Raw genomic sequence first — 57671 nt, forward strand, 5'->3', positions numbered from 1 at the left:
CATTATGCATCACTTTTATTAGGAACATTCTTTTTTTTGCCGTTGCAATCCTTTGCGGCAATTATTTTTTTCCTGGAAAATGTATGATAGGGGTTTTTATGTTGAGGTCGAGAATTTGAAAATTTACGCCGGCGAGGATTCGGAATTTCGGTACGGGCTTTATTAATATAATTTGACTTAATATATTTCTCTATATATTTATATAAGAAACTCAGTATAAGAAATACAATAACAGTAATTATGGTATAGTCATTAAAAAGGACATCCTCTGCCCAAGATAATAAAATCATGAAAACAAGTGTAATAATTCCTAAAAATGCACCTTTCCTCCACCCTTTTAAATAAATTATAATGGTGAAAGCAATAATTAAATAAATTGCACTCAAATAATTCATAATACAGATTTAGCCGGGTAGATAAAAAACAGGGTATGAGGGGAGTATAATTTGAATTTTTATTCAAGAATATTTTCTCTAGAAATTTTAGAGACAGGAATACTAAAAATCTTTTTATGACAGTGGAAAAGATTCTGAAACAACAAATATAGATAATTCTAAAATCTTACCAGTGGCGAATGTCTTTTTCAGTCAGTACAGGACGCCGGTCAAAAATGAATAAGGTAAATCCGTTCTTTAGAATCAAGGCATTAATACTATATCGGTCATACGGCATTCCTTCTTTTTCTTTCCACTCCGTATCTTGCCAACATGCTTCTATATCATTCGGATAAATTCTCGGATAATTCAACAATTGGTAGACTGAATTGATTCTTTTTAAAATACGATCAATCTGCTCTTTGGAATTGTCACTATCTTGCGGTCTTATTTTTAATTCAATGTGCTTTCCCGGCAGGAAGATACGGTTCTGCGAGTGAGCAAAAACTCCTTTCACTTTCTTCTGAATTTCAGGATACTTGGTTCGTATGGAATACCCGAGACGGCTGGAACTTATGTTATGTTCTTCCAGAGTCGTGAGCTCCTTGTCAATCCAGATTTTAGAGGATGAGGGAAAACTGTGGAGCTCCGAATGATTGTGTAATGCCGTTCCTGTTTCAGGAAGGTTCCTGGAACGCTCTTCCAAAGTTAAGAGTGGCACGTTATTGCCTTCATCGCATGCAGTTGTATAAATGTATGTAATTAATATTGTGATGTATATGAGGTTCATTACAGGTCATTTTATAAAGAAGACAAACTTCATTCATGTTCGCCTTCTATATTACCATCTTACCTGGTTTTTCCGCTACGCGATGGACAATGGAAATCAAGACCAGCTTTCTGAGTCTGTGCATTTTACCGCTATGCCTATTTCTATCAATACATGATATTAAAGGATATTTATGAATAAAATGATCTGATTGGCAAGTATGTTAAGATTCTGATTTTGTTAATTTTCAGATATTTCCTTATTCTGTTTGAGAGAAATTTCTTTGAGATAGTCGATTTGCCTTTGCGCGTCAGCATCCCCCAATTTTTTTGCTCTTTCCAATAATTCTATTGATTTTTCGTAATCAATGAGGATGGCTTCTCCTGCCTCGTCATTTAATTCTCCTGAATAAAGTAATGCCAGATTCGTTAAAGCAGGGGCATAATTTTTTTCAGTTGATTTTAACAGCCATTTTTCGCCTTCTTTCAAATCCTTCTTTGTATAAAAACCTATCAGGTACTGGTAACCATAATTGTTCAGGGCCTCGGCGTCACCTGTACGAGCTGCTCGTTTTAAAATTTCAAGCATCCACAATTTTTCCTGGTCTGAATAGTTTTTGATGAAAGATGGCCCTGCAAATATTAGTAAGGAAGCAAGTCTATATTCTGATCTCTGATGATGCTGAACGGAAGCGGCTTGAAACAAAGAGATAAATTCCCTGCCCAGATGTTCTTTAAGATCCGGGTCGGGTTGATTCATGAAGCAGAGAAATAGAAATCCTCCCAATTGATTTTGAGCTTCCGGTATTTTGTCGACAGGTGGCTTGGACAGCATGAAAGCCCCCATGTTCCAATCCCCTTCTTCTATATAATATTTGGCTTTTAAAATTATTCCAAGGGGATGATTGGCCTTTGCAAGCTTTTCCAGGCACTCCTTCCGGCGTTCGCCGCTCTGGTTCAGAGCTGCAATATAAGTCAGGCGGGAGGATGAGGAAGCCAGTTGGTTCATTTCTGCATCCATCTTTTCCGTGTCTTTTCCCACTTGCATGAGAAGAGCTCTGTTTGTAAGAAGCAGGTACATCCGGGCCAATGGATTCCCTTTCTTGGACAGTGCTGTTAGCTCCTGAAGTCCTGCTATAGAATTTTTCTGGGGATGAAGACCTAAGATGCGTGTGACAGCAAGAAAAGCACCGGCTTCTTCATCTCCCCCTTCTTTTGCTTCCTGTAAATAGGAAAATGCAAGTTGGGGGGGATAATCCGTATATTGGGGGTCGAGAAGCAGTTGTCCTGTGATTCGTTTGGCGATCTTGTCTCCCCGTATTGCTGCTTTTGCAGGATTTTGAGGGCTTCAACACGGTTATATGGGACTTGTGTTCCTTGTAAATAGATGCCGGCCAAGGCACGAGCCGCGCAATCGTTTCCTGTTTTCTCCAGAGATTGGAGGTTTTCTACAATTTTATTTACAGGAATATTTGCATTGTCGAGGAGGCTATAGACATTACTTTCCTTTTCGGCGGGGTTGAAAAAATCATTTTTCCAATCGTAGAAATCGTCGAGGACCAGTCTAAAAGGTTGTGAATTTTCTTCTTCTCGAATTTGTATATCACCTAATGTATTGAGTTCTGCAGCCCATATCGAGCATATGGAGAAATAGAAAAGATATAATATATATTTAATCATATTCTGATTTTGTATTTATCATAATCTGATGTTCAAAGTAATAAGGTAAAAGTCAGTTTCTTGAATATTTTTCATCTATCAGCCATTGGCTCAAGTCTTATCCTGCATGCATATCTCTATAAAATCCAAAGCTGTTGTCAACTTGTCTGATTGATATTCCTCCTACTCCCTAGTTTAGCGATTCCTGAGAAGAATATTGATGATAAACTGTATTTCCCAAAATTCTTTTTCGTTTAAATCTGCCTTCCCTGTAAATTGTTGCTAAAGCAGAGAGCAGATAGTTCCTTTACCTAAATCTATGCTTAAAGCAAACGTTGCCGTCCACGCCTTATTTGTATGAGGCGCCATTTTTTAACCATGATTGGTCATTTTGATACCTCGCTACTACGTTATTAAATTTTTGTGAATAATGCGATCTTTATGATCTAAGTCACAATATTTTTCAGAATTATATACTTTAATCTTGCTCCGCCTAATCTCCCTGGCTCACTCATCTCCAATCATTGATAAACAACCTTAATCTTCTGTAGCTGCCATTCTAATACCGTTGGCAGAGAAGAAAAATGACGTTACAAGATCATTGCATAATTCCGATATTTTTTATATTTATTGGTCCGATAAAGAGTCGTATTCAGCTTCTTTTACGCCTTTCACAATGAAAGTTTTTGCATTAAAAATATATTCAGGAATTCTTCCTCCAAGAAAGCAGGCTGTATTCCTGAAACATTTCCCCAGTTTTTCTCTCCATGTACTATTTTTATTGAGAGGGAGAAAATTAAAATCATAAATGTCATGTATATATAATGAATATTTCATTTTAAAATTATCGTCGACAATACCTCCTACAATATATCTGTAATCTCCTAAAACATATGCCAAACCATTTTCTTCAGCGTGACTGGAACCCCAGTTTTTCATTCGAATGTTTTTATTACATCTATTTTTAGGATCTTGCTTCACGAAAAGAATAGCCTGTCGAATAGCAGTCATTTCAGGTTTTCTTGGTAATTTTTTTGGATCAAATGTATAATCAGTTCCACGACCTGCCATATAATGAACGTATATTTTCAAGACATCTGGATTTGAATTCAACAAACTAGGTCCTCCTACGGCTGCTACAAATATATTGCGAAGTTGATATATACTCGTGTCAAATTGGACAAGAATTTGAGTGTCTTCTATATATTCTTTTTCTGGGTCTCTAAAATGAAAATCATATCTATTTTTAACTATTTCTTTAACATCTCCTAATTCCCATTCAATTACTTTTAATCCTAAAAAGTCAAAATTATGAATATGATTATTACCCGCAATTCCATATAAGTTCCATTTACTTTGTTCTTGGATGGGATCGCGATTGATCCATCGGCCATCAGCGGGGTTGAGATACCTGTAATTGTAATAGATGAGTCCCAATTCATGATCCACATACTCGCAGGAAAAACAGAACTTGTTGGAATGGGCGATATTCCCTTCCGCTGTCAGGAGCTTTCCAAAGGGGGTATACTCGTAGCGAGCTTCTCGTGTTTGATGCTCATTGAAAATGGAAGTGACGTTTTTCAATGCATCATGCATGAAGCAGAGGTTCTCTTTTACTTCCATCCCTTTCTCTTTCCAGCATGTCATCATCAGGATGCGCGTGGCTATGGGCTGCGTCGGATCCCAAAGGTAACTCTTTTCCAGTACTGGCCGGGGATGCATCAGATTTAGTTCCGCCACCTGCAGGTAGCCCCGATAGAGGTAATAAGTATGGCTGACAGCTGTTCCGTTGGTAAGTACTTTTTTCTCAAAGCGGCGTCCTTGATAGTCATAGCCGCAGGCCACGACGGTGCGGCCATCTTCGCTGGTGAAGGAAACAGGCCTGTCATTGGCATCATAACAAACGTTCCAGATTCCTGTTGAGGTTTTAATCCTGGTTTGGTTACCGTCCACATCATAGACAGGCTGGAAGGGAGTTCCTGCTCTGACGATGTTCCTGTACTGGTTAAGCCGATTGGTGTCGTAAGATACTTCTTCCAGTTCTTGCGCTATTTTTCGGTTGCCGATGTTGTCGTACTGGTAGGCAAAGTTGCCTCTTTGCTGGAGTTCATCATTGATAAGTTCACTTCTACTATTATAAGTGAAGTACCTTGTTATTGTCGGTGTAGCGGTATCCCAGGAATCTCGGCGTTGGGTCGGGCGCATCAATTCATCGTACTGGTAACCATGTCCGGCCAATATGCCGCCATCCCCAGCATCTTCATAGTTGACGGAGGCCATGAGGTTGAGGCTGGGATGATAGATATTCTTGCGGACCATGCCATTGGGGTAAGACAACTGGTTGAGGAAGCCGCTGGTTTCATCATACTCCCACATAAAGGGAGCATCCAGTCCTTCCACATTTATTCTTACCATGGTACCTTTGTGATCATAGTCAAGATGGGAGTGCTGCACGGTGCGGGTACCGATCATCAGGCGGTATCCGCAGGGACGCCCGAAGGCATCGTATTCTTCCTGGATGCAGCTTTCCGCAGTTCCAAAGGAATTATCCTGCCGGATTCTCCCATAGGCGTCATAGCAGAATTCCCGGATTCCTGAGGCGTCAGAAACAGATATCATCTCCCCCAAGTGGTTGTAGGAGTAGAGCCATGGCTGGGTGTTGTCGCTGTGAGAGACGGAGACTAATTCCCCGGTGGCCGGAGCGTACTGATAAGTTGTCACAATGCCCCTGGCTTTGGTGAGTGTTTCCAGGCGGTTGAGCCTGTCGTAGGTTTTGGAAACACAGGAGCCGTCGGCATAGGTTTTCTTGAGTTCCAATCCCGTGGCTGCATCGTAGAGCCACCTGGTGGTGTCTCCGTCGGTGCGGCTGGAAGGATCGGTGGTAATATCGCCTTCATCTGCCCGGAAGGTGGTCAGGGCAATCATGTGATTACTCTCATCATAAGCGAAGCAGGAGGGCTGTATGGCAGCCCCGTATTCGGCCGTTTTCCGGCCGCGGATATCATAGCAATAACAGATGGTGCCTCCCAGGGCGTTGGTGATGCAGGCAGGGGCGTCACAGCAGGGGGAGTAGGCAGTGGAAGTGATATTGCCTTGTGCGTCGGTTGTCCTGATGGCGCGTTCGGCCAGGTCGGTTTCGATGGCAGTGACATTGCCCCTGGCATCGGTTTGCTTCAGCATCATTCCTGTGGAGGCATAGGACCGTTCCTGTGAAGAGTGGATTCCTGCATAATTGGTTTGGCTTATGGTAAATCCATCCACTACAAGGGATTCAGCAACAATATCCGAAGTGGGAATGCGACTGAACTGGGTACGCTTGGAGGGAGCGGTGTATTCCGTCCATTGAACACTCTGCTGACCGTACACATCGAAGGAAAGAGCTTTGCTTTCCAGTACAGGGTCCAGTTGAGAGACCATGGTTTCTGCAGTTTGGGTCAGAGGCAGCCCCTCGGCATTATAAGTTATGGAGGTTTGTACCTGATAAATACCGTCTTCCCGTATCTGGTAGCAGGAGGAACTTTCCGATATCCTGTTTTTAGCAGGATCACCCGGATGCAATTGATCCAGAAGAACAGTCTGTTTTACAGTTTGGCCCAGTTCATTGTATTCCGTTAAGGTGGGAGCCATGTCTTCTGTCTGGGTACGTATGCGCTGCCCTTTGCTATTATAAGTGTTACTGGTGACAATAAATCCCCCCCGAGTATTGGGATGCTCCTGCCGGATGGTTTCTCCGAAACCATTAGACAGAGAACGTGAAAGAACGACTCCCTGGGACAGGGTTGTGGTAAGAATGCCTTCCTGTGTCAACTCAAGCTGGGTTTCCATTTCCTGCTGTCCTGTTCCACCCGTCCAGACAATACTGCCATCGTAGTACTTCTTCGTTACCAAGGCAGCTCCTGAAGGAGTGATTACAGTGGTGGTGAGCTGGTTGTCGCTGTATTGAGTCCTGGTCACACGTCCGAGGATATCGGTTGTGGAAACAACCCTGCCCAAGTCGTCGTACTGGGTACTTTCAACCGTGGTCATGGCCCCGACATCCTTTCGTGTGGAAATGATTCTTCCGGAGGCATCTCTCGTGTAGGAAGTGATGGTTTCCGGAGTGGTTTTCGTAGCCGATCGGATGGTTTCCACCAGTTGCTTGGCAGTGTTGTAGCCGTAGCTGGTGACCACTTCGTCTTCATCGGTTTCCTTCAGCGGACCGCAGCACATCCATTCCGTCTTTTGAATGCGTCTGTTTCCCTTCGTTGTTTTGATGCAGTTAAGCTCAACGTCGTATTCGTAGTCTTCCGAAGTAATTAAAGACCAATTTTCACCTGTGTGGACGTATTGCTCCTGTCTGGTGATGGTGCCATTTTCAGCGACGTATTGCACGGTTCTGGTACTTTGACCGGGAACAATGCTCCCCTTTGCCTGGACAGTTGAGGTCACCTTGTGAATAGCTCTGTATTCTGAGGAGGCTTCATAGGTATAGACGGTTTGAACGCCGTCTATGCCCTGGCTCATCTTCTGTCTTCCCCGGGCATAAGGATATTGTGCTGCTTCTCCATAAGTCTCCGAGATGCTTGTGTGAACCTGGTCGGAGCCCAAAGCTGTTTCGGTCACTGTCGTGCGGTTGACTTCGGGGCTGTCTTCATAGGTGTATGTTTTTGTCCGCAGAACGGTTTCGGTTCCGTCCTGGGCAATGATCACCTCTTTCTCCGTTGCCGGCCTGAAATCATTGAAACGCAGGTCGGCATAGGTGGTACGTGTTCCTTTTTCTCCTCCTCCTGCCCACGGTGTTGCTTCCAGAACCACCCGGCCCTGGTCGTCGTACTCATAGCGCGTGTAGCCTCCGTCGGGCTTGATTTCCAATGACACGCGGAACTGGTCGTTGTACGTGTAGAGTGTTGTTTGGGCCAGAGGAGTATCGTAGCCCTCCGTGCTGCTGATGGTCAGCCAGCCTCCGTCCGTGCTCTTCTGGACGGTGCGTACGCAGGATACGGGCGTTTCCTCGTTGATCTTGCGGTAGCTCTCAATCATTTCCCATTTGCCGCCGGGCAGGAAATTGCGCTCAATCCGCCGTACGATGCGCTCGTCCCCTTCACCCTGGGTGATAGTTACATGGTTGCCTTCCACTTTCCGCTCCGTGCGGAAGGCGGGCATGCCCTGCCTCTGCTCGGTGATGAGCATCACGGGTTCTCCATCCTTGACAGTATTTTCATAGCTGACCGTCTTGTAGGGAGTCCCGGAAGCAGTTACGCTCCGGGCGGTTTTGTTCACCTGGGAGGGGGAGTACCACTCCAGGGTGAGTTTGTTGCCTTCAGGCACTGCCTGGAGAAGACCCTGCGACTGGGACCAGATGCTTTGGATGGCGCCGGTGGAGGGATGGCGGTTGACCTGGAGTTTGGCAGCATAGGCTTCCGCCGTGGTTTCCACCCCGGAAGAAGAAATCAGGGAGACAACCTTGCCGGTGGAAGCCGAGAAGCGCAGGGTACTTCCATTGCTCTGGACCATGTCCAGATAAATGGGATTTCCGTCAGTGCAGGGAGACTTGTCCCGGTTGAGCAGCCGGACCCTGTAGTTGAGTTTGCGTGAGCCTCCGGAAACGGGAGCGTCGGCGCTTCCGGCGGCGGCGCGGAAAGAGATGGAGCTGCCGGTTGGGCGCTTGACAGTTGCCTGGCGGGAAGCGGAGTCCCAGGAGCAGGTCCATTCGAGGGGATGCTTGTAGCGCAGTCCAATGGAGCATTGAGGATTGGCCCGGAAACTGAAGGAAGCTGCGCCGCCTCCTTCACCCCCGCCTCCGGAGTTTTCCCCGCCGACTTCCAGCATGCCTTCACAGTCGTCGGCATCATCCGGGTTGCCGCCGAAGGAGTGGCCTCCGGCAGAGTTGGGTCCTCCATTCTTGTCACACTCGGATTGAGCGCTTTCTTCCTCGCATTTGCAGGAACAGGGGCATGGGCAGCCTTCTTCTTCCGGTCCGCTGGAGGAGGAAGAGGAATTGCTGCTGGAGCTGGAGCTGGAGCTGGAACTGGAACTGGAACTGGAACTGGAACTGGAGCTGGAGCTGGAGCTGGAGCTGGAACTGGAGCTGGAACTGGAGCTGGAGCTGGAGCTGGAGCTGGAGCTGGAACTGGAACTGGAACTGGAACTGGAGCTGGAACTGGAGCTGGAGCTGGAGCTGGAGCTGGAGCTGGAACTGGAACTGGAACTGGAGCTGGAACTGGAGCTGGAGCTGGAGCTGGAACTGGAGCTGCTTGACTTGGGATCAAACCCAAAATCAAACCCTCCCCCTTCCGAAGAGCTGCTGGAGGTGGTCTCCTCTTCCTCGTCCCGATAAAGATTGACCAGGGTGATGACTTCCTCTCCTTCCCTGTCCGGAGGAGTTACATTAGGGTCGAGGTAGGAATTAATATCGGGCGCCTCCGCCTTGTCGGAAAGAACGGCAATGCAGAACTCCTGTCCGGAGCCCAGGGCGGCATGGTGCTCATGGACGATTCGGCACCAGTAATACCCCTGTTCCAGCACGACGCTCTCCGGCTTCACGGAAAGGTCCTTTGCTTCCTTCGTGAACTCTACATTCTTGAATGGGATGGCCAGGGAGATGGAGGAATCGGCGTCCAGGGAGAGGAAATAGGTACCGCGTTTCATGATCTTGAGGTACCCGGTCCATTCGTGCCGGGTGTCGCCGGAAGCGGAACGTGGTGAGATGAGAACGGGGGCGGTGATGCCGTTGACGTAGAAGTCGGCCTGCGGGAGTCCGTTGGCGAACATGGGAACGAAGGGATAGCGGGGTTCCAGGGTAATTTGGGTATTATTCATTGTCTTGTAAATCAGGTTGGTTCAAATGATTTGTAAAATGTAAAAATCAGGATCAGAGTTAGTTGTTTTATTCAACCGTACAAGAGAGAAAAGGGAGAGAATGTTACAGGCAACTTACCTTGAATGATTGTGGTAATAATTTGCGCCACAATGGTTTCCACGCCTTATACGTTTACGTGTGAATATTCAGGTTCTTGGAAGAAGGGACACCAGGGAAACGGTTTTTTCTTATCAGCACATTTTTGAACAATGTGGAAATTGTGTGAATTGAGTTAATTGTAAAATCTCCCGTTTAATTGATATTGAACTAGCAATTTTCAACGTGCTTTAAGAGGGGCTTTCACGAGAGCGGAACAAGGGGCCGATGTCATCCAACAAATAGCTCCTGCTTTGCTGCATGTGTTTTTTGCCATTCACGGATTTTCTTCTTGTCTTGAGAACCTAAAAGGGGGAGAAGATGGAGTGTATAGAATCCCCTCCCTGCATGAAACCTCATTTTTTTATTGCTGCCTGCCTATTAAGTATTTGCAGTATCGCCTCCTCTCTTGCCGCCACAACGGTGCGCTATCCCTCTTCCGTTCCTTCCCATTTGGCGACGGGACAGCCCTTCCAGCTTGTGTTTGACAAGGCCGTGGTGGCGTCCTCCGAGGTTGGCAAGCCGTTGAAGCCGGGCTTGCTGAGTGTTTCTCCAGACTTGAAGTTTTCTTCCAAATGGATTGCCCCGAATGTTTTGGAGTGCCGTCCGCAGGATATCATCCATTTCAGGGCCAGTTATGAATGGAAACCGGAGGAAGGAGCGCGTTTTCAGGACGGCTCCCCCATTCCGGAGGACGCCGTCCGCCTGACAGGGCGCAGGAAGTTGAATGCCGATCTGGAATCCACAAGCCGTTATTGGAGGAATGATGAAATTTATCCTTGGGAGAGTTTTTTCCTGGTGCTCCCCGATTACGTTCCTGGAGAAGAAGCCCTGCTGAATAAAACTTATTTTACCACGGTTTTGACGGATGAGCAGAAGAAAGCCGGCGTGGAACCCCATACGATTGCTTCCAGAATGAGGCCGGCGCTTTTGAAGGAGGTGCGGGAGGCGGAGGCGTACCGCGTAAGGTACCGGGTGCAGGGCAGGGAGTTTCAGGGCAAGCCGGACGATACGCCCGTTCCAGGCGTGTACGTAGTAGAACCGGAAACCCTGTTTTCTTATGGCAGCACTTATTATTTTGTCATTCCGGACATTGGAGAGGCCTCTCCGCAGGGCAAACAGTCTGAGAAGTGGGATGAAAGACTGGGCAAGGTGGCCAAATTTTCCTGTTCCGCGTATTATGGCACGGTGTCAGATCAGGAAGGTCGTCTGACCATGAAATGGACGCAGCCGGTAAAGATAGAGAATGTGGATCAATTTTTCCGTGACCATGCCGAGTTTTTCATCGGGAAAAATAACAACCCCATGCCTTATGACGAAAAGGTTCGCGGCTTTACCGCCATGGTGGAGAATGAGGCTACGGGACAGAATCAAGAGGTAGTGATACGCCCGGATCGTGAACGTCTGGCAAAGGTGAAGCTTGTGCGGCCGGATTGGTACGGTTCCCTGCCCGTGCTGGTATGCGGAAGCAATCCCGTCTTTAATTTGAAGTGGAGGTGGAAAAACGTCCGTTCCGTGGACGGCCAGAGGCTGGAAGGCACAAATGCCGGCTCCCATGTGGAAGTGCGCCCGGAAAATCCCTCCCTGTTTCTGGATGCGGGGAATAACGGCATCATGTCTGCCGGGGCGCGCAAATTGAAGGCTTCCGTCAGCAATTTGAAGGATTTGACCGTACGCGGCTACCGCATTCGTGAAGATGCGCAGCACCGGACGCTCACAGCCTACAAGAAGATTTACGAACGGGACCAGGCGGCTCCGCTGCCGCGTACCGTCACGGACAAGGACGACAGGCATTTTCTTCCTGCCGAACTCCTTTCCGCAGACAGAAAGGAAGTGATGAAGGTGGATGTGCGCGGCAAGACGGAAGCCGTGATCGGATTGGACGAGCTTTTCGGCGGGAAGGCGGACCCGGGCATGTACTTCATTGAGGTGGAAGGGCAGGTGAGCGATCCGGTATTGGCGGCATACAAGCTTTTCGGCGTGCCGGGACCGGACGGGACCAGGAAGGAATTCAACAAGGAGAAGCAGGCAGCCTACGCCGTACAGGCTGTCGTGCAGGTGACGGACCTGGGCGTCCTGCACAAGAAGACGGCGGATGACATGTTCGTGTACGTATATTCTCTGGCTACGGGCAAGGCGACGGAAAAGGCGGAAGCACAGCTTCTGGATGCGGACGGCAGTCTTCTTGCATCCGCCTCCGTGGAGAAGGGCACGGTACGCCTGCCCATGAGCGGAAAGGCCGCCTATTTGCGCGTCCGGTCCGGAGCGGACAGTTACCTGAGCCCCTTGAAGGATTGGAACGGCCGCGTGGGGCTGTGGTCTTTTGACGTGGAGACGCTGCCTTACTGGTGGAATGAACTTGGCCTGAATCCCGCCACCACGGCGGAGAACAAGGTGTTCATGTTCTCGGACAGGAATCTGTACCGTCCGACGGAGACAATGCATTTGAAGGGGATCATGCGTACCCTGCTGGATAACAAGCTCAGCGTGACGCCCGTGGAAGAGGTGCAGCTGACGATCAGGGACGGCCGGCAGCGTGAAGTTGCCGTCAGGCAGGTGAAACCGTCGGATGCAGGTACGTTTGATCTGGATTTCAACTTCCCGGAAGGGGAAACGGGGATGTATTCCATTACCGCCAAATTGCGGTTGAAAGGAGATGCGGAGGAAGATTCCGATGAAGACAACGACGGCGAGTACGACAGCAACCGCTATTACCGCAGGGAGTTCAACCGGAAGAACCGGGAGTTCCGCTATTCCGTAGAGGTGGCGGAGTTCAAGCGCAATGAGTTTGAAGTGGAATCCGTGATTCATGACCTCAAACCCGGCGACAAGGTGTTGAAGGCCGACGTGAAAGCCACGAATTTCACCGGAACGCCCGTTTCCGGAGGGAAGGTGAACTGGGGGCTGCGCAGCATTTTTTCCAATTTTTATCCGGCAGGATACAAGGATTACCGTTTCGGTGATTACCGGAATGAGGATTATGGGTATTGGGATGCTTATTACGGTTATTCCGGCGGAAGTCCCTCGTCAGGCATGCAGCAGCAGTCCGCTGTTCTGGACGCGAACGGGAAGAATGCCGTGGAGTTTTCCCTGGACGGGCAGGCTTTTCCGCGCGTCCGGAAATTGATACTGACCGCTTCCGTTACCAACGGGAATGAACAGTTGATCAAGGCTGCGCGCAATGCCACGTGGAATCCAGCCTCCGTATTCGTGGGCGTAAAGAATATTTCCTCCATCTGCCGCCAGGGTACGCCGCTGGATTTGCGGCTGATTGCCGTGGGTCTGGACGGCAAGCCTTACGCCGGAGGGGATTTGCCGTTGAATTTGGAAGTAACCCGCACCGCCTTCCAGTCCACGCGTTATGATGGAGACCATACCACTACCGTGCGCAACGAACCATTGACAAGCACCGTTGAGAAGAAGGAACTGGTTCTCGCTCCGTCGGATTCCGCCAATCTTCAGGAAGGCGGCAAGCCCGTATCCATTCCTACAACGCAGGATGGCATTTATGAGGTGACGCTGTCCGGACGTGATCCGGAAGGCCGGGAATTCCGGACTGCCGTGAAGTACTGGGTGTACGGCAGCGACGTTTCTCCGTGGGAATATCATGACGGCTTGAAAGTGAAGATCATTCCGGACAAACAACTGTACAAGCCGGGAGATACGGCGCGTCTGCTGGTCCAGACGCCCATTGAAGGAGAGGTCATCGTGACGGTGGAACGCGAGAAGGTGCTGCGGAGCTTTACCAGGACGCTGACGCTGGACAATCCCGTTATAGAAATTCCGCTGGAGAGCATGGATGCTCCGAATGTTTATGTGTCCGTTTTCCTGGTCAAGGGGGCGGATTTAAGCAACCGCAAGGTTCAGAATCCCCAGTTGAAGCTGGGATATGCCGCGCTGAAGGTGCAGCCGGCAGACAATATGCTGAATGTGGAGATGAAGGTTCCCGCCGGCATGTCCCTGCCGGGCTCCATCGCCACAGTCAGCGGCGTGGTCACGGACCACCGCGGCAAGCCTGTCCGCAATGCGGACGTATGCCTGTTTGCGGAAGATGAAGGCACCCTTCAAGTCATCGGTTACCGGACGCCGCAGCCCATCCGGTATTTTTATGCGGACCGTCCCTTGTCAGTGGGTACCTGGACGACGCTGGAGCAAATTCTGGATGAGGACTGGGGAAGCCGTTCCACGGATAACAAGGGCATGTTCATCGGAGGTGGGGACGGCGTTTTCGGTTCACCCATGAACGCTGCGGCGCAGCAGGCGGTGTATTTAAGGGAGGATTTCAACCCTTGCGCGGTCTGGCTTTCCTCCATCCGGACGGATGAACAGGGACGTTTCAAGGCTTCCTACAGGAATCCGGACACGTTGACCCGCTACCGGGTCATGGCCGTCGTTCTGGCGGGGAAGTCCGACTTTGGCAACGGGGAAGGGGCCTATGTGGTAAACAAGCCCATCATGCTGGAACCTGCTCCTCCTTTCACCGCCACAGTAGGGGATTCCCTGAATATTCCGGTGACTGTCAGCCAGACGGGTACCAGGAAAGGGAAGTGGACGGTAACGCTGAAGTCCAATGATATTGCCGCTGTTCCCCAGCCCACCCAGACGCTGGTGCTGGAGGGGAATCAGCCGAAAACACTGATTTTCAATGTTAAATTCAATAAGTCCGGAAAGGCCCGGCTGATATGGGAAATCCGTGCCGCGGATGCGGAAGGAGTGCCGTATTCCTCCGGTGTTTACTCCCTGCTGCGGGATGCCGCAGCCAATACGTTTGAGGTGGTTCCTCCCTTCCCGGATTTGCGTGAGTTGCGCTGTTTCTCCCTTTCCTCCGGTAGCACGCTGGATGTTCCCGGCATGCTGTCTACGCCTTTCCTGCCGGGCACGCCCGTACAGGTCACTCTCAGCACATCGCCGCTTATTTATGCGGACGGAAGCGTGAATTTCCTGCTGCGTTATCCCTACGGCTGCCTGGAACAGCTTTCTTCATCCACCTTGCCCTGGATTTACGAACCGCTGCTGGCCAAGTATCTGCCCGGCTTCAAAGGAAAGACGAAGGAAGAACGCAACAAGGCCCTGCGGGGAGGCATCCGGAAAATTCTGAGAAACCAGCTTCCCGACGGGGGCCTGGCCTATTGGCAGGGCGGAACTTCGGTGAGCGAGTACTGCCCGTATGCCGCCCTGGTGCTTACCCTGGCACGGGAAAGCGGGATTGACGTTCCGGAGAAGCCCCTGGACAAGTTATACGGTTATCTGGCAAGGAGCCTGTCCAATAATCCCCGGGGGAATTTGCTGGGGGCATGGGTTCTGGCACGGGCAAAGCGCATGCCTGATTCCCTGCTGAACCGCCTGCTGGACAGGTCCGGTGAATGGAGTCCGGAAAACCGGATGTATCTGGCTTTGGCCGTGGCCTTGTCTTCCCGTCCGGATACCGAAACGCTGGGGCGCCGTCTGATAAGTACGGAACCGGAGAAAAAGGAACCGTCCCATGTCCAGCTTTTAAGGAGCCTGGCGGACATGTCCCTGGCTTCCGATAATGCCGCCGCGCGGATTCGCCTGGCCCGGTTGATCATGGACAGGACGTCCCGCTCCTTTGGAGAAAGGCCCCTGTACACGACCTGGTCTTCCGGATGGGACATCATGTTGCTGGGCGAGTATCTCAAAGGGGTGAAAGAGTCTTCCGTTTCCGCCCCCTTCCGGGTGGACCGCGGGGCACAGGTGACGAGCGGAACATGCTCCCTGGCTTCCCCCGCGCAATTCCGTACGGCAGTGGGGGAAAAGGCCGTGCTGAGCCTTCCTGATGCCGGTTCCACCGTGTACGGCATTGCGGAGGCTCACGGGCGCAGCAAGACTCAGGAAGACGGCGCCGCCGTCAACAAGGGGTTTGCCGTTTCCCGCGTGTATGAGAAACTCAATTCCGAAGGCAAATGGGAAGCTGCGGTGGAATTTGCGGTGGGAGACCTCGTGAGAATCACGCTGCATGTGGACAAGGGGCCCAACCTTCTTTCGTATGTGGTGATGGAAGATTATCTTCCTTCCGCCTTTGAAGCCGTCAATCCGGCGTTGCTCTCCCAGATACCGGGAGGCCGGGAGAACGAGGCTGCCAGCCAGGGAGACCGCTGGTTCTACTGGAATTCCTGGGTGTCGCACCGGGAGTTTCTGAAAGACAGGGTACGCTTCTTTGCCAATTCCTGGAGCCGCGAACGCTTTACGGCCCGTTACTTGGCGCGTGTAACCAAATCCGGCATCGTCATTGCCCCGTCCGCCAAGGCGGAGCTGATGTACAGACCGGAGGTGTACGGCTTGAGCATTCCCCAGAAACTGGATGTACTGCATGGTGATGGGAAGTAAGCATTGCTGCGGGATAGAGGCCGTCTGCCCGTTTTTCTCCCTGATAAACCGGGAGGGCACCGCCATGACGGCGCCCCTCTGCCGTGAAAGGGGACATGAAGGATGTGATTTCAAAAAAGCTTTTTAAAAGAAAAAAACTGCTCTGCACAGCGGCAGGGCTTGCCGCCGCGTGGCTGTTTGCCTGGTACGTTTTTCCGTGGTGTTTTTCCGTACCGGAAGGTCTGGAGCATCCGGAAGAGCCGGGAGCTGTCGTGCTGGACAGGGACGGAGGCAGAATTGCCACGCTGCCGGGACGGGATTATTACCACTGTGAACCTGTCTCGCTCCGTGCTGTGCCGGAAATGCTGGTCAAAGCCACGTTGGCTGCGGAAGACAAGCGGTTTTACAGCCACGGAGGGGCGGATTTTCTGGCATTGGGCCGCGCCGTCGTGACGAATGCAGCGGACGGGGAAATCGTGTCCGGCGCATCCACCATCACCCAGCAGCTGGCCAAAAATGCCAATCCTCCGGGCAAACGGAATCTAGCCGCAAAAATGAGGGAATTTTTTCAGGCCCGGCGTCTGGAAATGACCATGAGCAAGGAAGAAATTCTGGAGGCCTACTTCAATCGTCTGGATTACGGTAATTTGCGCCGCGGACCTGCGGCTGCGGCCCGTTTTTACTTTGGCAGGGACATGGACCATCTCTCCCTGGCGGAATGCGCCCTGCTGGCGGGCCTGCCCCAGGGACCGTCGCGCCTGAATCCTTTGAAGTATCCGGACCGTGCCCTGGAACGCCGGAACCGCGTTCTGCGCAGAATGAAGGAGGAAGGCATGTTTCCCGGAGAGATGCTGGACCGCGCCTTGCAGGAACCCCTGTTCAGCTCCGGAACGGAAAAGCGCCGCCAGGCGCTGGCCCCCCAGGTGACGGCCTCCTTTCTCCGTGCCTTCCGGACCGGGGAAGTTCATACCACGCTGGATTCCGACTTGCAGCGCGGAGTTCAGGAAATCGTAGGGAGGGAACTGGCGAATCTTGAGGACCACCATGTGACCCAGGCTGCCGTGGTGGTGGTGGAAAACGCTACGGGAGACATTCTCTGCCTGGTTGGTTCCGCGAACAGAAAGCATCCGCAGGGGGGGCTTCTGGATGGAACATCCATGCCGCGCTCCCCCGGGTCCGCCCTGAAACCGTTCGTGTATGCTCAGGCATTCACCCTGGGGGCGTATCCGGGAACCGTTCTGCCGGATGTCCCGACCACGTACAGGAGTGCGCACGGCCTGGAAGCGCCGCAGAATTACAACAAGACCTACATGGGACCCATTTCCATCAGAAAGGCGCTGGCATGCTCCCAGAACATTCCCGCCATGCGGGCTCTGGGCTCGTTCGGCGGCCCGTCCCGCCTGTTGAAATTGTTGAAGGAACTGGGCATGCAGGGCATTGACGGGAATGCCCTGCATTACGGCCTGGGGCTGGCTATCGGAAATGCGGAAGTGACTCTGAGGGACCTGACGGCCGCATACGCCTGCCTGGCCCGCGAAGGAAAGGCCGTCACTTTGAATCTGGAGAAGGCTCCGGTGGCAGAATCTTTTCCGGAGCGGCCGGTATTGCCCGCGGCTTCGTGCTTTCTGGTAGCGGACATTCTGGCGGACCGGGAAGCGCGCCGGGCTACGTTCGGAGATCATGAGTTGATGAATCTTCCCTTCCGTTACGCGTGCAAGACGGGCACTTCTTCCGATTTCCGCGACAACTGGTGCGTGGGCTTTACCCGTGAAATTACGGTTGGCGTCTGGGTGGGCAATTTTGACGCTTCCCCCATGAGGCAGGTAGGGGGCATGACGGGCGCGGGGCCCATTTTTGCCGGAGTGATGAAACTGGCGCACCGGAACAGGAGAGCGACTTTTCCGCAGCCCGGTGCGGACTTGGTGCGCATCCGCATTGATGCGCGCACCGGGAAGCGCACGGGGGCCATGCAGATACCCGCAGCCTATGTGCGGGAGGAGTGGGCATCGCCGGCGAACATGCCGGGACAAGCTTCCCGGGGAGATTACGATGCGCGGGGAAGGGCTTATCTGGACAGCCGTTATACGGAATGGTTCACCAGTCCGTCTTGCACGGCGGCGGACGCCTGGTGCCTGCTTCCCGAATACTGGTCCGGAGAACCTCCCCGCATCCTGGTCCCCCGGGACGGCTCCCGTCTGATCCTGGACCCGGAAATGCCCGGTGGCGGCCGCATGCTCAAACTACGGTCCAACCTGCCCACAGGAGCGCTCTGGTCATGTCCCACGCTGGAAATCGTGCAATACGGGGATGAAGCCCACGCAGTGCTGGCGCCCGGTACGCACGTCATTACCGTGTGGCATCCGGAATTGAATCTGGAACAGAGATCGACATTCTCCGTCAGGCAATTATGACTTGGTTCAGTTTGATTGTTCCCGACGCGGCTCCCTGCCGGACGGAAAGGCCGTTCAGTCCAGCGGCAGAATGGAGGTGACCAGCATTTTGAAGCGCTCCCTGGCTATGACGGAGTGGGGGACTCCGGCCGGGATCATCAGCGCTTCTCCCTGGGACAGGTCCGCTTCCGCATTGCCGATGGTGAAGTAGGCGGTTCCGTCCACGACCTGGACGAGGGCAGGCCCCGGCGTCTGATGGGTCGGCAGGAGCTGTTCATCGTCAAAGGCAAGAATGGTTATATTGACTCCCTTGGAGCGCAACAGGGCCAGGCTGGTGATCTGCCCCTCGCGGTAATCGATCAGATCCGCATAATTAAAAGGTGTCTGTTCAGGGATATGCTGCATTTCCATCATGCAGGTTGGACACTTTCAAGACGATGCCCTGTTTCCTTCATGACGAAGCTTTTTCGGAAAAAGGCCCGCTCCTGACCCAAGAGCGGGCCTTGGCATTCAGCATTCATATGGTGCGTGCTTACAGGTTCAACATCCTGATTTCATAGGCGTGGGGTCGGTTAGTTAGTAAACAGCAGCCGCCTTATACATAAAATAACTTTACTGTTTCAAGTTAATTCTGAAGAATCGCGGCAGATGGGGCCGGAAGGTTCCGGCCGCGGGACTTCCCGGATTATTTCCGGGGGCGATGCCGCCCGTTTTTTCTCTTCACAATTTTCTTGCCGGGACTTTCCTGGTTCTGCCTGGGAACGATGGCAAAGTCCGCCCACTGCTGTTCCCGGTCTACCTTCACGGGAATCACGGGTACGCGCAGCCCTGCGCACAGGACGAATCCCTGATCGTTTTTCCAGCGGTTGGCGAAGGCTTCATACACCCATCGTCCGCCCGGAAGCTTGTCCGGCTTGACCAGTCCCTTGATCTGAAGACGCGGAATTTCCAGCAGAATGCCGAAGTGGCGCGTATCCGTAATCAAGGCGTCGTGCACTTCCGGATGGTCTGCAAAGCACTGGCCTTCCAGCCATTCAAAAAGCTTCATGCGGTTGGCATCCTTTTCCGCACTGGCGGAAACGCGTTCCGTTTCGGAAATATGTTCCGCCGCTTCCTCCAGAGCCGCTACGCTGCCGGGGCCTTTTGCCCCTTTCGGCGGGTTGGCCAGCAGGGGATCCAGGGAACGGTGCACCACCAGGTCTGCGTAACGGCGGATAGGGCTGGTGAAGTGGCAATAATTGGGGGTGGCCAGCCCGTAGTGCCCCAGGGGTTCCGTATCGTATCTGGCGCGCATCAGGCTTTTCAGCAAGGCCAGCTTGAGAAGCTGTTCGTCCGGGGAGCCCTTGATGGACTGCATCAGTTCATTCAGGTACTGGCGCTGGCCGATGTCATGAACGGGATGGCCGTACAGCCTGCAAAGCTGGCCGAATTCGAACAGTTTGGCGGCATCAGGTTCCTCATGAACGCGGTAAATCGTGGGGCGGTTGCGGTTTTTCAGGGTCAGGGCCACGGCTTCATTGGCTGCCAGCATGCATTCTTCAATCAACTGGTGGCTTTCGTCGTATTCCTCCGTGACGATGTCCGTCACGCGGCCGTCCTTGTCCATGACGGCGCGTACTTCCGGGAAGTCCAGGTCCAGCGCACCTTTCGCATAACGGTTGCGGCGCAGGATGGAGGCCAGCTTCCATGCCTCCCTGACCAGCGCGGGAATTTCCGCCTTGTCGCGGCCGTTCATCATGGCGAACGCTTCCTGGTAGGTAAGCCGGGCACTGCTGCGGATATAAGCGTCCGCGAAGCGGGCGTGGAGCATTTTCCCCTTTTTGTTGAATTTCATCTCACATGCCTTTGTCAGCCTCACGACGCCCGGCCTCAGGCTGCACAAATCGTCGGAAAGGCGCGGGGGAAGCATGGGCAGCACGCGGTCCGGAAGGTAGGTGGAATTGCCCCGTTTGCGCGCTTCCCGGTCCAGAGCGCCGCCTGGCTGAACAAAGTGGGAGACGTCCGCAATGTGGACGGCCAGCACCCAGCCTTCCGGCGTGGTCCTGATGGAAATGGCGTCGTCAAAATCCTTGGCGCTTGCCGGGTCAATGGTGATGACGGTCCGGTCCGTCCAGTCTTCCCGCCTGGCCAGTTCCCTGGCGGAGGGCTCTGCGGGCAGCGCGTCCGCTTCCTGAAGCGCTTCGGCGGGGAATTCCACGGGCAGGTCGTATTTTCTGATGACGGCTTCCATATCCACATGGGGTTCGTCCGCGTAACCGAGCACTTCCACGATTTTCCCGCGCGGTGACTTCTTGTCGCCGCCGTAGGAGACCGGTTCCACGGAGACAAGCTGCCCCGGCAGTACTTCCATGGCGGGGGCTTCCGTCAACTCGATGTATGCCGGAGAACCCGAACCGTCTCCCAGGACGCGCCCGAATTTGTTCTTTCCGGTGCGGAAAACGCCCAGCCAGCGGGATCTGGCGCGTTTCGTCACTTCCTCCACGCGCGCCTTCAGATTTACGTTTGACGCGGAAGAGGCGCTCTTGCGGCCGTTGTGCCTGCCTTTGGATGCCTTGCGTTCCACGCGCGCGGCCACCTGGTCTCCGTCCAGGGCGGTATTCAGCCGTTCGGGTTTGAGTTCCAGCTCCGGAATGGAATCCAGGTCCCAGCCCATGGCCGCCGCCGCGGAATCCCCCTTTTGGGGGAGAAAAAGAATTTTGCCAGACCTCAGGATGCGGATTTTGCCCCGCACCAAATCGCGCCGTTCCCGTTTCAGGGCGTACTTCCCCTTCTGCAGGCAGACGAGCGTGCCCTCTTCCTCCAGTTGGTCCACCAGATTCCGGAGGTCCAGGCGCTGGCGGGAATCCACATTCAGGGCGCGCGCCAGTTCGGACTTGCTCTGTGGCTCATAATGTCCGTCTTTCATGTGACGGAGCAGGCGGTCTTTGAGGGGAGTATTCATCTTGAAATGCCGGGAAGGGAGTCTTCCATTCCCATGAGCGCCATCATAAGGCGGTTTTTGCGCCGCTTCAAGGCGCGGGCGGTGCATTCTACGTTCATCTGCGGCTTTTGGCATGCTGCCGCATATCCCGTTTTCACGGGCTTTGTCCGCAACCCTTGATTTTATATTTTAAATTAATAATATATTGACAAATTTTTGATTATGAGCAATTTAAAAACAGTTTACCTGAAGTTTCCCATGAAAACATTCCTTTGCCTGTTATTGATCAGCTGCTCCCTGACGTTCAACAGCCTGGCGTCCAAGGGCGTTGAAATAAAGCATGAAACCCAGTTTTGCGCGGCGGAAGTGTACTTCAAATACCCCGATCTCAACCCTCCCCAGGAGGAGATTGACAAAAGCAACAGGGAAAGAACGACCGTCACCCTCCGGGAATACATCACCCTGACCGCCACCCTGGACGGCAAAAAACTTCCCGAAGGAACCCGGTGCAGCTGGACCGCCGTTGAAGGGGAGGAGTATTTCAAGCTTGAAAATATAGATGACAAACCGGATCAAATAACCGTCAACATCAATACCCTGGCCAAAGAGCAGCAAAAGATCAAGGTGAAGGCGGAAGTGGACGGAATGGAGCAGGAGATCGAATTCACCCTCATCCCTCCCAAGGTCCTGGACTACGCAGGGGCGCAGAGCCCTTTCCAGAAAGCGCTGGATGAAGCGGCTAAAATTAAATGCACCACAGGGCTGAGCGCTCTCAGAATCCTGCGCATCTTTCCCTTGAATGTCAGCTTCAGCAATCTCTACTCCCTGGAGCAGCATGCCGGTTATGATCCCGACCCTCTTCCGGATCATCCCCTGGTCACGGAGCACAAGGTTTCAGCGAATCCCTCCGGGTTTCCGTAACCAATGAAATTTATGACAGCACCAATTGCCTGTATCGCCCGGAGCACATTGACGCGTTCACGGGTTCCATCAGCTGGACGTGGAAGTGCCGCTGGCAAATATTCGGATGCAAAGACAAACCAGAAAAAGACAAGTACACGAAAGAAAAAAATCTCTGGGATTTTAACACGGATCAGATTTTCACCATCAGGCGTGATCCTGTGACGGGAACGGTTCATTACCGGATCCAGAAGTTCAAGGGATTGAATAAAAATGATCCGGGCATCGTCACCGCAACAAGCAACTAACTTCCTTTATGAAACACTATTTGCCCCTCTGTATTTCATTCTTCCTCCTTTTTTCCTCCGGAAGCCGGGGGGATGAAACCGCGTACAACGACCTCCCCTCCTTCATGGACATCCGGCACGACCAATTGGGCGGAGAGGCCCGGCATCTGAAAGGCCTGCTGGACCAGGGAAAGCTGGGCGACTTTTACCAGCAGGCCCTGCCCGTGATCGACAGGGACCTGCTTGACGAGGACGGCCGGATGTCTCCCTCCGATCTGGAGAATGCCCTGTTCATCAACAACATGGTCGTCAAGGCGCCTTATAAGGACTACCGGCTCGACAATTTTTCCAACTGGATCAATGGGGCTGAACTCGACGCCAAATTTAAAGCATGTTCAAATCTTTCCAAAATTCAGACATATGCGCGGGACAACAAGAGGCTCAAGCAGGGCAAGGAGCTCGCGAGGTTCTGCCTGGAAGCGGAGTTCGAATACGTCAAGCGGATGATGCTCCGGGGAGCCGCCGTCTACCGCTACATCGCGGGCCTGGAAAAGGCGCATGGAAAGTTCCATCCCGTGCGTCCGGTCGACACCTTGCCCTACTGGCGCTATGAAGAAGAACATAAGCTTGCCGTGGAGTCCCCGGAGGAAAGACGCCGTAACCGGATCGTTTACGAATGGAACGTGGACGGCCTGGTGCGTCTCCGCGAGTCCTTCCGCTGGTATATCAAAAACAGTGAGGGACTGCTTTTGAATATCGTTCTGAAACTTCACCCCGGGAACAGAACGCGCGTTCTGGAAAAATTGAGGGACTGCGGCTACAAAACGGACCGGGAGCTGGTGGAGTTCCTGGAGCGGACGGGAGGGATGGACAAGGATACCCGGTTCCTGTACTCTCCGGGGATGCTCCGGGAGTACAGGAGCATCAGGAAGGAGAATTGAATCATCCATGACCGCGAATGCTTTTTTGAGGATGCCGCTCCTCTGTATTTCAGCTTTTCTCCTCTTTTCCTCCGGAAGCCGGGGGGATGAAGCCGCGTACAACGACCTTCCCTCCTTCATGGACATCCGGTCCGACCAATTGGGCGGAGAGGCCCGGCATCTGAAAGGCCTGCTGGACCAGGGAAAGCTGGGCGACTTCTACCAGGAGGCCCTGCCCGTGATCGACAGGGACCTGCTTGACGAGGACGGCCGGATGTCTCCCTCCGACCTGGAAAACGCTCTGTTCATCAACAACATGGTCGTCAAGGCGCCCTATCAGGACTACCGGCTCGACAATTTTTCCAACTGGATCAATGGGGCTGACCTGACTGCCAAATTTAAGGCATATGGAAATCTTTCCAAAATTAAAAGATATGTACGGGATAACAAGAAGCTCAAGCAAGGGAAGGAGCTCGCGAGGTTCTGCCTGGAAGCGGAGTTCGAATACGTCAAGCGGATGATGCTCCGGGGAGCCGCCGTCTACCGCTACATCGCGGGCCTGGAAAAGGCGCATGGAAAGTTCCATCCCGTGCGTCCGGTCGACACCTTGCCCTACTGGCGCTATGAAGAAGAACATAAGCTTGTCGTGGAGGCGCCTGAGGAAAGACGCCGTAACCGGATCGTTTACGAGTGGAACGTAGACGGCCTGGTGCGTCTCCGCGAGTCCTTCCGCTGGTATATTAAACACAGGGAGAGTGCGCTTTTGAATATCGTTCTGAAACTTCACCCCGGGAACAGAACGCGCGTTCTGGAAAAATTGAGGGACTGCGGCTACAAAACGGACCGGGAGCTGGTGGAGTTTCTGGAACGGACGGGAGGGATGGATAGGGATACCAAATTCCTGTACTCTCCGGGGATGCTCCGGGAGTACAGGAGCATCAGGAAGGAGAATTGAATCATTCCATGACCGCGAATGCTTTTTTGAGGATGCCGCTCCTCTGTATTTCAGCTTTTCTCCTCTTTTCCTCCGGAAGCGGGGGGGATGAAGCCGCGTACAACGACCTTCCCTCCTTCATGGACATCCGGTCCGACCAATTGGGCGAAGAGGCCCGGCATCTGAAAGGCCTGCTGGACCAGGGAAAGCTGGGCGACTTCTACCAGGAGGCCCTGCCCGTGATCGACAGGGACCTGCTTGACGAGGACGGACGGATGTCTGCCGCTGATCTGGAAAACGCTCTGTTCATCAACAACATGGTCGTCAAGGCACCCTACCAGGACTACCGGCTCGACAATTTTTCCAACTGGATCAATGGAGCTGACCTGACTGCCAAATTTAAGGCAGGTATCAATTTTTCTAAAATTTACAAATATGTGCAGGACAACAAGAGGCTTAAGCAGGGCAAGGAACTCGCGAGGTTCTGCCTGGAAGCGGAGTTCGAATACGTCAAGCGGATGATGCTCCAGGGAGCTGCCGTCTACCGCTACATCGCGGGCCTGGAAAAGGCGCATGGAAAGTTCCATCCCGTGCGTCCGGTCGACACCTTGCCCTACTGGCGCTATGAAGAAGAACATAAGCTTGCCGTGGAGTCCCCGGAGGAAAGACGCCGTAACCGGATCGTTTACGAATGGAACGTGGACGGCCTGGTGCGTCTCCGCGAGTCCTTCCGCTGGTATATCAAAAACAGTGAGGGACTGCTTTTGAATATCGTTCTGAAACTTCACCCCGGGAACAGAACGCGCGTTCTGGAAAAATTGAGGGACTGCGGCTACAAAACGGACCGGGAGCTGGTGGAGTTTCTGGAACGGACGGGAGGGATGGACAAGGATACCCGGTTCCTGTACTCTCCGGGGATGCTCCGGGAGTACAGGAGCATCAGGAAGGAGAATTGAATCATTCCATGACCGTGAGTGCTTTTTTGAGGACATTATGCGTTTTGTGCCTGACGCTCGGCATTTCCCGGGGTGGTGATTCTATGATGATAGAGAGGCTTTTGAAGGCGGATTATTCTTCAGTCATCATTGATGAAGTGCGGAGCCAACTCCGGAAACAGCTTGATTCCGGCGCCCTTTCTCCAGAAAAAATCCGGGAGCTGGTACATGATCCGGAACTGGAGCAGCTGTGCCATATCGGACAATTTTTCCGCCATGCCAGTCAAGGAAAGGCGTTTCAAACAAGGGAACTCCGGGACCGGGCATTCACCAGATGGCTTGTCTCTCATCCGGAAGTTTTCCGAAAACTGGCCCATGCAGGGTACGCCCACCAGAACAGCCTGGCAATTCTCTACCGCCTGTGGAACAATGCAGACAAGAAGTTATACGGCGTTGACCTTAACATCGCCCTGGGGCCTGTCTCATCGCTGATGTTTTCACGATAGAGGAATGCATGGCCAGATATGGGTTTTACCAGGATTCCCATCATCACGGCAGGTGTTATCCGCAGGCCGATGATCTTGAACCATGGGAATGGGCCGTGGTTCTGAGAGGAAAGGAGAGCCTGGAAGACCTGGCATGGGCCCAGCAGTTTATTGAAGGAAAGAACATCAAACCGGAGCAGGCAGGGAGTAAATTTACCGGATTTATTCCCTACCGTAAAAAGAATCACAAGGGAATCAGCGTGCATGCCGGGGCAGCATTTTATGATAATAAACCCATTACCCTTAAGCTTTACACGGAATACGGCGGCGTGTGCGGGGCCGTCTCCAAGGGAGCCGCAGGTTTTTTAAGGGCCAAAGGCGTTCCGGCGTACCCCATCGGCCAGCCGGGCCATTGCGCCTTCATTTGGAAGCATCCCAAGGGGCAATGGCTCATCGGCAACAATATTGGAGGATGGAACTGGGCCAACGGAGGAAATAAACTGCCGTGGAAAGGCCCCGTGCAGATCATCACCGCTCTCTGCGCCTTTTGGCAGAGTCCGCAGGCCCGGGAATCTTCCTTGATGTATGATTTATCTTTTTATTCCCGGAATCCGCAGCATGTGGAGCTGCTGCTTCAAGAGGCTTGCCGGACTAATCCCTGCAATTACCCGGCATGGGCGCGTTATTTGGGCATCAAGGCGGGAGGCGTGAGCGATAAAAAGAAGCTGGAGTACCTCATCCAGTTCAGCAAGGCGATGCCCCGGGAACATAACCTGATTCATTACGTGGCGAATCATGTTTTGAAGATTAACCCTGAAAAGGTGAATCCCTATGAAGTGTACGCCTGCGGGGTCAGCCCGGACGGTACGCCCGGAGCAGAGGAACTTTTCATCCGGCAATTTTGGAAAAAACTGACTGCTGATTGCCCTGAGATCAAGCCCCATGCTGTTTACAAAGAAGGAACTACAGGAGATTTTTTGAGTTTGTGGCTGGAAAAATCAAAAAATGTCAAATGGAATTCTAAAACAAAAAGCAAAACCGGCAGGGCTTTCCAGCAAGCTTTGCTGGCTTTGGCTGACAAGGAAAAAACTTTTGTCAAAGTGATCAAAAGCTACCGCCGGTTTCTCATCATGTGGGATGATGAGAAATACATGATGCAGGCACACGAATTTGTGCAGGATCATTTAAAAAATGTCACCAACGAATCGGTTAAGAAGGAGATGGCCGGCCTGGGAAAGAAGATGGGCGTCCTTTTAAAAAATGACAGGATATTAAAGATGTATGATAAAATCCCGGGAATCTAAAGGTGGATCAACTATTTTTCAGTGCGGCGTTATCCGGGCCGGAGCGTGCCCTCCGTGGTGCCGAGCTGTTCCGCGACGTCCAGCTCCCGGATGAGCCGTGCCGCGGTGCGGGAGCCGTCCAGCAGCTCCCGGTAGCGGGACACCAGAAGGCGCACCTTGTCCGGAGAGTCATCCAGCAGTTCCAGGCGGAAGCGGGAAAGGCCCAGGCGGCGGAAGTCCCGGAAAAAGCCGGCTCCCGTTTGGGCGCGTCCGTTGAACAGGGTGTTCCGGCACCCGGCGTCCGCCAGCAGGGGATGATGCTGGCCCACGCGGTCCCGCAGCTGCACATGATACCGTTCGCAGGGACGGCCGCAGTTTTTATAATTGGCGCCGTCCGAAAGGAAGGTGCAGAACACGCAGTGCTCCATATGGAACATGGGCATGTGCTGGTGCAGCGTCAGTTCAAACCATTCCGGCGGCGCGGCGCGGAGCAGATCCGCCACCTGCCCGGCGTTCAGGTCATAGGAAATGGTGAGGAATTCCAGATTACCCTGTTCCTTCAGGATGGCCGCGCTGCAAGGATTGGCCACGTTCAGGGAAAAGTCTCCGATGCGGCGCAGGGCGGAATGGCGGAAGTACTGGGCCGCGCCCAGGTTGCGGATCAGCACGCCGTCAGCCTCCGCACGTTCCATGAGCTTGAAGTACCCGGCTTCCGAGGTCTTTTGGATGCGGGGAGTCGCCAGGAAGACGGGAACGCTTTTCCCGTGCCGCCGGACGGCCTGCACTCCCGCCGCATAGTCCCGGAGGTCTTCAAAGTCCAGATAGACGGCGTCCGCCCCGGCGTCCAGCGCGGCGGGTATCTGCTCAGGCCTGCGGCACAGCACGGATAAATGCGGCGGCAGGGCCGGAACGGCGGCTGGCGGAGGGAGCTCAGGAAGGAGGAAAGGCGCCGGAAGGCGTCGGGAGGCGGCTTCCTTCTTCTGCCGGGCCGCTTGAATTTGTTCCACCAGGGCCCGCCGCGTTTGATTGAGGATACTGAGCGGAAGCATCAGCCCTTCCGGCAGGCGGCATTCGCAGGAGGCCAGGCGGAACCCTGTGCCTCCCAGCCTGCCGAGCTGCTGTTCCAGCACTTCAGAGGTCAAAGGACGCTTTTCCGCTGTTTGCAGCGGCTGGACGGACTGTACGGAACATCCGTATTCCGGGCAGGAAACCGTCAGGGGTTCCCCGGCGGACCCGACGCATGCCAGATGGAGGGGAACGGCAGCCTCCGGCAGGTGGTCCCGCATTTTCTTCAGCTTCGCATTCAAGACGGGATCATCCGTTTTCCAGAGCTTTTGCCCCGGTTTGACCCTGCTCCAGTCAATGGAGGAGGCCTTTCCGTGGAAGAAAAGGCGGTTTCTCTGCACCTTCCAGATGCGGCCGCCCTGTTCTTCATTGCGGTCCTCCCCGGCGTCAATGACGAAGCCGTCGCCGGGCGCGAGTGGAACGTCCCCTTCCGGGCTGAGGTCCAGCCAGCCCCGGCCGCTGTCCACAATGACGCCTGCATAGGCGCCGCGCTTCTTGCCGTGGCGGCCGTGAGTCAGCCGCGGGTGGTCCGTGCCGTCCAGCCAGCCGGTGGAGAAACCGCGTGAAAATACCATTTGCAGTGCATAGCGGTCATGTGCGGTCACCATTTCCTTCACGGGTATTCCCGCGCAGGCGGCGTCCAGGGCCTTCCTGTAGGCGGCCGTTGCCGCCGCCACGTATTCCGGGCTTTTCAGCCGTCCCTCGATCTTGTAGCTTCTCACCCCCATGCGGACCAGCTCCGGAATGCGGTCCAGGGCGCACAAATCATTCGGGCTGAGTAGGTAGCGCCTTTCACCAAGAGGAACGGGTTTGCCGTCCACGACCAGAGTGTAGGGCAGCCGGCAGGCCTGCGCGCATTCCCCCCGGTTGGCGCTGCGCTGGCCCAGACTTTCCGACGTGAGGCACTGGCCGGAATAAGCCACGCAGAGCGCTCCGTGCACAAACACCTCCAGAGGAATATCGGTGTGCCGCACGCATTGTTCTATTTCCTTCAGGCTCAGTTCCCGCGCCAGCACGGCCTGTTTCAGGTCTAGGAAACCGGAGGCGAATTCCAGGCCTTCCGTGGAGGTAAGCGTCATTTGGGTGGAGGCGTGCAATTCCAGCTTCATGGCGGGGTCCTGCCTTCTCCATTCCGTCAGGCAGCGCGCAAGCCCGATGTCCTGCACGATCACGCCGTCCACCCCGGCGGCGTTCAAATGGCCCAGGTAGGCGAGGGCGTCCGCCAGTTCGGAGGTGAAGATGAGCGTATTCATCGTCACGTATCCCTTCACGCCGTGTACATGGAGAAAACGCATCAGCTCCGGCAGGGAAGCCAGCGTGAAGTTGTTGGCGCGCAGGCGGGCGTTGAAGCGGTCCAGGCCGAAGTAAATGGCATCGGCGCCGTTGGCGACGGCGGCACGGGCGCAGTCCATGTCTCCGGCGGGGGCCAGCAGTTCGGGGCGCACGTCGCCGGGGCGCAGGGAGGAAAGGGTGGTGTCGTCTTCGGGAATCACGGCCATGGGGAAGTTCTGTTTACTGGGAGGTACTGCGCTTTTCCGTGCGGCGGAGCAGGGCTTTCAGGTCTCCGAGCAGGAAGAGGGAACCGGCGGCCAGGGCGGGCAGGGAGGAGTCCGCCGCCTTGCGGAGCCCTTCGGAGAGGGAAGAATGAATAAAAACAGGTTCGGATACGAGGTTTTTCAGCAGGGCGCCCATGTCTTCCGCAGGCATGATGCGTGGGGATGAACAGGGCACCAGGTGCCATTCTCCCGCAATTTCCCGGAAAACGGGAATCATGTCCCGAATGTGCTTGTCCGCGGCTGCGGCAAAGACCAGAGCCGCCTTTTGTCCGGGAAATTCTTCGTTCCATGTGGCGGCCAGAACGCGGGCGGCGTGTTCATTGTGCGCTCCGTCCAGTACCAGGGGCGGCGTGCCGATGCGCTCGAACCTGCCGGGCCACTGCACGGATTTCAGGGCTTTATCTGCCAGGGTTCTTTCCGGGAGGGCATTGAGCTGTTTCATTGTTTCAAGCGCAAGTGCAGCATTTTCAAGCTGATGCGTTCCGGGAAGAGAGGGCCGGGGAGTGTCGCTGTCCGCTCGCGCAACGGTAAGCGGGGAGAGCCGTTCCCGTGCCGTCCGTTCGATGACGGCTATGGCTTCCGGTTCCTGAACGGCGGTGACGACGGGCTTGCCGGAAGCAATGATCGCCGCCTTTTCTCCGGCAATTTCCGCAAGAGTGTTTCCCAGATACTGCTGGTGGTCCAGCCCGATGGGAGCCAGCACCGCGATGTCCTTGCGCAGGGCATTCGTGGCGTCCAGCCTGCCGCCCAGCCCCGTTTCCAGAATGATGAAATCTGCACTGTTCCTGATGAAGTGGCGCAGGGCGACGGCCAGGGCCAGTTCAAAGAAGGTGGGGGACTGTTCCCATCCTTCCACAAGGTTTTTCAGAAAGAGGATTTCTGCCGTCAGGGCGTCCCGGGGAATCATTTCCCCGTTCACGCGGATGCGTTCGGCAAACTCCACCAGATGGGGAGAAGTGAACAGGCCGGTTTTATAGCCTTTTGCACGCGCCAGCGCTTCAATCATGGCGCAGGTGGAACCCTTGCCGTTGGTGCCGGCCACGTGGACGACGATGGCGTCCGGGTGGTCTGCACCTGCCACCTGCAGCAGTTTCCGGGTGTTTTCAAGTCCCAGCTTGATTCCGAAGAATTGGGTGGAAAACAGCCAGTCAAGAGCGGCGGATACGTTCATGGGCGGCATTCTACCATGAGAGTCCCCCGGTTCAATCCCGGCGTGAGCCGTTCAACAAAATACCGCCGGGAACGGACGCGGCAAACACGAACAAGCTACCGTTGCTACCTCTCGGTCCTGGCGGGGTTTGCCAGTCGTGCCTCCACGGGTTCCCGGCGGCCTGAACAGTAAACTAGGTTTGCCGTGCAGTGTCAACCATCAAAGAGTTCATTTCCTCCTGGTGAAGGAGAGCAGAAGGGAGACCAGAAGGACCGCGCCGATAACAGTGGCCGCCGTGAAGAAAATTTGTTCCTCCTGTTTCAGGCGGCTGCGGTATTCCTCAATGCTCCCGTCCCTGATCCTCTGCAGGCTGTGTACTACCTTGGCCTGTTCCTCCACATTCGCCTCCGTCCGCATGGTCAGGCTTTCTTCATGGCTTACCGCCTGGTCGAACGGGGCGATCATGGCCTGGAATTCGGGATCCTCCGCTAGAATGGCCGTATCGTCATATTCCTCCGCCAGGGGGGAATTCATCGTGTCCCTGATGCTGGCAATCTGCCTGTCCACCTTGTTCTGGAACAGGGAAAGCTCCCTTTTCGCCTTTTCCCAGGCTTCCGTCTGCTGCCGGATCATGGCCTCCCCTTTCCGGGTAATGCGTTCCAGTTCCTGGGGAAGGCTGGTCTGGAGCTTGAGCAATTCCTGCCTGTTTTCCGTCACCTTGAATTCCTTGCTCTTCGTGTTGGAGGCTTCCGCACGCTGAATGCGGTCGATGTCCAGCCGAGTTTCCACCTGGCGGATTTGTTCCTGAAGCCGTGCCTGGGCGGCGGAAAGCTGTTGCCTGGTGGTATTCAGCTTGCTCTGGAGTTCTTCTACGTCCGCAGCACGTTTGTCGTATTGTTGCAGCAGCCGGGCAATCCGGTCTTCCGCAGTACGGGAATGGGGCGTCCCGGAAGAGGCGCGTGGTGTTTTTGAAACCGCCGCAGCCTTGTCCGCCTTTTCCATTTGGCCGTCCCAGTATTTCCGGACGGCTTCCTCCTTGCGCTGGATGGCCGCCTGGAGGCGCGCCGCCTGCTGTTCGTGGAGTTCCGCCAGTTCGTCAAAGCGCATTTGGGCCGCATCCAGTTCCGGATAGGGTTCCATTTCCAAGGCCTTGATTTCCTCATGCCGGGGCACGAGATCGGTTTGATAATAATTCCAGCCGTAATAACCTCCGGCGAGCAGCAGGATGAGAAGGAAGTAGCGCATAACTTGAAGTGGGACAGTAGGCAGTAGGTTCTATCATAGTGGAAGCTTACCGGGCCTTTGCAAATCATAAAATGAGCCATCCGCTTCTTTTTTCATCCTCTTCAGGAGAGGTGATAAATCCGGTATGGAAAGGGCGTATCTTCCATTGAATTATACTTGCAGATTATGTCTATTTTTTCATCTCGCAGAGAATTTCTCAAATCCCTGGGGCTGGCCGCCGGAGCGGCTGCGGTCGGGAACGGTTTCACGGTACAGGCCCTGGATATTCCCTCGGAAGAGTGTCTTTGGAGCACTGGTGCTCCGGCGTCTTCCCGCCCCTCCGGTTCCGTGTACATGGGCGGGTTCCGGGCTCCCGCTCTGGACCGGGTCAGGATAGCTTTCATCGGCGTGGGCGGCCGCGGTTTCTCCCACCTGGCTCAGATGTGCGTGATGGACGGCGTGGAGATTACCGGCGTGTGCGACTTGAAGCGGGATCTGACGGAACGCGGAGTGGACAGGGTACGGAAAAAAACGGGGAAAAAGCCTGCGGGATATTCCGGCGGTGAAATGGAGTATCTCACCATGCTCCGCGAGCTGAAGCCGGATGCGGTCATCATCAGCACGGATTGGAGTTCTCATGCCCGCATCGCATGCGATAGCATGCGGAACGGAGCGCACGCCTTTGTGGAAGTGCCCATGGCCGTTTCCCTGGAAGAGCTCTGGAAGATCGTGGATACCAGTGAGGCAACGCAAAAACACTGCATGATGATGGAAAACGTCAATTACGGGCGCGACGAGCTCATGTTCCTCAACATGGTCCGGCAGGGAATGATTGGGGATCTGCTCCACGGTGAAGCCTCCTATATCCATTGCCTGGTGACGCAGTTGGGAGATACCCGCGGGGAGGGAGCCTGGCGGCCCGAGTACCATACCAGAATCAACGGCAACCTGTATCCCACGCATGGCCTGGGACCGGTGGCCCAATACATGAGCCTGGCGCGCAAGGACGACAATTTCAGCCGTCTGGCGGCGTTTGCCTCCCCGGCTCTGGGGCGTACGGCCTACGCCAAAAAGCATCTTCCTCCCGACCACCGCTGGAACCGCACGCCCTTTGTGTGCGGAGACATGAATACGGCGATTGTGAAAACGAATCTGGGACGGACCATCGTCGTTCAACTGGACGAAACGTCTCCCCGCCCCTATTCGCGTTCCAATCTGATTCAGGGAACTGGCGGCACCCTGGCGGGTTTTCCCACCCGCGTAGCCGGGGAGAAGCTGGGCAACGGCAATTATCACGAATGGATTCAGGGGAAGGACGGGCTGAAAGCTGTTTATGAGAAATATGACCATCCTCTCTGGAAGCGCATAGGAGATCTGGCCATGAAGATGGGCGGCCACGGGGGCATGGACTTCGTGATGCTGTACCGCATGGTGGAATGTCTGCGCCGCGGAGAGCCGATGGATCAGAACGTTTATGAAGGAGCCTACTGGTCCTCCCTGCTGCCCTTGACGGCGCACTCCATCGCGCAGGGCGGCGTTCCCGTGGAGTTTCCGGATTTCACCCGCGGCGGCTGGAAGACCACGGCTCCTCTGGCGGTTATTTCCTGAACCGGGTGTTTTTCCAGGGCGTCACCTCCACAAGGGCAAGAGTCTCATGGACGCAATTATACAGGCCATGAGGCTTGCTTGTGCGGGCGGAACAAGGAACATCCGGCTTGCCCGCCAGAGGGCAGTTAATCCGTTGTTCAGGATTGGCAAAGCAGTTTCTTCAATTCTTCCGGGCTCATGTTCATCAGCCATTGTTCCGGCCCTCCGGAGAACAGATCATCCGCCATGCGGCGTTTTTCCGTCAGCATGGCGTCAATGCGGTCTTCAATGGTACCGCGGCAAATCAGGTGGTGCACCAGAACGTTGCGGTGCTGTCCGATGCGGTAGGCGCGGTCGGTCGCCTGGCTTTCCACGGCGGGATTCCACCAGCGGTCCACATGGATGACGTGGGAGGCCTGCGTCAGCGTCAGCCCGGTTCCCGCTGCTTTCAAGGACAGGATACAGAAGGGGGGACCTGATTCTTTTTGGAAGGAGGAGACGATGTTCTGCCGTTCCGGAATGGGCGTACCCCCATGCAATGTGAGGCCCGGACGGCCGAAAATCCCGGAAAGCAGGTCGTGCAGATGGGGGATGACGGAGCGGAACTGGGTGAACAGAATGACTTTTTCCTGTCGCGCCGCGATGGAGGAGCACAGATCCTGAAGACGGAGGAATTTTCCGGAGCGTTCCGGAAGATAATCGTCCGTACCCTGGAATTGGGCGGGATGGTTGCAGATTTGCTTGAGCCGTGCCAGCACGGGGAGGACGAGCATGAGACGTTTGGCCGGGTCCGGCTCGTCCAGCATCGCGTGCAGGGTGTCTATCTGGTGATGGTACAGAGCGGCCTGTTCCGGGGTCAATTGGCAGTAGGCGGGGATTTCCGTTTTGTCCGGCAGATCCGGAACCAGCGCCGGATCCGTTTTCATTCTGCGCAGAATAAAGGGGCGAATCAGGCGGCGGAGGGGGGCATATCCTTGTTCCAGGGAGCGGGTGAATTTCTCAAAACTCTTTCTGTTTCCAAGCAGTCCTGGATTCAGGAATTCCATCAGGCTCCAAATTTCATTCAGGGTGTTTTCCACGGGAGTTCCGGACAGGGCAATCCGCCTGTCTCCGTGCAGGGCGCGAATGGCGCGGGAACGCGCGGAAGAAGCATTTTTGACGGCTTGCGCCTCATCCAGAACAATGGCGGGAAAATGCAGGTCTGCCAGGGCTGGAATACGCACGGCCATGCCGTAGGTAGTGATGACGGCGTGGCATGGGGTGTCCAGCGGGTTTGGGAAAGGCTGCCAGGAATCCGGAACGGAAGGGTGCATGATACGCAGGACGAGTTCCGGAGCGAAGCGTTCCGCTTCCTCTTTCCAGTTGCCCAGCAGGGAGGTAGGGGCAACGATGAGCGCCGGCACGGCCTCCAGTTTTTCCTGGCGCCTCAGCGTATCCAGCCATGCAATGGCCTGAAGGGTTTTTCCCAGTCCCATGTCGTCCGCCAGGCAGGCTCCGAATCCTCTTTCCGTGGTTCTGTACAGGAAAGAGAAGCCTTCCTTCTGGTAAGGCCGCAGAATCCTGTCCAAATGAGGCGGTAGTTCCGGCACGAGTACGGGGGAATTTCCCGCCAGCACGTCCAGGATGTTGCGGAGATTGCCGCCCGGTTCCATCAGGCAGTCTTCGTCCGGCTCCGGGAGTTCCGCCAGGCGGTCCGCAGGTCCGTTCACCAGCAGCCGCAGCCCCTGCACCAGGGGAATGCCCAGAGAACTCATCATGTGTGCCGCCCTGTTCCAGCGTTCCATGAGGTCTTTCACCTTTTGGGCGTCCACGCGAACCCACTCTCCCTTGAAACGGATAAGGCCGTCTCCGTTATTGAGCAGTTCTTCCAGTTCTTCCGGTGTGAGGTCCCTGCCACCCAGCGTGGCGGAAACGGAAAATTTCAACAGGGTGGAGATGGAAAGGCCGGAGGAATGGATGGCTTTTTCTCCGTCCGCCGTATCAGCCGTGACTTTCACCTGAAGCCTGGGAGGCGCCTTTTTCCACAGGTTCACCATGCGGACCATGATCCCCGCCCGCTCATAAAGGGAGCTGTCCTGCAGGAAGTCCCTGGCTTCCGAAGCGCTCCAGGCCAGGGGGGAGTATATTTTCCCGCTTTCCAGCAGGTTTTGGAGCAGCCGGCTTCCACGGGCGGCTTCCTGCAAAGGCTGGAGGACGGCGAGCAGGGCCGCATGATTGCCTTCATGAAGTTTCAGGGCGGAGGAAAGGGGCAGATGCCGTATCTGGTTGTCCGCCGCGCTTTGGTGCGCAAAAGTGGCCATAAAGGCGAAGGGGCGCAGCCCCGTGGAATCATCCCGGTTTTCCGCCAGATGAAAAAACACTTTGCCAATCTGGTCCCAGGGCGCTCCCAGGGCCTTCAGCCATGCGGCAGGCGTGATGCCGCGTATGCCGGTTTCCTTTTTTACCAGGCGGCGGAAGTCTTCAAACCATCCGGAGATGACAGTGGGCGTGATGTATTCGCCGCCCGGCACGGGGGGGAACTGATCCGCCAGGGATACTCTTTCCGCAGCATTGGGAAGAAGGTGGTCCAGCACGCTGTCAACCTCGTCAGGCCGTTCGGCGGCGGCATGGGCCATGCGGGTGAGGGCCTGCCTTGCCATGGTTTTCATGAAAAAGGCCGCCGTACCCAGCGGCGTTTCCCAGCTGGAAGTGGCAAGAGCGTACAATCCCTGTCCGGAGCCTGCTTCAAACAGCCGGTCAAAAGGCGGGCTGGCCATTGCAGGCGCTCCGGATGGCAGGATGTGGAGGTCGTCCATGTTTCTGTTTCGCTCCGGTACTGCATGATGGGGTTCCGGCTGCATAGCTCCATGATTATAACATGGGCCTGCGGTGCGTTCAATCGCTCCCTGTGTTTCTGCAAGGACGCCGCAGAAAACGAAAGGGACGGAAACACGGTCTGAGAAAAACTCTGACACCGGAGTGCCGCAGTTGCGAAAATTGCGTTGGGAAAATGATTCCGGCTCAGTGGATTTTATGCCGCAGCTTGTCAGAAAGCGGAGAAATGTTCCATTTCTTCCTCATGTTTTCCGTGTTTACAGGGAGAATGTCGTCTTTCTGATGATGGGAAGCTGGGTAGGCGGGGGATTGACCAGCTCCTTGAGCTGCGTGAGGTAGGAGATTAATGCCTGGCGTACGGATTTCCCGGCAGCGGTACCTTCTCCCTGCTGGGGAAAGTTGAAATTATTGCACAGGTAGTCGCCCATGGCGACGGTGTATACCACTCCGTCCCTCAATGTGCTGGTGATGCTTGGGTTAATGCCGTCCATGATTTGGTAGGAGAAGCCGGAACTGTAAACTTCCAGCATGCCGCCTTCCTTTTCCATGGGAGCCATGAATTTGGTCAGGATCAGTTGTTCGATGTCCGCCTTGGTCATTTTGCAGGTGACGACCGTTTCCCGGAACGGCTCCATTTCATAGACGTCCTTGATAGTTACGGGACCTTTGGAAAGATGAGTTTTGGCCCGGACTCCGCCGCGGTTGTAAATGGCGATGTCTGCGTTTGCCGCTTTCTGGATGGCCTTGCAGAAATAGCGGCCTATGGTAACGTGCGTAATTTCTTCCTTGGCAATAGCAATTTGCTGGTTGAAAAAGGGGTTGGAGGTGAACTGCCTGACAATCGCTTCAACTTCCGGATCGTCAGGAAGGGTCTCCAGAGATACGGCTTCCGTGGATTTGGAGAGGACGGCCGGCTTTTCATCCGTGGAGAAGATGATCTTGGTGACTCCTGCGTGGCTCAGCCTGTGCCCCGTGTGGCTGAGCAGGGAGCCGGTCCTGAGATGGCCCTTGGGCAGCATGACATGGGTATGGCCGCCCAGAATGACGTCGATGTTCGGAGAATATTTCATCATTCTCAGATCGTGATCATACCCCATATGGCTAAGGATAATATTGATTGTATTGTGATGGAGGCGGAATCTGTCCATGATGCCTTTGTAGTCCATTTCAGTCGGCAGTTTCCATGTAATGCCGTCCATTTTCAGGATATCCGTAGTCTGCATGTCCACCAGTCCGATAACGCCTACGGAAATGGGAGTCCCCTTGATGGGAATGGTGGCATAGGGAAGGAAACAGTTTTCCAGAACCGGAGAAGGAGAAAGATTGGTGACGACGAATTTTGTTCCCGGCATTCCCTTGATGTGGTCGCGGAGGGCCGTTTGTCCATAGTCCATGTCGTGGTTGCCGATGGTCGCCGCGTCATATCCCAGCTTGTTCATCAGGATGGTGATGGGCAGGCCGGGTTTTTCCCAGTCGTCCACGAAGGGATTGCCCATGAAATAGTCTCCTGAATCCATCAGCAGCACATGAGGGAATTTGGAACGGTATTTTTTCACCAGGGTGGCCAGTTTCGGGAATTTATCCAGATTGCCGTGAATGTCGCTGGTGGAGATGATGATCAGCGTATGTTTGGGGTCCGGTTCAATTTTCTGTGCCAGGGAAAGCGGACACAGGCAGAACAGTCCGGCAAGGAGAATGCGGGAAGAGATCATGGATGAACGGAAATACAAAGAAAGGTAATGAAATGTATGGCTAACGAGCGAAGATTTCATATTTGCCGTCGCCCACGGAGACTACTTCCAGACGAACTTTTCCAATGCCGCGGCCTTTCAAATTGATGCGGTGCGCGGCTGCCGGGGTCAGGTCGATCAGACGGTTGCTGTGAAATGGTCCGCGGTTGTTGACCCTCACAATGACGGATTTTCCGGTTTTCAGGCACGTAACCTTTACTTTGCATGGCATCGGGAGTGTCTTGTGGGCCGCCGTCAGTGAAGTTCGGGGATTGATATGCTCTCCGGAGGACGTCCTGAGGCGCCGTTTTGTTCCGCCGTACCAGGAGGCATACCCCGTTTCCTTGTAGTCCAGGGCTTCCTGCACGCTCATGGGAACATATCTCTTTCCGCCGGCTTTGTAGGGGGCATTTTTTACATGCGCCTCCGTTGCCTGCACGGACGAAGCCGTATTCCGGACATGCGGGCTTTTTCCTGTTGTAGAACAGGCGGGCAGCAGGCAGGGCAACAGAAGGAGGATGGGCCATTTCACGTTTTTTATCCTTAACACATATTTATAATCCTATATAACAAAAAAAGAACGAGGAATTGGAATTTAGTGGTTTTCCGGGTCGGACGGAAATCTTTCCCCGGCCATGGTTTACCAGTTGAGCAGGGGATGGAAATGGAGTACATTGCACGCATGAACCCTCCCAAGGTAATTGGCCTGGTTGCTCTGGCGGAGAAACCAGGCCTGGTGGAAGCGTTGCGCATCATGCGCCGTGAACTTTCCCGTCACGGACTGGACTCCTGCGTTATTGAGACGCCGGAAGACCTGGAACAGATGATCCCCCGGTGCGGCATGCTGGTGACATTTGGAGGGGATGGGACCATGCTCACCGTATCTTCTCTGGCGGCCATGCACCATGTGCCCCTGGCCGGCGTGAATCTGGGCAGGCTGGGCTTCATGACTACCTGTTCCGTGCAGGAGCTTCCGTTGCTGGCGTATGCCCTTCAGGAGGGTTCCTACCAGACAGATGAGCGCGCCATGCTGGAAGTGACAAGAATCAGGGTGGACGGCGTTCCGGAATCCATACGCAAGCTGGCCCTGAATGAGGTTTCTCTAATCCGCGCGCAGACGGGAAAAATGGTGGACCTGGATGCGGAAATAGACGGGGAATTGTTGAACCGCTATCATGCGGACGGCGTGCTGGTTTCCACCCCTACCGGTTCCACCGCGTATTCCCTTTCCGCCGGCGGTCCGCTGGTATGGCCCATGTCCCGCGTGGTGTGCGTTACGCCCATTTGCCCGCACAGTCTCACCAACCGGTCCGTGGTTCTGCCGGATACCATGACCATCCGCCTGAGGCCGAGGGAACGCCGCGGACGCTTTGACTCCATGGTGTATTCCCTGGACGGACGTTCCGCCTATCCCATGGAAGTGGGAGAAAGCCTGCTTATCCGCAAGGCCCCGGAAAGCCTGGTCCTGGTGCATCTCCGGGAACAGAACTTCGGCGCCCTCCTGCGCGCCAAGTTGCGCTGGCAGGGTGCGGAAATTCCTTCCGATGAGGACTGATGCAACAAAAGCGGCCAAAGATGCCCCGGCGATGTTCGTCCGTTGCCGGAAGATATCCTTTCCGTGAAAACCGGAGCCGGAAAAAGAGAATTTAAATAGACAGTGGGAACCTCCCTTCTTCTGCGTGCGTTTTTCGTGTTCAAGAACTAAAAACGATTTTTTTAGGATGCGGGCTTGACGAAAAGGCACATCCTATAATACTCTTCCTGCCCTGCCACCAAGGGGGTGGTAGATCTTAATCGCATAAACGCGTAAGAAATAGTCATATATGAAGACCCACGTGAAAAAAGGTGATGAAGTAGAAATCATCGCCGGACGTAACCACAAGGGCAAGCGCGGCACCGTTCTCGCCGTAAATGCTGCTAAAGGTACTGTCATCGTAGAAGGCGCCCGCACACTGAAAAAAGCCGTGCGCCCGACCGAACAGAATCCGGAAGGCGGCATTCAGGAGATCAACGGCCCGATTCACATCTCCAACGTGAAGAAAGTAGGCTAGGCTTTTTGCCTGACCCTGCGCTTAAGCCATAAAATCATTATCAAGAGCTGACCCGCTAAAACAATGAGTACACCAACACTGCAAACATACTACCGTGAAAAGGTCGTTCCCGGCCTTCAAGCGAAGCATGCATACAAGAACGTGCATCAGATTCCCCGTCTGGAGAAGATTGTTGTCACCTCCTGCATGGGCAAGCACCCGGACCGCAAGCAGGCCGTGGAAGATGCTGTCAACGAAATCGCAAAAATTACCGGACAGAAGCCGTCCATCACTTATGCCCGCAAGAGCGTGGCCAACTTCAAGGTGCGCGAAGGCGAACCTCTGGGAGCCCGCGTAACGCTGCGCGGTGCCCGCATGTGGGAATTCCTGGACCGCTTCATCAATATCACCGCCCCCAATATCCGCGACTTCCGCGGCCTTCCCTACAAGTCCTTTGACGGCAACGGGAACTATGCTATTGGTATTTCCGACCAGTCCATCTTCCCTGAAATCGAGCTTGACCAGATCAAGCGCCAGATTGGTTTCGATATCATTTTCGTGACGTCCGCTCCCACGGACGATGAAGGTCGCGACCTGCTCCGTGCCTTGGGCGTGCCCATGCGCGAAGCGAAGAAGGCTGAAGAAACTCAAACCGCTAACGCTTAACTATTTCTTATTATGGCCGTATTAAGTGACCCTATTTCCGACTTCCTCACCCGTTTGAAGAATGCCAGCCTGGCCGGCAATGAGGAATTTACCGCACCCTGCTCCGGCATCAAGGTGGAAATCGCCCGTATTCTTCAGGAAGAAGGCTACATCTGGAGCTACGAAGTGATCGGTGAAGGTGTGAAGAAGCAAATCAAGGTAAAGACCAAGTTTACCCCCCAGGGCAAGCCGGTTGTCACCGACGTGAAGCGCAGCTCCAAGCCGGGGCGCCGCCAGTACGTTTCTTCCCAGGACATTCCCCGCGTCCTCAGTGGGCTTGGCATTGCCATCGTCTCCACCTCCCGTGGTGTGATGACTGGTGCGCAGGCGCGCAAGCAGAGCATCGGCGGCGAACTTCTCGCCCTTGTCTGGTAACCTTAACATTTCCTAAATCATATGTCCCGAGTTGGTAAAAAATCCATCACATTGCCGGACAAGGTAACGGTAAAGGTTAACGGCTCCTCCGTACAGGTGGAAGGCCCCAAAGGCAAGCTTTCCTGGACGCTCCCGGAAGGCATCACCGCTACCGTTGAAGGCAATCAGCTGTCCGTTGACCGCGCTGGCGAAAGCCGTCAGCTCCGCGCTCTGCACGGCACGAACCGTTCTCTTCTGAACAACATGGTCATTGGCGTTTCCGAAGGTTTCGTCAAGAACCTTGAAATCGTCGGCGTCGGTTTCCGCGCCGCCGTCAAGGGCAACATCCTGGACCTGAACCTGGGCAAGTCCCATCCGATCAACCAGGTGATTCCCGAAGGCCTCAAGGTGACCGTGACCGAAAATACGAAAGTGACGGTCGAAGGCATCGACAAGCAGGTCGTGGGCCAGTTTGCCGCTGAAGTCCGTGCGTACTATCCCCCGGAACCCTACAAGGGCAAGGGTGTGCGCTTCGCCGGTGAAGTTATCCGCCGCAAGGAAGGCAAGAGCGTCGGTAAGTAATTCAGGTAATAACTATTGCAACATATTTATACACGATGAGTACTATCAATCGCAAAGCCGTCCGCGCCAAGGTGCACCGCCGCATCCGCAGAAAGCTCTCCGGTACGGCTTCCCGCCCCCGGCTGGCTGTCTACTTCTCCAACCGTCACGTCTATGCCCAGATCATCGACGACACGGCAGGCAAGACAATCTGCTCCGCGTCCACGGCCGATGCCTCCATCGCCGATCCTTCCAAACTCGCCAACTGCGCTTCCGCCGTCAAGGTGGGCAACCTGATCGGCGAACGTGCGAAGGCCGCCAACGTCACCGAAGTCGTCTTCGACCGCGGTGGGTTCAAGTTCTGCGGCAAAGTGAAGGCCCTGGCCGACGCCGCCCGTGAAACTGGTTTGAAATTCTAATTGAAAGATTCCCTAAATGAATAACGAAACGGAAAACACTGCTCCTGCTACGGAAGCTCCCGCTCCCGCCCAAGCGCAGCAAACCGCACCTGCCGGTCGTGACTTCCGCGGCCCCCGCGGTCCCCGTCGTGACGGTCAGAATGGCCGCGGTCCGCGCCGTGACGGACGCCGTGGTCCCCAGACTGAAGCTCCTGTTGAAGAAGGTCCCCAGTTGGCTGAAAAGGTTGTGTTCATCAACCGTTGCGCCAAAGTCGTCAAGGGCGGCCGTCGCTTCTCCTTCTCCGCCCTCGTCGTGAGCGGCGATATGGAAGGCCGCGTAGGATTCGGCTTCGGCAAGGCTAACGAAGTGGCCGACGCCATCCGCAAGGCTACGGAGTCCGCCAAGCGTCAGCTTCGTCCCGTGTCCATCGTCAACGGCACGATTCCGCACGAAGTTTACTCCGAATTCGGCGGCGGCAAGGTGCTCCTGAAACCAGCCTCCCCCGGTACCGGTCTGATCGCAGGCAACACCATCCGTGCCGTGCTGGAAGCAGCCGGCGTGCGCGACATCGTTGCCAAGTCTCTGGGTTCCTCCAACCACGCCAACGTGGTGAAGGCCACCCTGCAGGCTCTCGCTTCCCTGCGTACGAGCGACCAGGTGCTTGCCGACCGCGGCAAAAAGAAGGAAAAGGCTATCTAATTTGACAAGGAGGCGGCTGCCCGTGCCGCCGCCTCCACGACAACCCAACCATTGTAAATAACATGTTACAGCTTCATTCTATCCAGCCCAATCCGGGCGCCAAGCACCGCAAGAAGCGCCTTGGCAACGGGGAAAGCTCCGGTCTTGGCAAGACTTGCGGCAAAGGTAATAAGGGCCAGAAGGCCCGTTCCGGCGGCACCATCCGCCCGGGATTTGAAGGCGGCCAGATGCCCCTTCACCGCCGTCTGCCCAAGAAGGGGTTCAACAACACCCGCTTCCAGGACAAAATCCTTATCGTCAACCTCTCCCAGCTCGAACGCGTGTTTGAGGCCGGCGCTACGGTTGATGAAAACTCCCTGCGCGCCGCCAAGCTTGTCCAGGGCCCCTGTGACGCCGTGAAACTTCTCGGCAACGGGACTCTGACCAAGAGCTTGAACGTGGTCGTGGACTTCGTGAGCGCCAGCGCCCGCGAAAAGGTCGCCCAGGCCGGTGGCTCCGTCACTGTGCTTAGCGAAGCCTAATCACATTTGGCGAACCGGGTCATGCAGCTTGACCCGGTTCGCATCATTGTGTTTACTGTTGCGGCTCCCATGGATGCCCCGGGTACAAGCCGCCGCGACAGGAACTCCAAGCTGCCCGACAACTTTTATAAAACAGGACCATGATATCCGCATTTGCAAACTCCATGAAAGTACCGGAGCTCAGGCACCGGATTTTGTTCACATTGGCGATGATCGTCGTTGTCCGCCTCGGGGTGCAGATACCCCTGCCGGGTATTGACGTCATGGAGCTGCAAAAGGTGATTGAGGCCTCCGCCAATGCCAGCGGCCCCGGAGCGGGGCTGGCTACGGTCCTGACCATCTTTTCCGGCGGCGGCTTGCAGCAGTGCGGCATTTTTGCCCTCGGCATCATGCCTTACATTTCCGCTTCCATCATGACCCAGCTCCTTTCCGCCGTGGTTCCCCAGTGGGCCAAGATGGTGCGGGAGGAAGGCGGCCGCCAGAAAATGACCAAGTGGACGCGCGCCATTGCCATTGTCATTGCCATTGTGCAGGGCTGGTTCCTGGTAGGCACCCTGGAACATCCGGAGCGCTTGAAATCCCTTGGCCTCAACATTCCCGCAGACTGCCAACTTGTCATCAACCCCGGCATGCAGTTTGCGCTGATGACCGTGCTCATCATGGTGGCCGGCACCATGTTTCTGATGTGGATCGGTGATCAGATCACGGAACGGGGGGTAGGCAACGGCGTTTCCCTCATTATCTCCGTCAACATCATTCACGCCCTTCCCGGTGCGGTCACTCTGGCGTGGAAAACCCTCGTGTACAAGGATGGAGCGGTTGTTCCCATGGGCGCCATGCTGCTTGTGGCCCTGATAGCCTTCCTCATCATTGTCGTGGCCCTTGTCGTCACGGTGACGCAGGCCCAGCGGCGAATACCCGTGCAGTACGCCAAGCGGGTCATGGGCAACAAGATGTTCAGCGGAGCCACGCAGTACCTGCCGCTCAAGCTCAACTATTCCGGCGTGATGCCCGTCATTTTTGCCACGGCCATTTTGTCCCTGCCGCAGGTGCTCTTTTCCCAGATCGCCCATTACAACACCACGCTGCAGTGGATTGCGACCAAGATGAGCGACTGGATGAACCCTGCTTCCTCCGGTTATTACATCATTTCCGGTCTCATGATCTTCTTCTTCTCCTACTTCTGGGTGGCTACGATGTTCCAGCCCTCCCAGATTGCGGAAGACCTGAAACGCAACGGCGGCTATATCCCCGGCATTCGTCCCGGCCCCCCCACCGCCCTTTTCCTGGACCAGACCATGCAGAGGCTGACCTTTGCCGGTTCCGCCTTCCTGACCCTCATTTACTTCCTGCCGTCCCTGCTGAACATCGGCGGCAGCATTCCCTACCTGGTTACCCAGTTTTTCGGCGGCACCAGCCTTCTGATTCTCGTCGGCGTGCTGCTTGACATGATGCGCCAGGTGGAAACCACGCTTCTTTCCCGCAACTACGACGGCTTCTTGAAGAAAGGCAAGCTTAAGGGCAAGTACGGCCATGTGCAGGGCACCGGCTCTGCCGCAGGCAGCCGCACGGTCGCTGTGATGTGGGTTATCATCGCCGTGCTTGTGTTGGCTGGCGCCGTAGCATATAATGCCATGCAGTGAAGCAGAGCTTTACAACCTTTCTGAAAGTGACAGATATGAAGGATCTCAAGCATTTTATTCTGGTTGGGGCTCCCGCATCCGGGAAAGGAACCCAGGGGCGGTTCCTGACCGATGCTTTCAATCTGAATTCCCTGAGCACGGGTTCCATGCTGCGCCGGGAGATTGAATCCTGCACGGAGCTGGGCCGCAAGGCGCTCAGCTATATGGACAAGGCTATGCTGGTGCCGGACGAGATCGTCAACGATATGGTGCGCGGTTGGCTTTCCGAGGTGGACAACGATGCATGGCTGCTGGACGGTTATCCCCGTACTGTTGCCCAGGCGGAAGCTCTGGACCATTTCCTGACCCAGCGCGGAACCGCCGTGGACGTGGTTGTCTGGATGGACGTAGCCAGGGAGCTCATCGAACAGCGCATTTTGCGTCGTCGGGAATGCTCCACCTGCGGCTACGTAGTGCAGACTCCCGATGAAGTGTGCACGAGATGCGGCGGGAAGATGGTCTCCCGCAAGGATGACAACCTGGAAGCCTTCGCCCGCCGCTGGAAAGACTTTGAGGCCATGACCCTTCCAGTGGCCAAATATTACGAAGCGCGCGGCATGGTGGTCAAGATGACCGTGACTGAGGAACGGGAACCTGCCGAGGTTTCCCGGGATCTGGCCTGCAAGCTGGAGGAGTACCGACAATAGAAAACCGAATCTCATGGCAGAACGAATCCACATCAAGTCTCCCGGTGAAATCGCCAAAATGCAGAAAGCCGGTGCCGTTACGGCGGAAATCTTGATGGAGATCGGGGCGGAGGTCCACGCGGGCCGCACGACGCGGGAAATAGACGACATTGCTCGCGAAATTTTCAAAAAATACAAGGTAGGCAACGCCTTCTACCAGTACCGCGGTTTTCCCGGCCAGCTCTGCATTTCCGTGAATGAGGAGGTCGTGCACGGCAGCGGCGGCCCCCGCCGTATTGAAAATGGTGACATTGTGAGCCTGGACGTGGGTGCCATTGTGGACGGCTGGTATGGGGACAATGCCATGACTGTGCCTGTGGGCATGGTGGCTCCTGAAACGCTCCGCCTTCTGGCTGCCACGGAGGAATCCCTGTTCCGCGCCATTGACTTGGTGAGGCCCGGGGCTCTCCTGGCAGACGTGTGCGGCGCGGTGGAAGCCTTTGTGCGCCCCCGCGGCTTTACGGTGGTGAGAGACTTTGTCGGACACGGCATAGGCCGTCATCTGCATGAGGAGCCCCAGATTCCGAATTACCGCCCCCATTACAAGTTGCCGCGCCTGAAAAAAGGCATGGCTCTGGCGATTGAACCCATGGTGAACGCCGGCAGGCCTTCCGTCAAAATCCTGGATGATGGCTGGACGGTGGTCACGGCGGATGGCAAGCCTTCCGCCCACTTTGAGCATACTGTCATCGTGACGGACGGCGCACCCCTCATTGTGACGGAGCGCCCCCGGATCGCGCTTCCCGAACAGCTCGGGATTGCCCCCCTCTAAAAAATCCTGCCGGAAAGGGAATCATGACGCCCGCCGCTCCCATTCCCGATTCCGTGATTTTTGAAAAAACGGCTACTCATCGCATGGTCTGGGTGGATGTGGCGCGGGTCGTTGCCTGCCTCCTGATCATTGCCAATCACATGGCTTTTTATTCGGCGGAACTCTACCGCTGGGTCTGGGCGGAGTTTCTGGCGGCGCGCACCCCTTTCTTCCTGCTGGTTGCCGGATATTTTGTCGGGCGCGGTTCGTTCGGTTCTCTGGATGGGCGCTTTTTCCTGTGGAAACGCAGCTGGTTTCTGCTGCGCCCCTACCTGATCTGGGGATTGACGGCGGTCGTCCTGATCGGCTGGTCCCCGTTGCATGAATATTATGAATCCTACGTCCCCCTGTACGGGTGGCTGCGCGGGGAGCCGGGGAGCGGTTTCTGGCCCGCCTTGGCGGCATTTGCTCGCTGCATGGGCATTGCGGGACATCCTGTGGACGCTCCCATGTGGTTTCTACGGGACATCATCATTTATACCGCTATTGCCCCTCTCCTGCACCGGCTGGGGAGCTATTTGCTCTGGATGGGGCTGCTCATGCTTTCCCTGAACTATTTTGCGCTGGATTTGGCGGACCATGACTATCCGATTGCCAACAGCCTCGGCTTTTTCCTGTTGGGGATGTTTATTTCCCGTTATCCCCTGCCGGATTTGACGGCCGCCGTGCGCCGCCATGCCGTAGCTTTCCTTCTCTGCACGCTGGTGCTTACCTGGTGGCTGGTAGGCCACAGGGACCAGCACAATTCCATGCTCATTGCGCTGGGTATGCTGGGCCTGATGTCCCTGGCCATTCTGTTTACGGAGTGGTTCCCGCGCTCCGCCAAATGGATGGCGGGGCTTGCGCCGGCCTGCTTCTTCATCTTCGGAACGCATTACATTGTTATTATCCTGTTGCGGGAAAGCGGTTGGATCACGCTGAAGGGAACCTCCTGGGACGTTTTCTGGCTTTGCTTGGTGCCTGTCATTTTCAGCGTGCTGGCGGGGCTGTTTTTCTGCATGAAGCGGTTTGTTCCACGCCTAGTTCCCTTATTGGGGGCATACAGGATATTGATTGATAAATAGTAATTTTAGTTATTTGTAGGCATGTATGTTAGTGATTTCAACCAGTTTTTTCGGTGAGTCCTGTCCGTATCATTTGCTGTTGACTATAAATTTTAAATCCGTTTTACTGAACGAATGAGATTATTTTGCCAACAGGACGGCAATATAAAAGCGTTATGGAACGTTTTTTTACGGTATTTGCTTGTTGGCGGAATTGGATTTTTTATTGATTTTGGAATTCTTGTTATATGCTTTAGAATTTTCGGATTATATTACTTGGTATCTTCAGCTTTTGGTTTTGTGGCTGGGTTAGTGGTTGTGTATATTGCAAGTAATACATGGGTATTTGAGCGACGGAAAATAGGCTCAAAACCTGCTATCGAATTTATTATTTTTGCTTTCATAGGCATCGTGGGACTCCTGTTAACGCAATTGTTGATGTGGTTGTTTGTAGGTCAATGTCTTATTTCTGTGGAAATATCCAAGTGCCTGACTACCTCCGTTGTGCTAATATGGAATTTTGGAGTTAGGAAATACATTTTATATTGATAATTTTAATGAAAACAGTTTTGATTATCGGAGGTGGTCCTGCCGGGTTAACGGCTGCTTATGAGCTTGGAAAAACAGGAAAATTTCATGTAGTTGTCTTGGAAAAGGAGAAGCAGCTTGGAGGAATTTCCCGAACACTGATGTATCAGGGTAACCGCATTGACATCGGTGGGCATCGGTTCTTTTCCAAATCAAGGGTAGTAATGGACTGGTGGAAAAACATGCTCCCTCTGCAAGGAGCTCCATCTTGTGATGATATTGCTCTCAAACGGCGGGTTGCCTTGACGGGGGACGGAGAAACCCCTGATCCGGAAAAGGAAGAAGAGGTTATGCTGGTTAGGTCCAGATTGTCCCGGATTTATTTTTTGAGAAAATTTTTCGCTTATCCGATTTCCCTAAGTGTAGAGACAATAAGGAACCTGGGTATGATGCGCGTGTTTAAGATGGGGTGTTCCTATCTTTATTCTGTTTTTCATAAACGGGAGGAAAAAACGTTGGAAGATTTTTTCGTAAACCGTTTTGGAGAGGAACTTTATAAAACGTTTTTCAGAGATTATACAGCCAAGGTTTGGGGGGTGCCCTGCAGGGAAATAGGCGCTGACTGGGGTTCTCAGCGTGTCAAGGGAGTATCTGTGGCCAAAGTCCTGGGCCATGCGTGTCAGAAACTGTTTTTTTGGAAAAAGCTGAAAGGAACAAAAACGGAAACGTCATTGATTGAGGAGTTTTGGTATCCAAAATTGGGACCGGGACAGTTGTGGGAAAAAGTGGGCCGCGAAGCCTCCCAATTAGGCGTGTCTATACAATTACACCAGGAAGTTGCCAAAATTCTGTTAAAAGGAGATCGTGTTGCAGGGGTGGAAGTTTTGTCTTTGGATGCTCAAACCTACAGAACAATTTACGCTGATTACGTTATTTCCACCATGCCGGTAAAAGAGCTTATTGCAAAAATGGATATTCCAGTTCCCGAACCTGTGCAGCATGTTGCTGCGGGATTGGTTTACAGGGATTTTATGACTGCAGGGCTATTGCTTCATAAACTGAAGATCAAGAGTAAATATATGAATACCAGTGTGGGTGAAGATGGTGTGGTTTTCGATAACTGGATTTATATTCAAGAACCTGATGTCAAGGTGGGGAGACTTCAGATTTTTAACAATTGGAGTCCTTATTTGGTTCATAACAGGAATTTTGTTTGGATTGGTTTGGAATATTTTGTTAATGAAGGAGACGATTTGTGGAAGATGGAAGATAAAGATTTCTGTCAATTTGCGATTGAGGAATTGGAAAAGATAGGCGTTATCGATCAGAAAGATGTTATTGATCAAACTGTATTCCGCATTAACAAAGCTTACCCGGCCTATTTTGGAACTTATCCTCAGTTTCAAAAAATCAGGGAATACTTGGATGGTTTTTCCAATTTGTATTTAATAGGCCGCAATGGCATGCATCGCTACAACAATATGGATCATTCCATGTTGTCTGCTATGGAAGCGGTCAAAAATATTATTTCTGGCCGTATGGATAAATCCAATATATGGAATGTCAATACGGAAAAGGAATACCATGAATCCAAATAAACCGAGAGCCAGCGCGGCAATATTTGAAGTCCTGAAGGGGAAAGTAATCTTTTGCCTGCGGTATTGGCCGTTTTATGTCATTGTGGTGACCTTGTTGGTTTTTGTGGCATGCTATTCTCCGTCACAACGAATGGTAGACAACTATTCGCAGTTATCGGATCAACATTCTCCTGTTCTGGCTCTCAAGTCATATCCGTTGATCGCCTTGTGCTCTCTATTGCCGTGGTTTCAGGCGACAGCAGTAAAACTTGTGTTCCTGCTTTTTTATCATCTATGGATTTTATTAGTGGGCGTGGGATGTTTATTTCTGGTTAGAGCTCTGGACTCCTCATCCACTCGTTACCGTTGGATTGTGTTTATACTGCCCATGACAATGCTTAATTCTTATACTGCATTTACTGTCATTCGGACGGATTTGGCTCTGTATGCCAATCTATTATTTTTGCTGGGGCTATCCACCTATTTGATAAGCAAACGTATTAAATCAGTGTGGATATTTATTGGGAGTATTTTATTGATACTGAATGCATTGTCATATCGAAGCAATGCCTTGGTATTATTGCCGTTTTTGGTTTGTTACATGACTCCTTTACTGCCAAAGTTTGTTAAAATGGGGCGTTGGAGACAGATCTTTTTATCCGTCTTGCTGATAATTGTCGTTTTTCTGATTCAGAGTGTTTTGCCTGTGGACAGGGAGTATCCTATTCGCGTTTTGATGAAAAGCGATATTTTGTGTACGCAGCTTCTTGCTAAAGAAAATACTGAGGATCAATCTAAAGAGGAAGGAGTATTGTTCCCTCTTTATTGGTATGGATGGAATAATGACGGGAAAACAAAGGAGGAGCAATTTTCTGATTTATGTAGCCAGTGGAAAGAAACGATCAATAATCATCCTCGAGAATTTGTGGCGACAAGAAGTATTAATTATCTGCAATTTTTATTCATAGGGATGCTGCCTGAAAGTATATGCAATATAATCAGGAAGCACTATCCTGACGTTAAATTGCCCGAGCCCCATATGTTCATTTATCATAAGTTGTGCGGCAATATGCTTGTTCATGAACATTATTCCGATAAAAGCTTTAACTGGAAATATTTTAACTGGGTACCGGTTTCAAGAGTAGTTTTTATCATCAATGTTTTCTCGGTGCTGACAGCGTCATTTTTTATATTAGTTATGCGGCACCCTCCGAGAGAAATAGAATTGCGATTTGTGAAGTCGACTTCTTTAATGGCCGTGGCTTACCTTCTTTCCTTCTTGGTGGCTACACCCTCGCCCGATATACGGTTCCATTTGACCAGTGTAATGTTTGGAATTTTCAACATGGCAATTTTAATCATTTTTGGATTCAACTCCCATCGTCGCCACAAGCATGTCTAAAAGCTGGTTGTGAGCCGCGCTTATCTCTTGCCGTCAAATGGCAAATCCCTTATTCTTCAGCTTGCTGGAAGGGCCGGCGTGACATTGTTGTCACGCTGCCGTTCTTGTCGTACGGCAGGGGAAACAATACATGGTAAGGCAATGATGCAAGGCGATCAGGCTCAGGATTCTGAAATATCAACGCAGGCGGTCATCTACCTGGGGCCCAGCTCCATGAGCCTGATGGTGGCGGAGGTGGCCGAGAACAGGATACGCATGCTGGATTTCCTCCAGCAGCCCGTTCCCATGGCCCGGGATATTTTCCGCCTTCACCGCATTTCCCGCCATACGATGGACCGTTGCGTGCAGATCATCGGGGACTACCTGGAAATTCTCAAGGAATATGGAACCGGCGTCCGGCTTTCCGTACGGCTGATGATCTCTAACATCATCTCGGAAGCGGATAATGTGGATGTATTCGTGAACCGGATGCATGTGGCCCACGGTTTGCGCGGCCGGCGCATTGACGACGGCAAAATGACGCGCCTCATTTATGTGAAGGTGCAGGAAACGCTGGCCCGGTATCCCGGATTCAGCAAGAAAAAGGTGCTTGTGGTCCATACCGGACCGGGAAATACCCGCGTGCTTCTGTTCCAGAAGGGGCGCATCATGCGCTATTCCTGCTACCGCCTGGGAACGCACCGCACGGGTGAAGCCGTCGGAGAAATCGAATATGGGGACGACGTAACGGAACTTTCCCTGCTCCGGGAGCACATGCGCGGGCAGGTGGACCAGATCTGCCTGGATTACGGCGGCGTCAAGGGATTGGCCGGCCTCGTTGTCATCGGGCAGGAAATGCAGCAGTTGCGGGAGCGCCTGAATCCGTCTGCGGAGGGCAAGGTTTCCTGTTCCGCGCTGGTGGCGGAAGCTGAAAAAATGTCCCGCACCACGATGGAGCAGCGCATGAACGTTTACGGTGCCGACTTTGCCGGGGTGGATTCCCTGCTGCCCGCCGTGTTGATGACGGAAATGATTGCCCGCAGTCTGAACCTGAATGACGTCATTATTCCCGATAGCGGCTATGAGGAGGAATTCCTCGGCAGTCTCATCCGTGCGGAACGGCATCCGGAGGATCTGGAGGCGGAAGTGCTCCACTTTGCCGGCATTCTGGCGGACAGGTACAAGGCAGACAAGGGGCACCGGGAGCATGTGGCGCACCTGTGCATGGAAATGTTTGACCAGCTCCAGGACCTGCACCGTCTTTCGGAGCATGACCGGTTGCTGTTGGAGGTAGCCTCCATCCTCCATGAAGTAGGGTCTTTCATCAGCCAGCAGAACCACCAGCTTCATTCCCAGTACATCATTCTGAACAGTGAAATTTTTGGCCTTTCGCGTGACGACGTGGAAACCGTGGCTCTGCTGGCCCGCTACCACCGGCATGAGGTTCCTTCCAATTCTGATCCCATGTACGGGGAGCTGGAACTCACGGACCGCATGCGCGTGGCGAAAATGGCCGCCATCCTGCGCGTGGCGGATGCCCTGGAGCGCGGGCACGCCCAGCGCGTGAACGGCGTCAGAGCCCATATCCGCGGCCGGATGCTGGAGCTGGAACTTCAGGGCGTGCGGGAAACCGCCGTGGAAGACCTGGCCCTGCGGCTGAAGGGTGACCTGTTTGCGGATATTTTTGGCTATGACGTCGTGCTGGTCCCGCAGAGGTGACCCTGCTGCAGAACCCCTATCCTCTTTTTCCCATGTCTAACGAATATATCAACAGAGAACTTTCCTGGCTGGAATTCAATCAGCGCGTGCTGGACCAGGCTGTAAGGACGGATCTTCCTCTTCTGGAACGGCTCAAGTTCCTGGCCATTACCGCCTCCAACCTGGACGAATTTTTCATGGTGCGCGTGGGCGGCCTCCAAATGCTCAGGCATTCCGGTTCCCGCGTAAAGGACATTTCCGGAATGACTCCGATGCACCAGTTGAAGGCTATCCGTACCCGGGTAGGGCGCATGATTGAAGACCAGTACCGGCTTTTCCATGAGGAAATCCTGCCGTGGATGGAAGTCAACGGCATTAATCCCCTGGCTCTGGAAGACCTCAGCACTTCCCAGAGGCTGACGCTGGAACAATATTTCAACAACCAGATTTTCCCCCTTCTGACTCCGTTGGACATGGATGCGCCGGAAGCGCCGGCCCTTCCGTCCCTCAAGCTCCTGATGGGGGTGGAATTGCGGGACAATGAGACCGGGGACGTACGCGTGAGCGTGGTAGCCCTCCCGGACGGCCTGCCGCGCCGCGTTCCCGTGCCCTCTGCGGAGACGGAGCGCTACGTGATGCTGGAAGACCTGGTGCGGGAATGCATAGGTTCCGTTTTCCCGGGAGAAACCGTTCTTTCCGCCGCCGTGTTCCGCGTCACGCGCAATGGAGATATCGCCGTGCAGGAGGAAGATGCGCTGGACCTGGCGGATGAAATGGAGGAAGTGCTTGTAGCCCGCAAATTCTCCGAATGCGTGCGGCTGGAAATAGAATCTTCCGCTCCCGTTCCCCTTCATGACCGGATCATGCTGATCGTCGGCGCAGGCAAGGCGGAGACCTACGACCTCAAGGGGCCTTTGATGCTTTCCGACTTCATGGAAATGGCCTTTGCCCCCGGCAATGACCAGCTCAAGGTGGAACAATGGTCTCCGCAGCCATCGCCCGCGGTGGATCCCGCCGTCAGCATCTTTGAAAACATCGCCAACGGGGACATTCTGCTCAACCATCCTTATGAAAGTTTTGAGCCGGTTCTGCGTCTGGTGGAGGAAGCGGCGGAAGATCCGGACGTCATCGCCATCAAGCAGGTGCTGTACCGTACCGCCAGGAATTCCCGCATTGTGGCCGCGCTGAAAAAGGCGGCGGAGAGCGGCAAGCAGGTGACGGCCCTGGTGGAATTGAAGGCCAGGTTCGACGAAGCGCGCAATCTGGAAAAGGCGGAGGAGCTCCAGCGTTCCGGGGTGCAGGTGGTTTATGGCGTCAAGGGGCTGAAAACCCATGCAAAAATCTGCCTGGTCGTACGCAGGGAACAGGGCATGCTGCGCCGCTATTGCCATTTCGGCACGGGAAATTACAATGAAGTCACGGCCAAGATTTACACGGATATTTCCTACCTCACCTGCGATGACCAGCTCGGGGCGGACGCCTCCCAGTTTTTCAATTCCGTGACGGGCCGCACCAAGCTCATGCGGTTCCGCAAGCTGTATCCCTCTCCGGCGCTGATGAAGGCCCGTCTCATTGAGCTGATTGAGGGGGAGGCGGAGCGCGCCCGGCAGGGCGAACCCGCACGCATTTCTGCCAAAATGAACAGCCTTCAGGATGTGGAAATTATTGACGCCCTGTACAGGGCCGCCGATGCCGGAGTGGACATTGAACTGAACGTGCGCGGCATCTGCTGTCTGAAAACGGGGCCGCGTCCCAACGGGAAAGTCATTCGCGTCGTCAGCATTGTGGACCGTTATCTGGAACATGCCCGCATTTTCTTTTTCCACCACGGCGGCAACCATCAGCTCTTCATCGCCAGCGCGGACTGGATGACCCGCAATTTGGATAAGAGGGTGGAACTCATGGTTCCGGTGATCAACGGCAGGCTGGCGCGGCGCCTCAAGTCCATTCTGGATGCCTGCTTCAGGGATAACGTGCAGGCATGCAGCATTCTGCCGGACGGCTCTTCCGAGCACGTTGTGCGCAAAAAGGGCCAGAAGGCCTTCCGCCTGCAGCAGTACCTGACCAAGGAGGCGCGTCGGCTTGCCAAGGACAAGGAGCGGGAGCGCCAGCAAATGCTGGAGCCGCACAAGCCGCATGAGTAGCGGATGATTCCACGCGTTTCGCAAGAGTTGGGAGCAGGGAAGCGTGCTTGCCTTGTTTCCGTCTGTTTGCAGGTACACGGGAGCCGGCATGATTTTTCTTTCTTTTTTTATTTTGATAATGAGTATGTTGGATATATCCGGCCTTGATGCCGCCCCGTTGGAGAATGTCCGTTTCCGCCTCCGTAAGACCGTGCCTGCCGGGCGATTTTCTCCTTCCTGATGGCAGGGCGGAAATGGAGAATTTTGTCCGGATTTATCAGTCCGGTAAGCCTGGCATCTTCCGGCATGCATTCAACAGGACAAGGGCAAGGGCATGTCTTCTTATGAAGACATGTGTACCCGTATCTTCTGTTTTCTTTTTGCGGTTTTGGCTCTGGGGCCTGTTACTGCAAAGGCTGAAGGCTCCGCCTGGAAAGCCTCCGGTCCTGCGGGACCGGGTGCTGCCGTGAAGGCTCCCGAGCATCCGGCGGAGGACGGGCTTTATGCCCGGTTGAAGGAGATGCCCTATCTTTACAAGAACAAGGATTCGGAATTTTTAAACCAGTTCAAGCTTCTGCTGACCGGACAGTATCAGGCGGCATGGGTGGCTCCGTCCGGAGCCAATAAATTCCGGAAGGGTTCCGGCGGCCATGAGGATGAGTGGCGGCGCCTTCAGATCGGCTTTGAAGCCGTTTTCCTGAAAAACCGCCTGACTCTGCACAGTCTGACCAACATGGGGGAGACGGACGGCATGTACAAGCTGGAAAACGGCCGGTGGAGCCGCACAAAGACGGACTGGGGCATTTTTGAGCTTTATCTCAAATACAAGGTCAACCCCTCCTTTTTTGTACGCACCGGAAAGATCACTACGAAGATGATGACCGAATTCCGGGAGACGGCCAGCGAGATCAAGACTCTGGAACGTTCGGACCTTGTCAACCAGCTCGGCAGCATTTCCAACTGGGGCATCGTGCTGGAAAACCCGCGGCAGGATGTTCCCGTGGGGTGGGAAGCGGCTGTTTTCCTGAATGACACGAGTACCAGCCTGGCCCATGAAATCCAGTTCAATACGGAGGACAATGCCTTTGCCAAAGCCTCCGTCCATATGGATGCTCGCGGCTTTCTGCCGGGGGAGAAAAGCCGTGTCTGGCTGACTTATGCGCATAATTTCACCCATTACGCGGGACGTGCCCTGCCGGAAGACTCCTACTATTCGGGGCTGGGGGCCAGGGATGTGGTGACGATGGACTGGGTAATGTCCCAGGGGAAGTTTTCCATGGTGACGGAACTGATGTCCGGCTTCCGTGTGGTGGGGGATGCCTACGGAGAGAATGTTTACGGGCTTGTCCTTCTGCCTTCCTATAGGTTTTCCCCCCATCTGGAAGGCGTCTTCCGGTATCAGCTTTCCCACGGAAGGGATGCGGTTAAGATGTTTGTCCGCTACGTTCCCGCCGTGACGACTTATCCCAAATGGGTGAGTACGATGAATTCGTTTTACTTTGGGTTGAATTATTATGTGTTCCCGAAAGACCCGGACATGCTGAAATTCATGGTGGGCGGCGAATACACCGCTACCAGCGGCGCGCGCGGCGGAGCCAAATGTTTCAACGGCTGGACCTGGTTCACCGCCGTCCGTTTTCATTTCTGAACGGGATGGCCTTCCTCCTTCTCCATGAAGTTGGATTATGGACAGCCTGCAGCGGAATCCGGGATGCATTTGTAACAAACAACTTGTCATGTGGAGCTTTATGTGTTAATGGGATTGGAATGTAAGAAGGCTGGTTCTTCTTTCATCTCCTCACCCTGACTACCCTGGACATGAAACTGCTGTATTTTTTCTGCCTGCCTGTTGTTGCCGTTTGCGTGGCTGCCGCCCAGACGGCGGCTTCCCGCCTGCCTTCCCTACCTCCCCCTTTCATGAAGACGGAATGCCGCCAGGGGGAAAGTCCCGTTTCCGTCGTTCAGGCGGAAATCAAATCCCGTGTGATGGAAAACCTGGCGGAAACGGAAGTGACTCTGGTATTCCGCAATCCCAACAGCCGCGTGATGGAAGGCGAACTGGCCTATCCCCTGCCTGCCGGCGCCACGGTGCAGGGATATGCCCTGGACATCAACGGCCGCATGGTGGACGGCGTCCCCGTACCCAAGAAAAAGGCCCGTGTCATCTTTGAAAATGAAGTGCGCAGGCAGATTGATCCCGGATTGGTGGAATGGTCCGGCGGCAACATGTTCAAGACACGCGTTTATCCCATTCCCGCGGGGGGCACGCGCACCATCCGGCTACGTTATTCCTGTGTTCTTCCGGAGAATGCCGAAGGCGTTCCCTCCCTCCAGATTCCGATGAATTTCAAGGAAAAGCTGGACTCCCTCAAGTTGAGGATGGAAGTACTCAACAGCCGGAAGCCGGTCGTCGTTTCCTCCCCGCTGGACAATGTGGAATTCAAGGGCTGGAGCAGCGCGTTTCTGGCGGAAAAGGAATGGAAAGGCTTGTCCCTAACGGAAGATTTGTTCATAGCCCTGCCGCGTGCGGAAGGAAAAAAAGCGGAAGAGGCTTCCGTATTTGTAGAGTCTTCAAACGGCAAGTCTTATGCGGCCGTTTTTCTTCCTCCGTCCCAGGCGGCTGTGAATACGGAA

40 protein-coding genes and 1 other RNA gene (1 of these 41 only partly in view) are annotated in these 57671 nt (G+C 54.2%); 27 read left to right on the forward strand and 14 right to left on the reverse strand.

What is annotated here, in order from left to right; translation table 11 throughout:
• Nucleotides 1-2: 2 nt before the first annotated feature.
• From V3C19_RS00505 to V3C19_RS00525, 5 genes are all read right to left on the reverse strand, one after another.
• Complete coding sequence (locus V3C19_RS00505) at nucleotides 3-395, reverse strand: hypothetical protein (RefSeq protein WP_295931993.1); 393 nt, start codon at nucleotides 393-395, stop codon at nucleotides 3-5.
• Between the two features lie 166 nt (nucleotides 396-561).
• Nucleotides 562-1164 (reverse strand): hypothetical protein, encoded by a 603-nt coding sequence (locus tag V3C19_RS00510; RefSeq protein ID WP_295931990.1) that lies wholly within the window; start codon nucleotides 1162-1164, stop codon nucleotides 562-564.
• A 219-nt stretch (nucleotides 1165-1383) separates the two neighbouring features.
• Nucleotides 1384-2190, reverse strand: coding sequence for a hypothetical protein (locus tag V3C19_RS00515; protein WP_295931978.1), 807 nt, complete (start codon nucleotides 2188-2190; stop codon nucleotides 1384-1386).
• A 113-nt stretch (nucleotides 2191-2303) separates the two neighbouring features.
• Nucleotides 2304-2822: a hypothetical protein gene (locus tag V3C19_RS00520; RefSeq protein WP_295931977.1), complete on the reverse strand. Its 519-nt coding sequence runs from the start codon at nucleotides 2820-2822 to the stop codon at nucleotides 2304-2306.
• A 606-nt stretch (nucleotides 2823-3428) separates the two neighbouring features.
• Nucleotides 3429-9599 (reverse strand): RHS repeat-associated core domain-containing protein, encoded by a 6171-nt coding sequence (locus tag V3C19_RS00525; RefSeq protein WP_330937119.1) that lies wholly within the window; start codon nucleotides 9597-9599, stop codon nucleotides 3429-3431.
• 484 nt (nucleotides 9600-10083) lie between these two features.
• Between V3C19_RS00525 and V3C19_RS00530 the strand changes: the two genes are divergently transcribed.
• Nucleotides 10084-16080: an MG2 domain-containing protein gene (locus V3C19_RS00530; RefSeq protein WP_302389244.1), complete on the forward strand. Its 5997-nt coding sequence runs from the start codon at nucleotides 10084-10086 to the stop codon at nucleotides 16078-16080.
• A 95-nt stretch (nucleotides 16081-16175) separates the two neighbouring features.
• Nucleotides 16176-18470 (forward strand): penicillin-binding protein 1C, encoded by a 2295-nt coding sequence (gene pbpC, locus V3C19_RS00535; RefSeq protein WP_295931363.1) that lies wholly within the window; start codon nucleotides 16176-16178, stop codon nucleotides 18468-18470.
• 54 nt (nucleotides 18471-18524) lie between these two features.
• Here the strand turns inward: pbpC and V3C19_RS00540 are convergent, their stop codons facing one another.
• Nucleotides 18525-18854: a cupin domain-containing protein gene (locus V3C19_RS00540; RefSeq protein ID WP_295931360.1), complete on the reverse strand. Its 330-nt coding sequence runs from the start codon at nucleotides 18852-18854 to the stop codon at nucleotides 18525-18527.
• A 280-nt stretch (nucleotides 18855-19134) separates the two neighbouring features.
• Nucleotides 19135-21390: a VacB/RNase II family 3'-5' exoribonuclease gene (locus tag V3C19_RS00545; protein ID WP_295931357.1), complete on the reverse strand. Its 2256-nt coding sequence runs from the start codon at nucleotides 21388-21390 to the stop codon at nucleotides 19135-19137.
• A gap of 237 nt (nucleotides 21391-21627) precedes the next feature.
• On the opposite strand from V3C19_RS00545, the gene V3C19_RS00550 reads away from it, so the two are divergent.
• The 6 genes from V3C19_RS00550 (at nucleotide 21628) to V3C19_RS00575 (ending at nucleotide 27134) form a co-directional block, all read left to right on the forward strand.
• Nucleotides 21628-22290: a hypothetical protein gene (locus V3C19_RS00550; RefSeq protein WP_295931354.1), complete on the forward strand. Its 663-nt coding sequence runs from the start codon at nucleotides 21628-21630 to the stop codon at nucleotides 22288-22290.
• A 295-nt stretch (nucleotides 22291-22585) separates the two neighbouring features.
• Nucleotides 22586-23497 (forward strand): hypothetical protein, encoded by a 912-nt coding sequence (locus tag V3C19_RS00555; RefSeq protein WP_330937120.1) that lies wholly within the window; start codon nucleotides 22586-22588, stop codon nucleotides 23495-23497.
• 7 nt (nucleotides 23498-23504) lie between these two features.
• On the forward strand, nucleotides 23505-24431 hold the full coding sequence (locus tag V3C19_RS00560) for a hypothetical protein (RefSeq protein WP_330937121.1): 927 nt from the start codon (nucleotides 23505-23507) through the stop codon (nucleotides 24429-24431).
• An 8-nt stretch (nucleotides 24432-24439) separates the two neighbouring features.
• A complete protein-coding gene (locus V3C19_RS00565) occupies nucleotides 24440-25366 on the forward strand; it encodes a hypothetical protein (RefSeq protein ID WP_330937122.1) in 927 nt (308 codons plus the stop codon).
• An 83-nt stretch (nucleotides 25367-25449) separates the two neighbouring features.
• Complete coding sequence (locus V3C19_RS00570) at nucleotides 25450-25851, forward strand: hypothetical protein (protein ID WP_295934530.1); 402 nt, start codon at nucleotides 25450-25452, stop codon at nucleotides 25849-25851.
• A gap of 497 nt (nucleotides 25852-26348) precedes the next feature.
• Complete coding sequence (locus V3C19_RS00575) at nucleotides 26349-27134, forward strand: hypothetical protein (RefSeq protein WP_295934528.1); 786 nt, start codon at nucleotides 26349-26351, stop codon at nucleotides 27132-27134.
• Between the two features lie 29 nt (nucleotides 27135-27163).
• Here the strand turns inward: V3C19_RS00575 and V3C19_RS00580 are convergent, their stop codons facing one another.
• The 4 genes from V3C19_RS00580 to V3C19_RS00595 form a co-directional block, all read right to left on the reverse strand.
• Nucleotides 27164-29677, reverse strand: a complete 2514-nt coding sequence (locus V3C19_RS00580; RefSeq protein WP_295934526.1) for a U32 family peptidase — start codon at nucleotides 29675-29677, stop codon at nucleotides 27164-27166.
• 13 nt (nucleotides 29678-29690) lie between these two features.
• Nucleotides 29691-30905 (reverse strand): folylpolyglutamate synthase/dihydrofolate synthase family protein, encoded by a 1215-nt coding sequence (locus V3C19_RS00585; protein ID WP_295876082.1) that lies wholly within the window; start codon nucleotides 30903-30905, stop codon nucleotides 29691-29693.
• Between the two features lie 62 nt (nucleotides 30906-30967).
• An RNA gene (gene ffs, locus V3C19_RS00590) (signal recognition particle sRNA small type) lies at nucleotides 30968-31061 on the reverse strand.
• A 51-nt stretch (nucleotides 31062-31112) separates the two neighbouring features.
• Nucleotides 31113-32129 carry a hypothetical protein gene (locus tag V3C19_RS00595; RefSeq protein WP_130084401.1) on the reverse strand — a complete coding sequence of 339 codons (1017 nt, stop codon included), beginning with the start codon at nucleotides 32127-32129 and terminating at the stop codon, nucleotides 31113-31115.
• 165 nt (nucleotides 32130-32294) lie between these two features.
• On the opposite strand from V3C19_RS00595, the gene V3C19_RS00600 reads away from it, so the two are divergent.
• Nucleotides 32295-33716, forward strand: coding sequence for a Gfo/Idh/MocA family oxidoreductase (locus V3C19_RS00600; protein ID WP_130084400.1), 1422 nt, complete (start codon nucleotides 32295-32297; stop codon nucleotides 33714-33716).
• A gap of 137 nt (nucleotides 33717-33853) precedes the next feature.
• Here the strand turns inward: V3C19_RS00600 and V3C19_RS00605 are convergent, their stop codons facing one another.
• From V3C19_RS00605 to V3C19_RS00615, 3 genes are all read right to left on the reverse strand, one after another.
• A complete protein-coding gene (locus V3C19_RS00605) occupies nucleotides 33854-36490 on the reverse strand; it encodes a DEAD/DEAH box helicase (RefSeq protein WP_295934523.1) in 2637 nt (878 codons plus the stop codon).
• A 276-nt stretch (nucleotides 36491-36766) separates the two neighbouring features.
• Nucleotides 36767-38221 carry a bifunctional UDP-sugar hydrolase/5'-nucleotidase gene (locus tag V3C19_RS00610; protein ID WP_295934521.1) on the reverse strand — a complete coding sequence of 485 codons (1455 nt, stop codon included), beginning with the start codon at nucleotides 38219-38221 and terminating at the stop codon, nucleotides 36767-36769.
• 40 nt (nucleotides 38222-38261) lie between these two features.
• Nucleotides 38262-38771, reverse strand: a complete 510-nt coding sequence (locus tag V3C19_RS00615) for a septal ring lytic transglycosylase RlpA family protein (protein ID WP_202975676.1) — start codon at nucleotides 38769-38771, stop codon at nucleotides 38262-38264.
• Between the two features lie 150 nt (nucleotides 38772-38921).
• On the opposite strand from V3C19_RS00615, the gene V3C19_RS00620 reads away from it, so the two are divergent.
• The 18 genes from V3C19_RS00620 to V3C19_RS00705 form a co-directional block, all read left to right on the forward strand.
• Nucleotides 38922-39794 carry an NAD(+)/NADH kinase gene (locus tag V3C19_RS00620; RefSeq protein WP_161981389.1) on the forward strand — a complete coding sequence of 291 codons (873 nt, stop codon included), beginning with the start codon at nucleotides 38922-38924 and terminating at the stop codon, nucleotides 39792-39794.
• Between the two features lie 268 nt (nucleotides 39795-40062).
• Nucleotides 40063-40290: a 50S ribosomal protein L24 gene (gene rplX, locus V3C19_RS00625; RefSeq protein ID WP_130084396.1), complete on the forward strand. Its 228-nt coding sequence runs from the start codon at nucleotides 40063-40065 to the stop codon at nucleotides 40288-40290.
• A gap of 63 nt (nucleotides 40291-40353) precedes the next feature.
• Nucleotides 40354-40935: a 50S ribosomal protein L5 gene (rplE, locus tag V3C19_RS00630; RefSeq protein ID WP_130084395.1), complete on the forward strand. Its 582-nt coding sequence runs from the start codon at nucleotides 40354-40356 to the stop codon at nucleotides 40933-40935.
• Between the two features lie 12 nt (nucleotides 40936-40947).
• The gene (gene rpsH / locus V3C19_RS00635; protein ID WP_067572228.1) at nucleotides 40948-41349 is read left to right on the forward strand and encodes a 30S ribosomal protein S8; all 402 of its coding nucleotides are present in this window, start codon (nucleotides 40948-40950) and stop codon (nucleotides 41347-41349) included.
• A 21-nt stretch (nucleotides 41350-41370) separates the two neighbouring features.
• Nucleotides 41371-41910 carry a 50S ribosomal protein L6 gene (gene rplF, locus V3C19_RS00640; protein WP_067572230.1) on the forward strand — a complete coding sequence of 180 codons (540 nt, stop codon included), beginning with the start codon at nucleotides 41371-41373 and terminating at the stop codon, nucleotides 41908-41910.
• A 35-nt stretch (nucleotides 41911-41945) separates the two neighbouring features.
• A complete protein-coding gene (rplR, locus tag V3C19_RS00645) occupies nucleotides 41946-42308 on the forward strand; it encodes a 50S ribosomal protein L18 (protein WP_130084394.1) in 363 nt (120 codons plus the stop codon).
• Between the two features lie 16 nt (nucleotides 42309-42324).
• Nucleotides 42325-42987: a 30S ribosomal protein S5 gene (gene rpsE / locus V3C19_RS00650; protein ID WP_205068522.1), complete on the forward strand. Its 663-nt coding sequence runs from the start codon at nucleotides 42325-42327 to the stop codon at nucleotides 42985-42987.
• Nucleotides 42988-43049: 62 nt separating this feature from the next.
• Nucleotides 43050-43508: a 50S ribosomal protein L15 gene (rplO, locus tag V3C19_RS00655; RefSeq protein WP_130084393.1), complete on the forward strand. Its 459-nt coding sequence runs from the start codon at nucleotides 43050-43052 to the stop codon at nucleotides 43506-43508.
• A gap of 164 nt (nucleotides 43509-43672) precedes the next feature.
• Nucleotides 43673-45151: a preprotein translocase subunit SecY gene (secY, locus tag V3C19_RS00660; protein WP_205068523.1), complete on the forward strand. Its 1479-nt coding sequence runs from the start codon at nucleotides 43673-43675 to the stop codon at nucleotides 45149-45151.
• Between the two features lie 35 nt (nucleotides 45152-45186).
• Nucleotides 45187-45837, forward strand: a complete 651-nt coding sequence (locus V3C19_RS00665) for a nucleoside monophosphate kinase (RefSeq protein WP_130084391.1) — start codon at nucleotides 45187-45189, stop codon at nucleotides 45835-45837.
• 13 nt (nucleotides 45838-45850) lie between these two features.
• Nucleotides 45851-46648, forward strand: a complete 798-nt coding sequence (gene map, locus V3C19_RS00670; protein ID WP_130084390.1) for a type I methionyl aminopeptidase — start codon at nucleotides 45851-45853, stop codon at nucleotides 46646-46648.
• A 23-nt stretch (nucleotides 46649-46671) separates the two neighbouring features.
• Complete coding sequence (locus V3C19_RS00675) at nucleotides 46672-47751, forward strand: acyltransferase (RefSeq protein ID WP_130084389.1); 1080 nt, start codon at nucleotides 46672-46674, stop codon at nucleotides 47749-47751.
• Nucleotides 47752-48287: 536 nt separating this feature from the next.
• Nucleotides 48288-49856: an NAD(P)/FAD-dependent oxidoreductase gene (locus tag V3C19_RS00680; protein WP_295934519.1), complete on the forward strand. Its 1569-nt coding sequence runs from the start codon at nucleotides 48288-48290 to the stop codon at nucleotides 49854-49856.
• Nucleotides 49843-51237 (forward strand): hypothetical protein, encoded by a 1395-nt coding sequence (locus V3C19_RS00685; protein ID WP_295934517.1) that lies wholly within the window; start codon nucleotides 49843-49845, stop codon nucleotides 51235-51237. The genes V3C19_RS00680 and V3C19_RS00685 overlap by 14 nt, the downstream gene beginning before the upstream one ends.
• Before the next feature lie 141 nt (nucleotides 51238-51378).
• Nucleotides 51379-52935 carry an HD domain-containing protein gene (locus V3C19_RS00690; protein ID WP_130084385.1) on the forward strand — a complete coding sequence of 519 codons (1557 nt, stop codon included), beginning with the start codon at nucleotides 51379-51381 and terminating at the stop codon, nucleotides 52933-52935.
• Nucleotides 52936-52967: 32 nt separating this feature from the next.
• Complete coding sequence (ppk1, locus tag V3C19_RS00695; protein ID WP_295934515.1) at nucleotides 52968-55058, forward strand: polyphosphate kinase 1; 2091 nt, start codon at nucleotides 52968-52970, stop codon at nucleotides 55056-55058.
• 331 nt (nucleotides 55059-55389) lie between these two features.
• Nucleotides 55390-56685, forward strand: coding sequence for a hypothetical protein (locus tag V3C19_RS00700; protein WP_302691384.1), 1296 nt, complete (start codon nucleotides 55390-55392; stop codon nucleotides 56683-56685).
• A 170-nt stretch (nucleotides 56686-56855) separates the two neighbouring features.
• Nucleotides 56856-57671, forward strand: partial view of a VIT domain-containing protein gene (locus tag V3C19_RS00705; RefSeq protein WP_295934511.1) — the 5' portion only. Its footprint extends 2886 nt past the window's final position; 816 of the gene's 3702 nt are visible here — the first part of the coding sequence; it begins with the start codon at nucleotides 56856-56858; the stop codon falls past the right edge of the window.

The organism is Akkermansia sp. AE01SA01 (genome assembly GCF_036417395.1).
Taxonomy (GTDB): Bacteria; Verrucomicrobiota; Verrucomicrobiia; order Verrucomicrobiales; family Akkermansiaceae; genus Akkermansia.

Excerpts from the sequence above, each read along its gene's own strand:
- V3C19_RS00505 (WP_295931993.1), bottom strand. The coding sequence starts at position 395 with ATGAATTATTTGAGTGCAATTTATTTAATTATTGCTTTCACCATTATA.
- V3C19_RS00510 (WP_295931990.1), bottom strand. The coding sequence starts at position 1,164 with ATGAACCTCATATACATCACAATATTAATTACATACATTTATACAACT.
- V3C19_RS00515 (WP_295931978.1), bottom strand. The coding sequence starts at position 2,190 with ATGCAAGTGGGAAAAGACACGGAAAAGATGGATGCAGAAATGAACCAA.
- V3C19_RS00520 (WP_295931977.1), bottom strand. The coding sequence starts at position 2,822 with ATGATTAAATATATATTATATCTTTTCTATTTCTCCATATGCTCGATA.
- V3C19_RS00525 (WP_330937119.1), bottom strand. The coding sequence starts at position 9,599 with ATGAATAATACCCAAATTACCCTGGAACCCCGCTATCCCTTCGTTCCC.
- V3C19_RS00530 (WP_302389244.1), top strand. The coding sequence starts at position 10,084 with ATGAAACCTCATTTTTTTATTGCTGCCTGCCTATTAAGTATTTGCAGT.
- pbpC (WP_295931363.1), top strand. The coding sequence starts at position 16,176 with ATGAAGGATGTGATTTCAAAAAAGCTTTTTAAAAGAAAAAAACTGCTC.
- V3C19_RS00540 (WP_295931360.1), bottom strand. The coding sequence starts at position 18,854 with ATGCAGCATATCCCTGAACAGACACCTTTTAATTATGCGGATCTGATC.
- V3C19_RS00545 (WP_295931357.1), bottom strand. The coding sequence starts at position 21,390 with ATGAATACTCCCCTCAAAGACCGCCTGCTCCGTCACATGAAAGACGGA.
- V3C19_RS00550 (WP_295931354.1), top strand. The coding sequence starts at position 21,628 with ATGAAAACATTCCTTTGCCTGTTATTGATCAGCTGCTCCCTGACGTTC.
- V3C19_RS00555 (WP_330937120.1), top strand. The coding sequence starts at position 22,586 with ATGAAACACTATTTGCCCCTCTGTATTTCATTCTTCCTCCTTTTTTCC.
- V3C19_RS00560 (WP_330937121.1), top strand. The coding sequence starts at position 23,505 with ATGACCGCGAATGCTTTTTTGAGGATGCCGCTCCTCTGTATTTCAGCT.
- V3C19_RS00565 (WP_330937122.1), top strand. The coding sequence starts at position 24,440 with ATGACCGCGAATGCTTTTTTGAGGATGCCGCTCCTCTGTATTTCAGCT.
- V3C19_RS00570 (WP_295934530.1), top strand. The coding sequence starts at position 25,450 with ATGATGATAGAGAGGCTTTTGAAGGCGGATTATTCTTCAGTCATCATT.
- V3C19_RS00580 (WP_295934526.1), bottom strand. The coding sequence starts at position 29,677 with ATGGCCGTGATTCCCGAAGACGACACCACCCTTTCCTCCCTGCGCCCC.
- V3C19_RS00585 (WP_295876082.1), bottom strand. The coding sequence starts at position 30,905 with ATGAACGTATCCGCCGCTCTTGACTGGCTGTTTTCCACCCAATTCTTC.
- V3C19_RS00595 (WP_130084401.1), bottom strand. The coding sequence starts at position 32,129 with ATGCGCTACTTCCTTCTCATCCTGCTGCTCGCCGGAGGTTATTACGGC.
- V3C19_RS00600 (WP_130084400.1), top strand. The coding sequence starts at position 32,295 with ATGTCTATTTTTTCATCTCGCAGAGAATTTCTCAAATCCCTGGGGCTG.
- V3C19_RS00605 (WP_295934523.1), bottom strand. The coding sequence starts at position 36,490 with ATGGACGACCTCCACATCCTGCCATCCGGAGCGCCTGCAATGGCCAGC.
- V3C19_RS00610 (WP_295934521.1), bottom strand. The coding sequence starts at position 38,221 with ATGATCTCTTCCCGCATTCTCCTTGCCGGACTGTTCTGCCTGTGTCCG.
- V3C19_RS00620 (WP_161981389.1), top strand. The coding sequence starts at position 38,922 with ATGAACCCTCCCAAGGTAATTGGCCTGGTTGCTCTGGCGGAGAAACCA.
- rplX (WP_130084396.1), top strand. The coding sequence starts at position 40,063 with ATGAAGACCCACGTGAAAAAAGGTGATGAAGTAGAAATCATCGCCGGA.
- rplE (WP_130084395.1), top strand. The coding sequence starts at position 40,354 with ATGAGTACACCAACACTGCAAACATACTACCGTGAAAAGGTCGTTCCC.
- rpsH (WP_067572228.1), top strand. The coding sequence starts at position 40,948 with ATGGCCGTATTAAGTGACCCTATTTCCGACTTCCTCACCCGTTTGAAG.
- rplF (WP_067572230.1), top strand. The coding sequence starts at position 41,371 with ATGTCCCGAGTTGGTAAAAAATCCATCACATTGCCGGACAAGGTAACG.
- rplR (WP_130084394.1), top strand. The coding sequence starts at position 41,946 with ATGAGTACTATCAATCGCAAAGCCGTCCGCGCCAAGGTGCACCGCCGC.
- rpsE (WP_205068522.1), top strand. The coding sequence starts at position 42,325 with ATGAATAACGAAACGGAAAACACTGCTCCTGCTACGGAAGCTCCCGCT.
- rplO (WP_130084393.1), top strand. The coding sequence starts at position 43,050 with ATGTTACAGCTTCATTCTATCCAGCCCAATCCGGGCGCCAAGCACCGC.
- secY (WP_205068523.1), top strand. The coding sequence starts at position 43,673 with ATGAAAGTACCGGAGCTCAGGCACCGGATTTTGTTCACATTGGCGATG.
- V3C19_RS00665 (WP_130084391.1), top strand. The coding sequence starts at position 45,187 with ATGAAGGATCTCAAGCATTTTATTCTGGTTGGGGCTCCCGCATCCGGG.
- map (WP_130084390.1), top strand. The coding sequence starts at position 45,851 with ATGGCAGAACGAATCCACATCAAGTCTCCCGGTGAAATCGCCAAAATG.
- V3C19_RS00675 (WP_130084389.1), top strand. The coding sequence starts at position 46,672 with ATGACGCCCGCCGCTCCCATTCCCGATTCCGTGATTTTTGAAAAAACG.
- V3C19_RS00680 (WP_295934519.1), top strand. The coding sequence starts at position 48,288 with ATGAAAACAGTTTTGATTATCGGAGGTGGTCCTGCCGGGTTAACGGCT.
- V3C19_RS00685 (WP_295934517.1), top strand. The coding sequence starts at position 49,843 with ATGAATCCAAATAAACCGAGAGCCAGCGCGGCAATATTTGAAGTCCTG.
- V3C19_RS00690 (WP_130084385.1), top strand. The coding sequence starts at position 51,379 with ATGATGCAAGGCGATCAGGCTCAGGATTCTGAAATATCAACGCAGGCG.
- ppk1 (WP_295934515.1), top strand. The coding sequence starts at position 52,968 with ATGTCTAACGAATATATCAACAGAGAACTTTCCTGGCTGGAATTCAAT.
- V3C19_RS00700 (WP_302691384.1), top strand. The coding sequence starts at position 55,390 with ATGTGTACCCGTATCTTCTGTTTTCTTTTTGCGGTTTTGGCTCTGGGG.